This is a genomic window from Halobacillus sp. K22 (assembly GCF_052246795.1).
Lineage (GTDB): Bacteria > Bacillota > Bacilli > Bacillales > Halobacillaceae > Halobacillus.
In genome coordinates, this window is sequence record NZ_JBQQCN010000011.1 from 1 (window position 1) to 57,671 (window position 57,671).

The 57,671-nt window shown below is 40.7% G+C and carries 52 protein-coding genes and 1 riboswitch (1 of these 53 running past the window's edge); of the genes, 17 read left to right on the top strand and 35 right to left on the bottom strand.

Annotated elements, in window-relative coordinates; translation table 11 throughout:
* Positions 1-234: 234 nt before the first annotated feature.
* The 8 genes from ACTWPM_RS09700 to ACTWPM_RS09735 form a co-directional block, all read right to left on the bottom strand.
* The gene (locus tag ACTWPM_RS09700; RefSeq protein WP_443132845.1) at positions 235-849 is read right to left on the bottom strand and encodes a hypothetical protein; all 615 of its coding nucleotides are present in this window, start codon (positions 847-849) and stop codon (positions 235-237) included.
* Between the two features lie 501 nt (positions 850-1,350).
* Positions 1,351-2,793 carry a cardiolipin synthase gene (gene cls / locus ACTWPM_RS09705; RefSeq protein WP_443132846.1) on the bottom strand — a complete coding sequence of 481 codons (1,443 nt, stop codon included), beginning with the start codon at positions 2,791-2,793 and terminating at the stop codon, positions 1,351-1,353.
* Positions 2,794-2,922: 129 nt separating this feature from the next.
* Positions 2,923-3,465 carry a transcription repressor NadR gene (locus tag ACTWPM_RS09710; RefSeq protein WP_443132847.1) on the bottom strand — a complete coding sequence of 181 codons (543 nt, stop codon included), beginning with the start codon at positions 3,463-3,465 and terminating at the stop codon, positions 2,923-2,925.
* Positions 3,466-3,540: 75 nt separating this feature from the next.
* Complete coding sequence (locus ACTWPM_RS09715) at positions 3,541-4,998, bottom strand: glycoside hydrolase family 32 protein (protein ID WP_443132848.1); 1,458 nt, start codon at positions 4,996-4,998, stop codon at positions 3,541-3,543.
* Between the two features lie 12 nt (positions 4,999-5,010).
* Positions 5,011-5,952: an aminoimidazole riboside kinase gene (locus ACTWPM_RS09720; protein WP_443132849.1), complete on the bottom strand. Its 942-nt coding sequence runs from the start codon at positions 5,950-5,952 to the stop codon at positions 5,011-5,013.
* A gap of 175 nt (positions 5,953-6,127) precedes the next feature.
* Positions 6,128-6,622 carry a PTS sugar transporter subunit IIA gene (locus tag ACTWPM_RS09725; RefSeq protein WP_443132850.1) on the bottom strand — a complete coding sequence of 165 codons (495 nt, stop codon included), beginning with the start codon at positions 6,620-6,622 and terminating at the stop codon, positions 6,128-6,130.
* Between the two features lie 734 nt (positions 6,623-7,356).
* Complete coding sequence (gene megL / locus ACTWPM_RS09730) at positions 7,357-8,538, bottom strand: methionine gamma-lyase (RefSeq protein WP_443132851.1); 1,182 nt, start codon at positions 8,536-8,538, stop codon at positions 7,357-7,359.
* 99 nt (positions 8,539-8,637) lie between these two features.
* Positions 8,638-9,936, bottom strand: coding sequence for an EAL and HDOD domain-containing protein (locus ACTWPM_RS09735; RefSeq protein WP_443132852.1), 1,299 nt, complete (start codon positions 9,934-9,936; stop codon positions 8,638-8,640).
* Positions 9,937-10,083: 147 nt separating this feature from the next.
* Here ACTWPM_RS09735 and ACTWPM_RS09740 point away from each other — a divergent pair, with 147 nt between their 5' ends.
* Positions 10,084-11,673 carry an FAD-dependent oxidoreductase gene (locus ACTWPM_RS09740; protein ID WP_443132853.1) on the top strand — a complete coding sequence of 530 codons (1,590 nt, stop codon included), beginning with the start codon at positions 10,084-10,086 and terminating at the stop codon, positions 11,671-11,673.
* 126 nt (positions 11,674-11,799) lie between these two features.
* Complete coding sequence (rarD, locus tag ACTWPM_RS09745) at positions 11,800-12,705, top strand: EamA family transporter RarD (RefSeq protein ID WP_443132854.1); 906 nt, start codon at positions 11,800-11,802, stop codon at positions 12,703-12,705.
* A gap of 750 nt (positions 12,706-13,455) precedes the next feature.
* Here rarD and ACTWPM_RS09750 read toward each other — a convergent pair.
* Complete coding sequence (locus ACTWPM_RS09750; RefSeq protein ID WP_443132855.1) at positions 13,456-14,421, bottom strand: NAD(P)/FAD-dependent oxidoreductase; 966 nt, start codon at positions 14,419-14,421, stop codon at positions 13,456-13,458.
* A 673-nt stretch (positions 14,422-15,094) separates the two neighbouring features.
* Here ACTWPM_RS09750 and ACTWPM_RS09755 point away from each other — a divergent pair.
* Positions 15,095-15,940 (top strand): TetR/AcrR family transcriptional regulator, encoded by an 846-nt coding sequence (locus tag ACTWPM_RS09755; RefSeq protein WP_443132856.1) that lies wholly within the window; start codon positions 15,095-15,097, stop codon positions 15,938-15,940.
* A 50-nt stretch (positions 15,941-15,990) separates the two neighbouring features.
* Here the strand turns inward: ACTWPM_RS09755 and ACTWPM_RS09760 are convergent, their stop codons facing one another.
* The 6 genes from ACTWPM_RS09760 to ACTWPM_RS09785 form a co-directional block, all read right to left on the bottom strand.
* Positions 15,991-16,455 carry a hypothetical protein gene (locus ACTWPM_RS09760; protein WP_443132857.1) on the bottom strand — a complete coding sequence of 155 codons (465 nt, stop codon included), beginning with the start codon at positions 16,453-16,455 and terminating at the stop codon, positions 15,991-15,993.
* Between the two features lie 20 nt (positions 16,456-16,475).
* A complete protein-coding gene (locus ACTWPM_RS09765) occupies positions 16,476-17,711 on the bottom strand; it encodes an NAD(P)/FAD-dependent oxidoreductase (protein ID WP_443132858.1) in 1,236 nt (411 codons plus the stop codon).
* A gap of 167 nt (positions 17,712-17,878) precedes the next feature.
* Positions 17,879-18,796 carry an aldo/keto reductase gene (locus ACTWPM_RS09770; RefSeq protein WP_443132859.1) on the bottom strand — a complete coding sequence of 306 codons (918 nt, stop codon included), beginning with the start codon at positions 18,794-18,796 and terminating at the stop codon, positions 17,879-17,881.
* Between the two features lie 147 nt (positions 18,797-18,943).
* Positions 18,944-19,207, bottom strand: coding sequence for a hypothetical protein (locus ACTWPM_RS09775; protein WP_443132860.1), 264 nt, complete (start codon positions 19,205-19,207; stop codon positions 18,944-18,946).
* Between the two features lie 217 nt (positions 19,208-19,424).
* Positions 19,425-20,210 carry an ABC transporter ATP-binding protein gene (locus ACTWPM_RS09780; RefSeq protein ID WP_443132861.1) on the bottom strand — a complete coding sequence of 262 codons (786 nt, stop codon included), beginning with the start codon at positions 20,208-20,210 and terminating at the stop codon, positions 19,425-19,427.
* Between the two features lie 898 nt (positions 20,211-21,108).
* Positions 21,109-21,306 (bottom strand): DUF2188 domain-containing protein, encoded by a 198-nt coding sequence (locus tag ACTWPM_RS09785; RefSeq protein WP_443132862.1) that lies wholly within the window; start codon positions 21,304-21,306, stop codon positions 21,109-21,111.
* Between the two features lie 151 nt (positions 21,307-21,457).
* Positions 21,458-21,567, top strand: a riboswitch (SAM riboswitch).
* Between the two features lie 94 nt (positions 21,568-21,661).
* Here ACTWPM_RS09785 and ACTWPM_RS09790 point away from each other — a divergent pair.
* A complete protein-coding gene (locus tag ACTWPM_RS09790) occupies positions 21,662-23,365 on the top strand; it encodes an O-acetylhomoserine aminocarboxypropyltransferase/cysteine synthase family protein (protein WP_443132863.1) in 1,704 nt (567 codons plus the stop codon).
* 20 nt (positions 23,366-23,385) lie between these two features.
* Complete coding sequence (metX, locus tag ACTWPM_RS09795) at positions 23,386-24,438, top strand: homoserine O-acetyltransferase MetX (protein ID WP_443132864.1); 1,053 nt, start codon at positions 23,386-23,388, stop codon at positions 24,436-24,438.
* A 73-nt stretch (positions 24,439-24,511) separates the two neighbouring features.
* Here metX and ACTWPM_RS09800 read toward each other — a convergent pair whose 3' ends face one another.
* The 11 genes from ACTWPM_RS09800 to ACTWPM_RS09850 form a co-directional block, all read right to left on the bottom strand.
* Positions 24,512-25,864 carry a polysaccharide deacetylase family protein gene (locus ACTWPM_RS09800; RefSeq protein ID WP_443132865.1) on the bottom strand — a complete coding sequence of 451 codons (1,353 nt, stop codon included), beginning with the start codon at positions 25,862-25,864 and terminating at the stop codon, positions 24,512-24,514.
* 95 nt (positions 25,865-25,959) lie between these two features.
* Entirely contained in the window at positions 25,960-26,796 is an 837-nt protein-coding gene (kynA, locus tag ACTWPM_RS09805) for a tryptophan 2,3-dioxygenase (protein WP_443132866.1), read from the bottom strand.
* Between the two features lie 19 nt (positions 26,797-26,815).
* The gene (locus ACTWPM_RS09810) at positions 26,816-27,460 is read right to left on the bottom strand and encodes a DUF4166 domain-containing protein (RefSeq protein ID WP_443132867.1); all 645 of its coding nucleotides are present in this window, start codon (positions 27,458-27,460) and stop codon (positions 26,816-26,818) included.
* Positions 27,461-27,712: 252 nt separating this feature from the next.
* Positions 27,713-29,239 carry an RQC-minor-2 family DNA-binding protein gene (locus ACTWPM_RS09815; RefSeq protein ID WP_443132868.1) on the bottom strand — a complete coding sequence of 509 codons (1,527 nt, stop codon included), beginning with the start codon at positions 29,237-29,239 and terminating at the stop codon, positions 27,713-27,715.
* Between the two features lie 83 nt (positions 29,240-29,322).
* Entirely contained in the window at positions 29,323-30,027 is a 705-nt protein-coding gene (gene rpiA / locus ACTWPM_RS09820; RefSeq protein ID WP_443132869.1) for a ribose 5-phosphate isomerase A, read from the bottom strand.
* 294 nt (positions 30,028-30,321) lie between these two features.
* A complete protein-coding gene (locus ACTWPM_RS09825) occupies positions 30,322-30,954 on the bottom strand; it encodes a response regulator (RefSeq protein ID WP_443132870.1) in 633 nt (210 codons plus the stop codon).
* Complete coding sequence (locus ACTWPM_RS09830; protein WP_443132871.1) at positions 30,951-31,991, bottom strand: sensor histidine kinase; 1,041 nt, start codon at positions 31,989-31,991, stop codon at positions 30,951-30,953. Before ACTWPM_RS09830 ends, ACTWPM_RS09825 begins: the two co-directional genes overlap by 4 nt.
* Positions 31,988-32,707, bottom strand: coding sequence for a cell wall-active antibiotics response protein LiaF (gene liaF, locus ACTWPM_RS09835; protein WP_443132872.1), 720 nt, complete (start codon positions 32,705-32,707; stop codon positions 31,988-31,990). Before liaF ends, ACTWPM_RS09830 begins: the two co-directional genes overlap by 4 nt.
* Before the next feature lie 76 nt (positions 32,708-32,783).
* A complete protein-coding gene (locus ACTWPM_RS09840; RefSeq protein ID WP_443132873.1) occupies positions 32,784-33,425 on the bottom strand; it encodes a PspA/IM30 family protein in 642 nt (213 codons plus the stop codon).
* 21 nt (positions 33,426-33,446) lie between these two features.
* Complete coding sequence (locus ACTWPM_RS09845) at positions 33,447-33,797, bottom strand: lmo0954 family membrane protein (RefSeq protein ID WP_443132874.1); 351 nt, start codon at positions 33,795-33,797, stop codon at positions 33,447-33,449.
* A 251-nt stretch (positions 33,798-34,048) separates the two neighbouring features.
* Positions 34,049-35,149, bottom strand: coding sequence for a M24 family metallopeptidase (locus tag ACTWPM_RS09850; protein WP_443132875.1), 1,101 nt, complete (start codon positions 35,147-35,149; stop codon positions 34,049-34,051).
* A gap of 183 nt (positions 35,150-35,332) precedes the next feature.
* Between ACTWPM_RS09850 and ACTWPM_RS09855 the strand changes: the two genes are divergently transcribed.
* Positions 35,333-35,731: a hypothetical protein gene (locus ACTWPM_RS09855; protein ID WP_443132876.1), complete on the top strand. Its 399-nt coding sequence runs from the start codon at positions 35,333-35,335 to the stop codon at positions 35,729-35,731.
* A gap of 24 nt (positions 35,732-35,755) precedes the next feature.
* On the opposite strand, the gene ACTWPM_RS09860 is transcribed toward ACTWPM_RS09855, so the two are convergent.
* Together ACTWPM_RS09860 and ACTWPM_RS09865 are read right to left on the bottom strand one after the other, a co-directional pair.
* Positions 35,756-36,805, bottom strand: a complete 1,050-nt coding sequence (locus ACTWPM_RS09860; RefSeq protein WP_443132877.1) for a PQQ-dependent sugar dehydrogenase — start codon at positions 36,803-36,805, stop codon at positions 35,756-35,758.
* A 100-nt stretch (positions 36,806-36,905) separates the two neighbouring features.
* Positions 36,906-37,493 carry a biotin transporter BioY gene (locus tag ACTWPM_RS09865; RefSeq protein ID WP_443132878.1) on the bottom strand — a complete coding sequence of 196 codons (588 nt, stop codon included), beginning with the start codon at positions 37,491-37,493 and terminating at the stop codon, positions 36,906-36,908.
* Between the two features lie 256 nt (positions 37,494-37,749).
* Between ACTWPM_RS09865 and ACTWPM_RS09870 the strand changes: the two genes are divergently transcribed.
* Positions 37,750-39,204 (top strand): HsdM family class I SAM-dependent methyltransferase, encoded by a 1,455-nt coding sequence (locus tag ACTWPM_RS09870; protein WP_443132879.1) that lies wholly within the window; start codon positions 37,750-37,752, stop codon positions 39,202-39,204.
* Between the two features lie 103 nt (positions 39,205-39,307).
* On the opposite strand, the gene ACTWPM_RS09875 is transcribed toward ACTWPM_RS09870, so the two are convergent.
* Positions 39,308-41,584, bottom strand: a complete 2,277-nt coding sequence (locus ACTWPM_RS09875; protein ID WP_443132880.1) for an ATP-dependent DNA helicase — start codon at positions 41,582-41,584, stop codon at positions 39,308-39,310.
* Positions 41,585-41,759: 175 nt separating this feature from the next.
* Between ACTWPM_RS09875 and ACTWPM_RS09880 the strand changes: the two genes are divergently transcribed.
* The 3 genes from ACTWPM_RS09880 to cysK all read left to right on the top strand — a co-directional run bounded on the left by ACTWPM_RS09880 (position 41,760) and on the right by cysK (position 44,416).
* Positions 41,760-42,701, top strand: a complete 942-nt coding sequence (locus ACTWPM_RS09880) for an SGNH/GDSL hydrolase family protein (protein ID WP_443132881.1) — start codon at positions 41,760-41,762, stop codon at positions 42,699-42,701.
* A gap of 17 nt (positions 42,702-42,718) precedes the next feature.
* Positions 42,719-43,351, top strand: a complete 633-nt coding sequence (locus ACTWPM_RS09885; RefSeq protein ID WP_443132882.1) for a YpmS family protein — start codon at positions 42,719-42,721, stop codon at positions 43,349-43,351.
* A 135-nt stretch (positions 43,352-43,486) separates the two neighbouring features.
* Positions 43,487-44,416, top strand: coding sequence for a cysteine synthase A (gene cysK, locus ACTWPM_RS09890; protein ID WP_443132883.1), 930 nt, complete (start codon positions 43,487-43,489; stop codon positions 44,414-44,416).
* A gap of 38 nt (positions 44,417-44,454) precedes the next feature.
* Here the strand turns inward: cysK and ACTWPM_RS09895 are convergent, their stop codons facing one another.
* Complete coding sequence (locus ACTWPM_RS09895) at positions 44,455-45,066, bottom strand: trimeric intracellular cation channel family protein (RefSeq protein ID WP_443132884.1); 612 nt, start codon at positions 45,064-45,066, stop codon at positions 44,455-44,457.
* Positions 45,067-45,622: 556 nt separating this feature from the next.
* On the opposite strand from ACTWPM_RS09895, the gene ACTWPM_RS09900 reads away from it, so the two are divergent.
* The 4 genes from ACTWPM_RS09900 (at position 45,623) to ACTWPM_RS09915 (ending at position 48,159) form a co-directional block, all read left to right on the top strand.
* Positions 45,623-46,150, top strand: coding sequence for a helix-turn-helix domain-containing protein (locus ACTWPM_RS09900; RefSeq protein WP_443132885.1), 528 nt, complete (start codon positions 45,623-45,625; stop codon positions 46,148-46,150).
* 17 nt (positions 46,151-46,167) lie between these two features.
* On the top strand, positions 46,168-46,320 hold the full coding sequence (gene sda, locus ACTWPM_RS09905) for a sporulation histidine kinase inhibitor Sda (RefSeq protein WP_443132886.1): 153 nt from the start codon (positions 46,168-46,170) through the stop codon (positions 46,318-46,320).
* An 82-nt stretch (positions 46,321-46,402) separates the two neighbouring features.
* Entirely contained in the window at positions 46,403-47,101 is a 699-nt protein-coding gene (locus tag ACTWPM_RS09910; protein ID WP_443132887.1) for a YqjF family protein, read from the top strand.
* A gap of 98 nt (positions 47,102-47,199) precedes the next feature.
* On the top strand, positions 47,200-48,159 hold the full coding sequence (locus tag ACTWPM_RS09915; RefSeq protein ID WP_443132888.1) for a ring-cleaving dioxygenase: 960 nt from the start codon (positions 47,200-47,202) through the stop codon (positions 48,157-48,159).
* A 48-nt stretch (positions 48,160-48,207) separates the two neighbouring features.
* Here the strand turns inward: ACTWPM_RS09915 and ACTWPM_RS09920 are convergent, their stop codons facing one another.
* Both ACTWPM_RS09920 and ACTWPM_RS09925 read right to left on the bottom strand, forming a co-directional pair.
* The gene (locus tag ACTWPM_RS09920) at positions 48,208-50,157 is read right to left on the bottom strand and encodes an aconitate hydratase (protein WP_443132889.1); all 1,950 of its coding nucleotides are present in this window, start codon (positions 50,155-50,157) and stop codon (positions 48,208-48,210) included.
* Between the two features lie 392 nt (positions 50,158-50,549).
* Entirely contained in the window at positions 50,550-52,142 is a 1,593-nt protein-coding gene (locus ACTWPM_RS09925) for a M4 family metallopeptidase (RefSeq protein ID WP_443132890.1), read from the bottom strand.
* 225 nt (positions 52,143-52,367) lie between these two features.
* On the opposite strand from ACTWPM_RS09925, the gene ACTWPM_RS09930 reads away from it, so the two are divergent.
* The 3 genes from ACTWPM_RS09930 to ACTWPM_RS09940 all read left to right on the top strand — a co-directional run bounded on the left by ACTWPM_RS09930 (position 52,368) and on the right by ACTWPM_RS09940 (position 54,553).
* Positions 52,368-53,648 carry a tetratricopeptide repeat protein gene (locus tag ACTWPM_RS09930; RefSeq protein WP_443132891.1) on the top strand — a complete coding sequence of 427 codons (1,281 nt, stop codon included), beginning with the start codon at positions 52,368-52,370 and terminating at the stop codon, positions 53,646-53,648.
* On the top strand, positions 53,645-53,770 hold the full coding sequence (locus tag ACTWPM_RS09935; RefSeq protein ID WP_422167095.1) for a hypothetical protein: 126 nt from the start codon (positions 53,645-53,647) through the stop codon (positions 53,768-53,770). Before ACTWPM_RS09930 ends, ACTWPM_RS09935 begins: the two co-directional genes overlap by 4 nt.
* A 123-nt stretch (positions 53,771-53,893) precedes the next feature.
* Positions 53,894-54,553, top strand: a complete 660-nt coding sequence (locus ACTWPM_RS09940) for a DUF429 domain-containing protein (RefSeq protein ID WP_443132892.1) — start codon at positions 53,894-53,896, stop codon at positions 54,551-54,553.
* 32 nt (positions 54,554-54,585) lie between these two features.
* Here ACTWPM_RS09940 and ACTWPM_RS09945 read toward each other — a convergent pair whose 3' ends face one another.
* The 3 genes from ACTWPM_RS09945 to treC form a co-directional block, all read right to left on the bottom strand.
* Entirely contained in the window at positions 54,586-55,089 is a 504-nt protein-coding gene (locus tag ACTWPM_RS09945; RefSeq protein ID WP_443132893.1) for a DUF6933 domain-containing protein, read from the bottom strand.
* A 237-nt stretch (positions 55,090-55,326) separates the two neighbouring features.
* On the bottom strand, positions 55,327-56,043 hold the full coding sequence (gene treR, locus ACTWPM_RS09950) for a trehalose operon repressor (protein ID WP_443132894.1): 717 nt from the start codon (positions 56,041-56,043) through the stop codon (positions 55,327-55,329).
* Between the two features lie 22 nt (positions 56,044-56,065).
* A protein-coding gene (gene treC / locus ACTWPM_RS09955; protein ID WP_443132956.1) for an alpha,alpha-phosphotrehalase crosses the window boundary here: on the bottom strand, positions 56,066-57,671 show its 3' portion. The gene runs 77 nt beyond the window's last position; 1,606 of the gene's 1,683 nt are visible here — the last part of the coding sequence; its start codon lies off the right edge, out of view; it ends in the stop codon at positions 56,066-56,068.

Genomic DNA, 57,671 nt, shown 5'->3' on the forward strand with positions numbered 1-57,671 from the left:
CACGACCGCGATCTAAATGCGAGTTTCAATATACTAAAGGAAGTTCAACGACTCCTTTCAACCGTCGGTGCGACGGGGCTAGCCTAATCATTTGAACGAACCGTTAGGTTCGTGCTCTTAGGAATCCTCCAACTTCAAGGAGCGTCAGCGAGTAAGTGGGGGTAGTTCAATGCGTTGTAAACAAACAAAAAACCACTAGCCTCTGAGGCAGCGGTTTGTAAGCATTCACCCTTCTTATTTTCTCACTCTAATTCGCACTTCGCTCAGAAGCTCATTCTCATTAGCAGTAATAAACGCATCTACAATCTGACGAATAAGAAAAGGGCCTTCAATATGGTAACCTCTTTTTTTCACATACTCTAATAATTCCTCATAGAGAGAAGGTTTAATACTATTTCTAGTATAAAGAGTCGCATACATTCCTTCTTTGAATATCACTGTGCGATCAGCGTCGATTTCCATTTCTTCTTCAATGATGCTGTACACCCCTTTATACTCAGATGTATTTTCAGCTTCCAGGTTTTCCACGGGTCTGATCAAACCAATCTGCCCCGCCAAATTACTAGGAAGGCAATTCATCTCGATTCTATTTCGCACAATGGTAGGTACATCGTCGCTGGATTGAAATTTGCCTTCAATTTCTACGAGTTTTGTTTCAGAAAAATATTGAATTCTTGATTGGTTTATAAATTTTGTCTGGGCTGCTTGCTGTAATGCTTGAACTTTTCTATGAAGCTGTTTATTCCTGCTGGCCAGGTCATTGATTTTATCACGATTGACCTGCTCCTGTTTTTTCAACCCATTTATATAGTCATTTAACGTACGGTCAATCATTTCCGACGTAAGCACTGTCTTTGGTTCTCCATTTGAAGAAAAGGGTTTTATAGGAATGTTATAGTATTCTGACCTATGATCTATCCTGCGTTTCTCCACAATTCCACCCCGCTTTTACGTTATCATTCTCTTTCTCTACTATATCCATAAACTAGTATGATCTATACGGCTTTTACCCAGAAAACATCAAATATTTACAATTCATAACACCGTCAGTAATTTAGCCCATCTATCCTTAAATAACAGGCTTTGTTAACCTTCCATGTTGATGTTAAAGTTAAGCTCCCGATGCTGTAAGACTTGGTCAGGAATATTGGTTATGAGGAAGATCCTTCTGGGGACGATTATGCCAGCCTCATCCCATATTGTAACGGACTCAATTTATCCCGAAATCGAGTCTTACAGTATCCGGAGCTAAGATCAACCATATTGTTAAAAAAGCCAATTAAAAAACCAACAGCTCCCTTGCATAAAGGGGTGTTGGTTGATTCCTAACCGTATAACCGGCAGGTACATTTATAGTATTGGAGAAAGCAGTCTTGCAATAGCTTCCTTGAAGCGAATCCATTTGGAGCGCGACTGGTATAACTTATTTGTAAGTTCTGTAGATTCGGTTAAATCTTCATGAAAACGATCACTTAAAGCCTTGGCAATATCCGGATGGTACACAAAAGCATTAGCTTCAAAGTTCAAACGAAAACTTCGCACGTCAATATTAGCGGTACCCACAGAAGCAATATTTCCATCTACCACAATAGTCTTTGCATGCAAGAAACCTTTTTGATAAATATAAATTCTGGCGCCCGCATTAAGCATATCCCCAATATTAGAAAATGTGGCCCAATAAACAAATGGATGGTCTGGCTTATTTGGGATCATTATTCGAACATCCACGCCTGAAAGCACCGCTATTCTTAGAGCATCGAGAAGACTGTCATCTGGTATAAAATAAGGGGTCTGGACATACACATACTCTTTTGCCGATAAGATCATTTTAATATATCCATGTTTAATTTGTTCCCATTCTGAGTCAGGTCCGCTGGAAACGATCTGGACTCCTGTGTTTCCCTTCGGCTCTGCCTGGAAATACCGATCTTCATAAACGATGTCTTTTCTTGAAGCCTGGTTCCAGTCGAGGATAAACCTTGTCTGCATATTATTAACAGCATTCCCTTCGACCCTGAGGTGGGTGTCCCTCCAGTAACCGAACCTTTTGTTAAATCCTAAATACTCATCTCCAATATTAAATCCACCAATATAACCAATCTTACCGTCTATTATGGCTAATTTACGATGATTTCGGTAATTAATTTTCAAATTTACTTTAGGAATGAAGGAAGGAAAAAAGGATTCTACTTCCACCCCAGCTTCCCTGAGCCTTCGTACAAACTTTCTTTTAAGTAATCTCGATCCCATATCATCATATAGAAGCTTTACTTCTACATTCTCCTGAGCTTTTCTTATCAATACGTCAGCGAGACGGGTGCCCAGTTTGTCATCCCGGACGATATAATAAAGTAAGTGAACGTGGTCTTGGGCACTTTCAATATCCTGGATCAAAGCGTGGAACTTTTTTTGTCCATCAGTAAATACTTCTACTTCATTATTGTCTGAATAAAGAGCATCATTATTTTTTAAATGTAAGTAAATAAGATCTTCGTAAGGTACAATATCCGGATGGTTAATCTCTAATCGATCTTCTTTTATAGCTTGCAGCTGATCCTGAACAGCTGCTAATAAACCTAATCGGCTTTTCTTATCCCACGTAAATATTTCTTTATGGCTTAACCGCCTTCCAAAAATCAAATAAAAAATGAACCCTGCTATAGGTAAAAACAGCAGTACCATCAACCAGGCCCATGTGGCACTTGCATCCCTGCGCTCTAAAAAGATGATGGCTAAGGCCAGGAGTACGTTTAAACCTAATATAGTACTTAAAATATATGGGATGATATTCACCTGGTTCACCTACCTTTTTTCGTCAAAACCACTGTTCATCAACTATATCATATTTAGATTTATAAACTACACAAAAAAGAGGTATGCTGATTACACTCTAAGCATACCTCTTTTCTTTGTACATCCACATTAATTTTTCATCAAAATGCCCGCTTTCCATAAAGCATCTTCAGCTTCATCAAGTGCTTCCTTGCTGTCTGCTGAGATTGTATGGGTATGGACGCCATCGGTTAGCTCCAACAGAAATGAGGCATTCGTAGAGTGGACCTCGTCAATGAATTTCTTAACATCACGCCGATTTGAGATTCTTAGTTGAGCAGTTAAATCTCCGTAAATGGGGTGCTCTACTACAACTTCATACACGTGCACTCCATGATCTACAAGAATATTAAGTTCCTCTTCCGTTTGCTCAGCGTTATGCTGACAGACAATTGTCCTTTGATAAGCCAAACTTTCCTTGTTATCCGTCATATACATGTAGCCTTGACTAGTGGCTACTATAGGTTCATTTCTTGCTTTAAGTAATGAAACGTCCCCTACAATCACTTGCCTTGTAACGTTCATCTCTTCCGCAAGAGAACTACCAGTAATTGGCTCCCTTGCTTGCTTCAATAAGGATAAAATATGCTCTCTTCTCTCACTTGCTTTCATTTTCTTAGAGGATGGACTCATATAGACGGCTCCTTCATGCAATCTTCGTTTTCTTATTGTAGCATAAGTTAAACTTGCGATGGTAGAGCTTAAAAATTATGAAAGTTTAAAGCCGCTCAGCTTCCATTGTTCAATAGAAAAGCTGCTCTCTCCGAGCGAAGTGAACAGAATATCTTCCTCTTCAGGCTGCGGGAAGATCCTGGAGGTGAAGACTTCCTCCCCATTATTCACAAAAATCTCAAGAGAAGATTGATCAATAAATAAATGGAGATTTCTCAGACCTTCTGGAAGCTTAACTCTGCGGAATTCCGTTTTCTCCCTGTCTTCCAGATGCGGTCTTGATAAGGTAAGGATTCCATCTTTATAACTAATAGCAGCGTATTGAAATAATTCTACAGCAAACTGATTTTCAATCCTATCAAATTCGAGATTCAACTCTGTTGCTCTGCCTCCAATTCCCCGGACGGCTTTTTGATCATTTTCAATCGTAATAGAGGAATGGATCAACGCTGGTCCTCTCATATCTTTCAGCTCATTCACTGGCTGCTGGATAATTTGCTTCCCGTTCCAGCTCAGCTCCCTTGGCAATGTCATACAATGAACCCACTGCTTTTCTACGGTAGGGTGTGCTTGCTCATACTGATCGGGTACGCCCATCCACCCTATAAGAATGCGACGTCCCTGCTCATCCAAAGTTGTCTGAGGAGCGTAAAATTCAAAACCACGGTCGAGTTCACGGAAAGGACCATGTTCAAGATGGGGCTGTTCATAATTTAATTTCCCAGCAAAATATCCACTCTGATAAGTATTGGCATAATTCATTCCTTCCTCCTCTAAACCTTGAGGAGATACCATTAATATATCCTGATCTTCAAGCTGGAAAATATCCGGGCATTCCCACATATAACCGAATTCACCAAGGTTGTTTTCCAAACTTCCTGTAACAGGGCCGAGGTGCTTCCAGTCGTATAAATTTTCTGATTGGAATAAGACAGCCTTTCCTTGAAGATCTTTACTTTGAGCTCCAATTACCATGTACCAGTAATTCCCATTTTTCCACACTTTAGGGTCTCTAAAGTGGGCTGTGTACCCTTCTGGAAGCTCAGCAATTACTCCCTGCTTTTCAAAGTTAACGCCATCATCTGACACGGCGAGACATTGATAAGCCTCACGATTTCCTTCTTCATCCTTCACATTCCCTGTATAGAATAAGTATAGCCGATCATTGTGAGAAACTGCACTGCCTGAGTAGACTCCATTTTTGTCATACCAGTCAGATGGGGTTAGAGCAATATCTTCATGCACCCAGTTAACAAAGTCTTTCGAAGTGTAATGCCCCCAAAATTTCGCTCCGTGGCCTGTATCAAACGGCATCCACTGATAAAACAAGTGATACGTACCCTTCCATTGAATAAAACCGTTGGGGTCATTAAGAAGACCCACCGGCGGCATGTGATGGAAAAGGAGACGATATGGATCGGATGCCACTTCTTCTTTATACTTATCTATTTCTTCTGCTGCTGCCTGGCGCAGTTCCTGATCTCTTTCAGCCATCAAAAAATCCTCCTATTTCAAGTAATCCTCAACTTCATTTCTTGTAGGTAATGCGGTCATTGCTCCTTTTGTTGAAGCAGCCAGAGCTCCGGATACGCTAGCAAAACGAGTGATGACTTCCAATTCTTCCAACGACAATTGTTCAACTGTTCCGTGCTCACTCAGTTGGTATAACAAGCCGGAAACAAAAGCATCTCCCGCTCCTGTGGTATCTACCGATTCGACTTTCATAGCAGGGACCTGAATATGACCTTCCGATGTATAAACGTGACTTCCAAGTGCCCCAAGCGTTACGTAAAGGACTGGAATATGATAATTTTGTAATTGCTTTACACCCGTTTCAATATCAGATTCTCCAGTTAAAAACTCTAATTCTTCTTCAGATATTTTAACGATATCTGCTTCACCCATCATAGACAGAATGATTTCTCTTGCTTTTTCTTCTGAACTCCATAATCCCAGTCGTAAATTTGGATCATAGGAAACGATTAATCCTTTATCTCTCGCCTGCTTTACCGCAGTTTTTGTTGCTGTTTTGGAAGGTTCATCTATCATAGAGATTGAACCAAAGTGAAGAACATTGTGGTTATCAAACATCGCTTCATCAACTTCCGACTCTTCAAGAAAACGATCAGCACTTGGATTAATATAAAAATCAAAACTACGTTCGCCTGCCTGACCCAGTGTAACAAAAACCACGCCAGTACGTGTATCTTTCGTTAAGTACATATACTCTGTACTGACTCCATAGTCTTCCAGTGTCTTCTTCAGGAACTTACCCAGTACATCGTCCCCGACTTTACCTAGAAATGTAGATTTAGCTCCTAAACGGGCCAACCCCACGGCAACGTTTGCGGGCGCTCCCCCAGGGCTCTTCTGAAAGTTAATGTTTTCATTATCTAATGGGATGAAATCAATTAAAGCTTCTCCAAGAGTAATAACACCTTTATTCAATATAAGCACGTCCTTTCTATATATATAAAGATCAGGTTCTATTATTACTTCCCTGATCCAATCTGTTAACTATTATACCTTTAACCCTGCGTGCCTTTCCATTCTCTCGCTAATAAAATGCGGTATATTAATGAAAAAACCTAAAGCGAAAGGCTTTAGGTTTTAGGCGGGGCGATTATTTTGTTTGAAGTGTTGCAATTTTCGTTTCCCCTGCATTTGCAGAGTCAGAATAAGATGGATCGAAGCTCTCAACTGCATCATCAAAATTCGTAATGATTACTGGAGTAATGGAACTTTTAGCTTTTTCCTCTACAAGTTGAGGATCAAAGGTAATGAGGTGATCCCCGGCATTCACTTTGTCACCAGTTTTCACATGGCCTTCGAAGCCTTCACCTTCCATACTAACGGTTTCCAGTCCAATATGAACCAGTACTTCCACACCTGATTTCGTTTTAATTCCAACTGCGTGGTTCGTAGGGAAAATTTGTACGATCTCCCCGCTGATTGGACTGACCACTTTTCCATCTGTAGGTTGAATGGCAACGCCATCACCCATCATACGCTGGCTAAATACAGGATCATCCACTTCATCTAAAGAAACAACTTTTCCGTTCAAAGGAGCAACTAATTGTTCTTCTACACTTTTTTTACCAAATAAATTCTTTAACAATATCTTCACCCTTTCTTTACTCAATAAAAATGCTTTCTCATTATACCTTTGGTAGTCTTCTATTGAAAGTGAAGCTAATTGTATTTTTCCCTAGATTACTATCAATAAACTCATCATTTGGTTTTATTCAAAAAAAGCTTTATTAACCTTTCTTCTAAATTTTTCATACCAGACTTATTAAACAATAGGGCCGGATTGTGGAAGACTCAGTTTCGAGATATCGGGTTACAGTGAAGTGCCTGCGGGGGGCATCCAATGTGTTCAGAATGTTATCTCTTTCTCGTAATATTGCTTTACTCCAAAGAGATTCGAGACATAATTATCGCAAGGTCCAGAGGGGGACCATGAAGACTCCTGTGGGATGAACATGATCGATAAGATCACGGAAGGCTTGTAGCGTTACCACGTGAATGACCTGCTATAGAAGCATTTGAGGCCGATGTACCATGTCTCCTTTTTCCTATAGAAGGGTCCATTCGCCAGATATCGCTGGGTGGGTTGGGAAATGACGAGACTCCCGTGGGAGAAGGAGCTAGGCGAGACCCCACAGGGAGTGATAACGACCGAGGAGGCTTGCCAGTTCCCCCACAGGAAAGCGAGTTATTTCCAAACCCACCCTAGCCTTATTGCCATAACGGACCCCATATATCTCGAAATCAAGTCTTCAAGTAATGGGAGCTTATGGGGGAGATAGATATGGCGATTTTAAACCATAACGGATTATTATGTCCGTTTCATTTTCCTGCCCCTGCCTTCAAAGCCTGCTCTAAGTCCTCCCAAATGTCTTCTACAGATTCCAGTCCTACAGATAATCGAATGAGGTTATCTCCAATCCCCATTTTCTTCCTTTCTTCTTCAGGAACCACTGCATGAGTCATAGATGCGGGATGTTGGATAAGTGTTTCTGCATCTCCTAGACTTACAGCGATCTTGATCAATTTTAGTTGATCCATGATGTGGTGCGCTTCCTCTTTTCCACCTTCAATATCAAAAGCAAGCACTCCTCCTCCGTCCTCCATCTGTCCTTGCAGATCATGACCTTCGGTGTCAGGATAATAAACATCCTTCACTAAAGGATGATGTCTTAAATATTTGGCAATCTTACCGGCGTTTGAACTATGCCGGTCCATACGGATATGAAGGGTCTTTAAGCCTCGGATCAGAAGCCAGGCATCAAACGGAGACAGCACCCCACCTATATCCTTCTGTTCGTTCATTGCTAATTCTTCCATAAAGTCTTTTTTTCCTATTACAAGCCCGGCAATCACGTCTCCGTGACCACCTAGATATTTGGTAGCACTATGAATAACGATATCGCAGCCTAACTCTAGCGGCCGTTGCAAGTAGGGTGTACAAAAAGTGTTGTCGACTACTACAGGTATATTGTATTCTCCGGCTACTTTGGCAACCATCTGTAAGTCAATTACTTTCATCGTTGGATTGATAGGGGTCTCAATAAATATGCAGGTGGTAGAGTCAGTAATTCTCTCTCTCAACTCCTCTTCTGTCCTCATAAAGCTGAAATCATGCTGAATATTATATTTTTCTTTAAGTGTTGTCAGTAAACCATACGTGCATCCATATAGTCCATTGGAACATAGGATGTGGTCATTTGCTTTTGTTAAGGCAATAAGAACCGCAGAAACTGCTGCCATCCCTGAAGCAAAAGCCAATCCTTTTTCTCCACCCTCAAGCACCGCCATTCTTTCTTCTAGCGCTTTTACAGTAGGATTTCCAAGTCGTGTGTAGATATAGCCCTCTTCTTCTCCTGAAAAACGACGTTCCCCTTCAGAAGCGGTTTGAAATGAAAAAGTGGATGTTTGGAATATAGGCATGGTTAAACTTCTTAAAAACTCATCTGAATGCTTGCCTCCATGGATCATGGAGGTCTCCATACGCTTGTCTTTCCTATTCATTTTTGCTCCCTCTCTTTCTATAACTTTTAGCCATATAATTGTAAGCGTTTTCAATTTATTCTAACAAAAAGGAAGGTGTTTCGCCCTCCTCCTTAGTTACTATATTTCCATCTTCCCTAAAGGGTGTTCATTTACTGTCTTTTCATCTTCGGTTTCAGAAAAGTGTTCCTGATACAATCGATCTGCCCAGGCGATCGCCTGACCGTATATTTCAAATATTTCACTAAAATCAATCCCTAATTCCTCCATTGAATGATCAAGAATTTCAAATTCAGCCGTCTCCATGGCTATCGCTATATCTAGAATACTTCTGTATAAGTTCCGCTCCCCATTCAAGGCACTTTTTATTTCTGCATCAAGCGGCAGGGACTGAATTGCTTCTGAAGTTGTCTGCTTCGTTCCTACGTCCACCAATGACAGAAACCCAGTCAAGAAAAATCCATCTGATCGTGTGCCAGCACGCAGCTTGATTGCGACCTGCTCACACATTTTTGCTCGAAGTAAGCTCGTTTTGACCAAAAATTGAGAAGCAGTGGAAGCAGCCCTTTCCGTTTGTTCGATAGAAAGCACATACAGCCATTTTTTCAAAGCATCCGTTCCTAAAAGCATTACGGCCTGTTTTATTGACTGGATAGGCACATTGGAATGCTGATAGTTGGAGGAATTGATCAGCCGTAATAATTTATAAGTAAGAGCCAGGTCCTGCTCTAATATATCAACCACTTTGTCTACATCTACTTCTCTGCCTGAGACAGATAGTTCCTCGATAATCTGGAAATAAGTCGCTGTAAAAAAAGGGATATCTACTCCTGAGACGACATGAGGCTTACTATAGTAAAAACCTTGAAAGAGCTCAAAGCCCTCCAAGACACAAGCTTGGTGCTCCTCTCTCGTCTCTACTTTTTCAGCCAACAGTGTAAGATTATATGTTTTTGCTAAATGGATAATTTCATGACGTTGTTTTGGAGAGACCGAGCGAATATCTACTTTAATAATATCTATATAACGAAGCAGATGGAGATTTGAGAGCTGTTCCAGGGAGACTACATCATCCAGAGCAATGGTATACCCTTGTTCTTTTAAATCACGACATTCTTCTACGAGGTGATCTGAAAAGGAAACATCCTCCAAAATCTCTACAATTAATTGGGCAGGGTTAAAATGCTTGGGGATCTGGTCCAACAGTAATTTTTCCGTGAAGTTAATAAAACAAGGTTTATTTTGGGAAAGTCGATCCAGTCCTATGGTCAAGAAGCTGTTAACTAAAACCTCTGTCGTCGCTCGACTGGCATCGATCGCAGTGAACCGATTAACGTGACTATCACGGTACAAAAGTTCATAAGCATACACTTCTTCATTTAACTTCAAGATTGGCTGCCGTGCCACGAAAACTTCCATCGGCTTTCTTCCCTTCTTCAACACTTGAGAACAATACGTTAAGTATACTACACCCCTCCAGTCATTGTAATAATGGTATGGGAAAAAATACATGAAATACGAGAAGAAGGAAACACTGAAATCAAAGACTTCTTCAGGAGGGAAAACATGGATAAACAACAATGGACAAAGCCACAACCAATGTGGCTGGAAGATACATCGCTACCTTCATTTGATGAACTAAAAGAAGATACGTCTACAGATGTCGCTGTAATTGGTGGAGGCATCACTGGAATTACAACTGCTTATTTATTAGCTAAACAAGGAAAGCAAGTTATATTACTCGATTCTGATCACTTGTTACACGGTACAACAGGTCATACTACAGCTAAAATTACTGCCCAGCATGGGTTGATATATTATGAATTAATGAAGCATTTCGGTACTGAAGAAGCCTCTCTCTACTATCAAGCTCAAATGAGTGCTTTTTCCTTAATTGAAGAATTGATTCATAAATATGACATCGACTGTGATTGGAAAAAGGAAGATGCCCTTTTATATGCCACTACAAATAAAGGAGCGCTTAAGCTTGACCAGGAGTATGAAGCTTACAACAAACTAGGAATCGAAGGATCCCTTATTGAGTCGCTTCCTTTTGATGTAGAAGCCAAAAAAGCTCTAGTTATGCACAATCAGGCTCGTTTTCATCCCCTAAAATACTTAGCCGCTTTAGTAGAAGAGTTTATCAAGTTAGGTGGAGAAATTTACGAAAACACTAAAGCTACTGACCTTAAAGAAGGACCTAAGCTTAAAGTTCAAACGGGTTCCGGTGCAACGGTCACCTGTGACAAAGCAGTTTCCTGCAGTCACTTCCCCTTCTATGACGGGAAAGGATTTTATTTCAGCCGTATGTATGCAGAGCGATCCTACCTCATGGCTATCGAACCAGAACGTGAAATACCTGATGGCATGTACCTTTCTGTAGACGAACCAAAGCGAACCATTCGTACAGCTGAATACAATGGCAAACCAATTTTACTTGTAGGAGGCGAAAGCCACAAAACAGGGATGGGAGTGAATACATCCTTCCATTACAACGCGATTGAAGAGTTTGCTGCTCAGACCTTTGGAATTAAGAAGAAATTATTCCAATGGTCTGCTCAAGATTTGACGACGCTAGATAAAGTTCCTTACATTGGACCCATTACCCGACGAAACGATCGCGTGTTCATAGCTACCGGTTTTAGAAAATGGGGTATGACGAATGGAACGCTTGCCGCTCAGCTTATTTCTCAATCTGTTGAAGGCGAGGATTCATTGTTTCACTCTCTGTTCAAACCGTCACGGTTCAAAACAGATCCTAGTATGAAACAATTTCTTTCCCAGAATTTTGATGTCGCAGTCCACCTTGTGGAAGGGAAGCTCGAGCTTGTTGCAGACCGACCTCAAAACCTGAAAAAAGGAGAAGGATTGGTCGTTCAATGGAAAGGCGAACGTGCAGGAGCTTTTAAAGATGAAGAAGACCATATACACCTTCTGGATACGACATGCACTCACATGGGGTGCGAAGTGGAATGGAATGATGCGGAACGTACTTGGGACTGCCCTTGCCACGGCTCAAGATTCTCTTTTGATGGAACAGTTGTGGAAGGTCCGGCTGACCAGCCGCTTATGAAAATCGCTTTTCCTTCTCCTGAGCAGCAGCAAATCACCTCTGATGAGATTAACGCCGAAGAAGAACAACCGGATCAGCCATAATGTCAAAGCGCTGCCTGAAAGGAGGCAGCGCTTTTCTATTTTTCCAGTATAAAGGGTGGTATAATATAAAAGTTGGAAAAGTTTATCAAATTCATCTGGAATAATCATAGAGAGGATCTTTTCTGTATGATCAGCGATCAAAAATTAGGCATTCTTTATACAGCAGGAGCTTATATTTTATGGGGGTTTCTGCCCATCTACTGGAAACTGATTCAGCAAATCCCCGCATTTGAAATTCTCGCCCACCGGATTGTATGGTCTTTCGTTTTCATGGCATTCCTCGTCTTAGCCATCAATAAACGGAAACAATTTATGAAGGAGCTCCGTGCCATCATAAATAAAAAAATCCGACTGGTCGGCATTACGCTCGCTTCCATAACCATCAGTATCAACTGGGTCACTTACATATGGGCAGTAAATACCGATCATGTCGTTGAAGCCAGTCTCGGCTATTATATAAACCCGCTTGTCAGCATTCTTCTAGGAATGATTGTATTAAAAGAAACCTTTTCAAGAGCTCAGTGGCTTGCTTTTTTCCTTGCCGGATGCGGTGTATTGTTTATGACCGTCAACTTCGGTTCCGTCCCCTGGATTGCCTTGCTGCTTGCTTTTAGTTTTGGTTCTTATGGATTACTGAAAAAATTAGTTCCCCTTAATGCCATGTATGGACTAACCATTGAAACCCTTATCGTGTCACCGGTTGCGTTCATCTATCTCTTAAACCAGCAAAGCGGTCAATGGATGCAGGTAGACTTGCTTTCCCTTACCAGCCTGCTTGTGTTCGGAGCTGGAATTGTCACGGCAATCCCTTTATTGCTGTTCTCAGCAGGAGCGAAGCGCATTCCTCTTTCCATGGTTGGCTTTCTACAGTATTTTGCTCCGACCATTATGCTGATCATCGGTGTTTTCTTATACAACGAGCCATTTACTGAAGTTCATGCTATATCGTTCACCCTTATATGGGCCGGTCTTGCAGTTTACACAGTGACTCGCATGAAGCGACTGAAAAAATATGAAGCAAAAGCGAGTTAATTAAAGGCTTTGGTAAAATTTAGTGTTGGTGTTTCATTTGAGGCTTATTACACAATAGGGCCGGTTAGTTGAAGACTCAGTTTCGAGATATTTTGTAGAGAAAGGGGCTCCAGGGAACGACTCGCTTTCCGCGGCCCTGCACGACGCAGGGTCGTTCGACGTTGCCACAGGACGTGGCGACCTTAGTCGAACATCCCTTGTGGTGAGCTTCCTCAGCTTCGCCTTCCGGGATCTCACCGATCATGTTCATCCCGCAGGAGTCTTCGCCGTTCCCTTCCGCCCCTTTGCGATCATGGAGAGCTCGAAGTTCTCTGCATAAACACCTTCCCATGAACAAGGATCATCTATAATCCACCTTGATTTTTACTGTCTGTTTACGTGTAGGAACCCTGTTATAGAAGCATTTGAGGCAGATACAGCTTGACCCATGTCTTCTATAGCAGGGTCCGTTCACGAGATATCGTTGGGGTGGCGGAGGAAACGACGAGACTCCCGCGGGAGAAGGAGCGAGGCGAGACCCCACAAGGAGTGTTAACGACTGAGGAGGCTTGCCAGTCCCCCGCAGGAAAGCGAGTTGTTTCCGTAGCCGCCCCATCCTTTTTTGGCAATGGACCCGAGTTATCTCGAAACTGAGTCTTCAAGTATCGGGAGCTTTACCTTTAAAGGACGCGGAAGTTTAAATGAACCAATTAAAAAAGACGGTACCTTAAATTTGCAGGTGCCGTCCTTTTTTATGATTACTCATATGGCTTACCAGCTGAAATAAGCAGCGGCATCTTTCCCTGATAAGTAAGCACTCTCCAGGCGGGTACGCTTAGCTTCATCATTTTCTCTAAGAAATGCATCTCCCGCAGCTACAAGTGTGCCTTCACCAGATAGATCTAAATAGGAAGATTGAATCACATTTTTCGCCTGAGCGTAACGCCAGCGTTTTAACTGTTCGGATTCGAGGTCTTTCCAATCTAAATAGGAAGCTGCCTTTTCTTTAATTAAAGAAAGTACATAGTCTTCCCCGTAGTATTTCCTGGACCAGTCTGATTTCATGTAGATACTGACAGTGGTTTCCTTTGAAATCCCTTTTTTCTCATGGTCCACCATTCGTTCCATTCCTTCTGGAAGGTCGGTATCTATATGACCATCCTCAGGAAGATTGGTAGGATGATTGAACTGATAAATCCCTACATAAGTCGGTTCAAACACAACTTTCTTCAACTGTTTATATACAGAAGGATCCACACGTACTTCGCTGTCTTTTAACAGCTCAATTATTTGAGGAACAGGCATAGTCAGCAGCACTTTTTCTGACTGCCACTCGTTCCCATTCTCATCATATAATCGAAACCCACTTGTATTCTGGACAATTCGGGTCACTGTGGTATGTAGTGACGTTGGAATGCCTTTAGCCAGGTGTTTAGCCAGACTGTTCATACCGTCTACAGCTGTATAACGAGGGTACTCTTCACCAAACCATTGCTTAATCCACCCTTGATCCAGCCAACCCTGGACATCTTCTTCAAACTCCTTCGTTCTTACAGTAAAAAATTGCGCACCATGATCGGCTTTTCCACCTGCTACTCGTCTTGTGGCAAGCCTTCCTCCAACACTCTTGCTTTTATCAACTAAAAGGAGATCTTTTCTCCCTTGTTTCAAAAACCGATTGGCAGCTGTGATTCCAGAGAAGCCCGCGCCCACAATCGTAATCTCATAGTTATTCATTCTTCCACCTCCATGTCTATTATAATTAATTTTCCACAAATATATATAAAGAACACATCCGAAATATATTCGGAGATGTTCTTATTCTAACAGAAATTGTTTATACTTCTTTAACCTTTTTATTTTTGCTGAAATCACATAGCCGTTCATAAGCCAATGGTATGATTAAAAGGATTAACAATAGAGAGTTGGCTTAACTATCAATAACAGACTTTTCAAGCTCTGGACTGTAAACGGTCAAATCAACTTTCTAGTAGACTAATTTCCATCGACCACCCCAAATTCTTACTCTTCCTCGAATGGGTATAAGCCATATGGAACATACATCTGAACCTGTAACTCTCTTTCTCGCACGCAACAACATTTAAACCACGTTCAACCAACACCTCTTAATATCAACATTTCTAATTCCCTCTTTTAAGCCACTGAGACTTTCAGGAAGAAATACGTTAAAATTAAGTCGGAATACAAAACATAGTTCAAGCGGCTCTAGTATCTCCTCAGAACCTGTCATTTTGATTGAAGGTATTTATACAAAGATAGATTTCACTGGTCTCCTCCTAAGTTGTTAAGGAGCCAGTTAACGCTGGACGAAAAATCGTTTCGTTTTTTCTATAACTATTCAAATTCATATACAATTACAAACCCGCAAAACAGGTAAGGAGCAGTGAAAATGGATCAAAAATCAATTCATATTATAGAACAATCAATAAAGTTGTTTGCAAAAAAAGGATTTAGCTCAACTTCCGTTCAAGAAATCGCTAATGAATGCGGCATTTCAAAAGGGGCTTTTTATTTACACTTTAAATCAAAAGATGCTCTTTTACTGGAAATATTTAATTATTACTTTCAAAATATCCAGAAGAAGACGGATGCTATCCAGTCCCTTGATTTAGAACCAAGAGCTAAGTTCACGAAACAAATGACTGTTACATTTCAGGAAATTGCAGAACACAGAGAGTTTATTATCATGCAAATCAGAGAGCAGGCTATCCCTTTTAATGACAATATAGAAGCTTTTCTCACTCAGATGCGCTTCAATTCATATTTGTTTTACAAAAGGCATCTGCTTTCCATTTACGGTAAGGAAATCGATTCGGTTATTTGGGAAGTAAGTCTTCTGCTTCAAGGCATATTTAAAGCATTTTTAGATTTAATAATTATTGAGAACGTCCAAATGGATGTAGAAGAGTTATCTCACGCTATGTTGAGGCGAATGGATTTTATCGTGGAGGGGTTCAAACATAGCGGGGACCAGCCGATCATAACTGAAGAACTTATGAGCGGGCTTATTCCTAAGGAGTTTTTCCATCATGAACTAGATGAAATTATAGATACCCTCGTTCAATTGCGAGAATCTTCAGAAGGGGACATTGAAGTAACCATTTCCGTTCTGCTGGATGAAATACAAAAAATGGAGCCCCGCCCGGCTATTCTAAAAGGGATGTTAGCCAATTTAGAAGGGCTGCAATCCTATCAGGGCATTGCAGGCCAAATCCGAACATTTTTTCAACTGTAACTTCTTCTTCCTATACGAAAAGACGCCTTCAGTTCAGAAGGCGTCTCTTATTAATTACTTTCAAATGCTTCTGCTTCAACCACTTCATCAAGCACCGGATATACAGATTCCACACCGTCTTCAGCAACGGAACAAGCTACTCCGAGCGGGGTTTTCCAAAAGGACTCGGGAATATAAGGATTTTTAAGTCCTGCCGGTTGAAATAGAGCGCGGTAAATGCGCGACAGATGTTGACTGGTTTCTTGTGGTTCCCTTTCTCTTTCACCACGAGCCAAAAGAAAAACATAGCGCATGGACTGAAACAAATTGTCACCAGGCATAAATGTGTATTCCTTAAAAAATTTCAATTGTTTCAGAGAGTCCTCTTTTAAACCAGACTTTACGGCAAGATCGTCCAGATGCTCATGCAGATGGTTATATACTTGCTGAAATATCCGTCGTTTCTCATCCTGCATAACTTTATCCGTGTAAATTTCCTGCAACTTTTCATAAGCCTTATCTTTTGTCCAGCTCACTATTGCATCACCTCATTTTATTAATTTTTCTCTCTATTTTCCTTCTCATATCCAAATTGACCTGCTTCGAGTTCAATCGATTGATATAAGAGTGGAATATCCCCAGAGTCTTCTTTCAAATGATCAGCGATTTTAGGAACAAGCTTGTTCCACACCATAGGGTTTGCGGCCATGGCTTGAAACAAGGCCATTTCATTACTCGTCCAGCTTCGTAAGCTTTGAATATAATTAAGGGTTAACTGAAACCCGGGAAGCAGCTGAGCATCTCTCTTTTCCTGAAAGATTCGCATGACTTCTTCCCAGCTTTCGCCTTCTTCATAAAGCTGAACAGACTCGGCTAAAAGAAAAGCCTGCATAAATGCGTCATTGATACCAAGACCTGTACTAGGATCTTTACTGTGCCCCGCATCCCCAATGAGCGCCCATCCCTTACCGTAGGCCTGTCTAAAGAAATTCGGCATGCCGGAGGTGCCTATAATTTTACCTTGTAAAGAAGCGCCTTCTAAACGTCTTTCCATTCCATAAAGCTGTTTATACATAGATTCAAAGTTTACTTGCGGATCCTTCATCATCGTTTTAAATTCATCTGGATGCACTTCTAGCCCAAGACAATCTCTTCCTTCCTCCATTGGAAAAAGAAAGCCAATCCTCCCTTCGTGGAGAAATATTTCTGTGACAGGCTCGACAAGCGGCTTGACTCCATTATAATAACCGTAAAGAACGGGTCGCAATGCTCCTTGATTATGATACTTCTCTGCCCCTGTCCACTTTGCAATATTGGAATATTTACCATCCGCTCCCACCACTAAGTCTCCATAATAGGAAGAAGATCCCCCTTGTTTATGGTCCACAGAAACTCCGACTACCTTATCACCTTCCCATAAAAGATTACTGACGTTGGTGGCTGGTTGAAAGTAAACATCCTTATATTTTTCCGCTTCTTCTAGAAGAACGTGATCTAAATGATCGCGTTTAGGAATGATCGTATAGGAAGACCTAGGTCCTTCCACAAAACTCTGCCCAATGTATGTACGCATTCGGTTAATCTGCCTTAGACCATTCGCTTCCACCTTACCCAGCACCCCCAACTTTTTTAGATACTCTATATGTGACATATGGTGGGTAGAAAGTGTATCACTGGGAAAGGAATTTTTATCAAGAAGTAAGACGCTTTTTCCAAGCTTGGATAGTTCGATGGCCAGGCTTGAACCCGCTACTCTGGCACCTACTATGATGACATCAAATCGATCGTTCATTTTTCAACTCACCTTTAAAAAGTTATTTATTATATCGTAACGGATTTACCTCTGCAAACTCTAGTTTCAGCTTTTGAGTAAAACGTATTTTTTGAACAAGGTAGAGAGTGAGATGAAAAAAAGAGGAAACAAGACAGCGCTTATTTCCTTTATCTGTGCCCATTATATTAAGGCAGCTCATTGCCTGCGGCAGTATATAGTTCATACCATTCTTGTCTGGTTAATTCAATATCAGAAGCCTTAGCTATATCTCTCATACGCTCTGTATTCATCGTGCCAACTACAGGCTGAATATTAGCTGGATGGCGCAGGATCCAAGCAATAGCGATAGCTGAATCTGTCACCCCATACTTTTCAGCCAGATCTTTCAGCTTGGCATTGACTTGTGGAAATTCCTTATTCCCAACGAATGGACCTTCTATCATGCCGTGTTGAAACGGGGACCAGGCCTGGATGGATATATCATTTAAACGGCAGTACTCTATGACGCCGCCATCACGCATAATAGCTGGATCGTTTTGCATATTTACATTGAAACCAGCATCAATCATGGGGGTATGTACTATACTTAACTGCATCTGATTCACAATCAAATCTTCCTTCAAATACTTTTTCAATAGTTCAATCTGCATTGGATTTTGATTACTCACACCAAAATAGCGTACCTTCCCGCTTTCTTTTAATTCCGTGAAGGCTTCAGCCACTTCTTCAGGTTCAAACAAAGCATCTGGCCGGTGAAGCAATAAACTGTCAATATAATCTGTTTTCAGACGTTTCAGGCTGCCTTCCACAGATTCAAGAATGTGATCTTTGGAGAAATCAAAATATCCATCGCGAATGCCGCATTTGGTCTGCAGTTTCATTTTTTCACGAACATCATCGTTCATATCGATAGCCTCTGCAAACACAGATTCGGATTCACCTGATCCGTAAATATCTGCGTGGTCAAACAAATCCACGCCGGTGTCCATGGCATTTTCAATTACATACCGAGCATCTTTCTTTTCTAATTTATTAATCCTCATACAGCCTAAAGAAATTTCCCCAACTTCTAATTCGCTGTTACCAAGCTTCAGCTTTTTCAAACTCCCACCTCTTCCTCATTGAATGGTTCTATCCTAACATTATATTGAAAATAAAGTAATTGAAAACGCTTGATTGTAGAACGAGCATTGCAAAGAAAAAAACCCCAATCTAAGAAAAAATAGAGCGGGGTTTTCGTCTTCATTCGTTTAATTTTTTTCTTCAATTGGTTCATCAAATAAATCCGTAAACTTAGCAACATTTTCGTAGCTGAATTCAAACGCCATTCTTACTTCGCCAAAGCCAGGCTGAAAGAAGTAGCCTTGCACTTCATAACTGCTTTTGTTCTCCCTGACCTTAGTTAGGTGAAAATAGCGCTGGATATATTGAGCCATTTCTTCCAGTTTCTTGTTCCGTACCTTTATCCATTGTTCTTTTAGCTCATCTGTTGGAAAGTCCGATTCCTTTAACATTTGATCACTCCTCTACGGAAATCAAAGCTCTGAAACTGTATATAATCATTATAATATAAGAGCTTACCGATATTTTCAACTGCTATTCAGTAATAAAACTTAGATAAAGTCATGCATTTACCTTTTATTATGGTTAACACACAAAAAAAGAGGGGCAAACAGGATAGGAATAAAACAGCTACGTTAACTATCCTTAAAACGAAGAGAAGTAATGAACTTATCCCTTCTGCACTTTAGATAGAAAAGGACGCTCGTTATGCCAGCTCACATCCACGTCCAGATCAAAAAATCTGGAGAGCTGCTGGCTGGTAATCATCTTAGTTGTTTCGCCAGCATTGAAAACCTCTCCCTCTTTAAGCAGTAAAGTCTTGTGAAAAACAGGAAGAATTTCTTCAACATGATGCGTTACGTAAATCATTGTGGGAGCATTAGGTTTCTTTGTGATCTCTTCAATAGATTCGAGTAATTTCTCCCTTGCTATAAAATCTAGGCCACTTGTAGGCTCATCAAGAATCAGGAGGGAAGGTCCCGCCATGAGTGCTCTAGCAATTAAAACACGCTGTTTTTCCCCGGTTGAAAGAGTTTCATAATTTCGGTTGGCATAGTCAATACACCCAAGGTCTTCAAGTAATGAGATTGCCATTTGCCTCATGGAGTCTGTAGGGGTTTCATAAAGTCCGATAGAAGCAAATGCTCCGCTCAGCACCACTTCAAAAGCATTATCGCCCTGGTGGATCTTCTGCTGAATAGCTGAAGAAACGAACCCAATCTGTTTACGGAGGCGTTCTGCAAGATAAGTCTTCCCAAACTGCATACCTAATACGTTAACCTCTCCCTTTGTTGCAAAGGTGTATGCATTCAGTAAGTTAAGGATGAACGTTTTTCCAGAGCCGTTCAGTCCCAGCAGTACCCAGTGCTCTCCTTCTTCAATATGCCAATTAATATCCTTTAGAATCCATCTGTCTCCTCGTCTCAAAGATACGTTTTCCATCTCCAGCACCATAGATGTGACTCCCTTCTAGCCGCCTACTATTTATATGAATTTATGTACGTATAATACCCTGGCAGGAAATAAATCTCTTTCCTTTCCAGCAAGATCGTTAATTCTTCACCTGACTGAACTTTCTACATAGATAGACGGTTTTCGCAACGGGAATTATATAATCATAATTATTTCAAAATTCTTTGAAAATAACAAGTCACCCCAGTAACACGAAACACCAGAATGACTCCTCCAATTAACATATCCACTGCACGGATCTAATAGATCAAGTTGATGATTTATAATAAAAAGTTTTTGAGCTATAGGGCCGGATACTTGAAGACTCGATTTCGAGATATTCCAGGTCCGTTGCTAATAAAGAGAGTGGCTGACTACGGGAACAACTCGCTTTCCTGCGGGGGAACTGGCAAGCCTCCTCAGTCGTTACCACTCCTTGTGGGGTCTCGCCTAGCTCCTTCTCCCGCGGGAGTCTCGTCGTTCCCTTCGCCAGCCTATGCTTGAAAAGCGAACGGACCCTTCTATAGTCGTTAGAAGGTGCTTGACCCGCCTCAAATGCTTCTATAGCGGGAATTATGACTTTACACGCTCATTGTTAGAAGTTTTATCTCCATCATAAACCGAGCCTCTCAAACAAGATTTCGAGCTCCATATATCGCAAGGGCCGGAGGGGGACGATGTAGACTCCAGTGGGATAAACATGAGCGGTGAGACCCCGGAAGTCGAAGACTGAGGAGGCTCAGCACATGCCCTCGGAAAGCGAAATCGTCCCCCGCAGAACCTAATTCTAACAAAAGTCTCGAAACTGAGTCTTCCAGTAACGGGAGCTTATCTTTAATATGTAACACAAAAATAAAGGAGACACTCAAAAAAAAGACCCCCATTTAGGGAGTCTTCTTTATTAATAACTTCTTTCATCTTCCACTTCGTGGTTCTGATCTAGAATATAGAGCTTGCTTGGTTTGTTTTCTTGAGCCATTTCTTCAGCTTTTGCTACTGCTGTATCACGCTCATCATACAAATCCGTAGGGGCAACATCCTCTATTTTGATCAACCAGCCTGTTACGTCTTTATTTGGTGCAACTGTGTATTCCTTCATGTCTATTCACTCCTTTTACTATACTTGCTAAACCATTCCCACCCCACTGGCATTTCAAACGTATTCGAATTTTGCACAAATAGTTTGACAATTAAGCATAAAACACTTTATAATTCCATACAAGTTAATGAATAGCTGAATATTATAAAAACTCTTATCGAGAGTGGCAGAGGGACTAGGCCCTGTGACGCCCGGCAACCTTCAAGTAGATACTTGAAAAGGTGCTAATTCCTACAGATCTATGGATCTGGAAGATAAGTGGAGGAACTGATTGCTACGCCCTCTTCTTACTTAAGAAGGGGGCTTTTAAATTTTTTTGAATAATGATGAAATATAAATTTAGGGAGGATTATTGATGACATTACCTTTTCACAAATTTGGACCTGAAACTTTATTACTTCACGGAGGCCAGCAACCAGACCCAGCTACTGGATCACGTGCTGTACCAATTTACCAGACCACTTCTTACGTCTTTAATGACACTGACCATGCTCAAAACTTATTTTCATTAGCGGAGCCTGGCAACATTTACACCCGTATCATGAACCCAACCGTCGATGTACTAGAGCAACGCATTGCTTTACTTGAAGATGGCGCTGCTGCAGTAGCTACCGCTTCAGGCATGTCTGCCATTACTATGGCTATCCTCAACATTGCCAGCGCTGGAGATGAAATTGTAGCCTCTTCCCATTTGTATGGAGGAACCTATAACTTGTTCGTTCACACTCTGCCTAAGTACGGGATTACTGTTCATTTTATTGAAGGAACCAGCCCAGAGGATTTCAAGAAAGCTGTTACCCCTAAGACAAAAGCCATTTTTGCCGAAACGATCGGTAACCCAAGCTTAAATGTTCTGGATATTGAAGCTGTGGCTGACGTAGCTCATGAACATCACATTCCTCTTATCATCGATAACACGTTTGCTACTCCTTACATTTGCAAACCGATCAGCTGGGGCGCTGATATTGTCATTCACTCAGCTACAAAGTGGATAGGCGGCCATGGAACGACAATTGGCGGGCTCGTGGTAGACAGTGGACGCTTCAACTGGGATCATGAAAAATTCCCAGGATTCACGGAACCTGATGAAAGTTATCACGGCGTACGCTTTGGTCTTGATGTAGGTCCCGCCGGCTACGCTGTTAAGCTGAGAGTCCAGCTGCTTCGTGACACGGGTGCCTGCTTGAGCCCTCACAATGCATTTTTGCTTCTCCAAGGTCTTGAAACCCTTCATTTGAGAATTACTAAACATTCTGATCAAGCTCTTGAAGTTGCTAAATACCTACAGTCTCATGAAGGTGTGGAATGGGTGAATTTCCCTGGACTCTCTGATCACCCTACTCACCCGCTTACTAAGAAATACTTCAGCTATGGATATGGATCCATCGTCGTCTTCGGAATTAAGGGAGGGCGCGAAGCTGGAAAAAAACTGATTGATCAAGCGAACCTCTGGTCTCACGTCGCCAATGTCGGGGATGCGAAATCACTAATTATTCATCCTGCTTCGACTACTCACCAGCAGCTAAGTGATGAGAATCTTGAAAAATCCGGGGTGACGGAAGAACTAGTCCGTCTGTCTGTTGGGCTTGAATCAATAGAGGATTTAATTGCAGAGCTGGATGCGGGTCTTAAAGAAGCTACTGGTTTCTCAAAACCATACAAAAACTCTAAAACCGTTATAGAAGAAACACTATCGTCATCATTGGACCGTTCGAATAATGAACTGCGTCAAAAAGTTATCGCTATCGTGGGAGCTGTTTCAAACGATGAACTCTCTAACGAGGCTAAGAAGCTTTCACGTTTAGGCTTTCAAGTTGTAGAAATCTCAAGCATTTCAGACCTTCAAGCTTCTTCCCTGCCAGCAGTTGATGTGCTTTATGCAAAAGAACTCGATCAAGATTCTATCAACTCGGCACAAGCGATTAAACCTGGCTTGTTATGGTCAAGAGACTCTGTACCAGAAGTTCAGGATAATCTTGTCACTGGCCTCAGTCTTTATGAATCAATTATAGCGTTACGTTCCGGGCAGTCTTATACGGAAACGCCACTATCTGTCTAAACTGGAAAGGAGGCATGAACATGTCTGTAAAAAATCCCACCAGCTACCAGTTTCCAAATAAAACCATTTCTATCGGCTCTTTTACATTTGAATCTGGAGATCAATTGCCCGATGTAGAACTTGCCTATGAACGATTTGGACCAGCTGGTGCTCCAGCCATTTTAATATGCCATGCGTTAACAGGAAATCAGTATGCGGTTGGTTCCGAGGAGCAGCCCGGCTGGTGGGCCGGATTGATTGGCAGAGGGCTTCCCATTGACACCTCTCAATTTCAGGTCATAACATTTAATGTATTAGGTGGCTGCCACGGGTCTACGGGACCAGCCAGTTTAAACCCGGAAACTGGTGAACCCTACCGATTAAGCTTCCCGCCGGTCACCGTCCGTGATATAGTCCACGCACAACGGAAGGCTTTACATGAACTTGGGATCAACCACCTCCATGCTGTGGCAGGTGGATCTCTCGGAGGCATGCAGGCCTATGAGTGGGGATTGCTCTATCCGACTTTTATGAAGCAGCTTTTTATACTTGCTGCGACACCTTATTTAAGTGACTATGGAATTGCCTTTAATCATATCGGAGCACGTGCCATTAAGGATGACCCCTCATTTAATCATGGAAAATACCCTTCGAACCAACACCTCAAAGGATTTGAAATTGCGAGAATGGCGGGGATGATCACTTACCGGAGCCAAACCCTTTTCCAAAAACGGTTTGACCGGAATCAAAAAGAAGATGCATCCTATGATATCCAGTCTTATCTTGACTATCAGGGGGATAAAATTAAAACTCGCTTTGATGCTAACAGTTACCTATATCTACTCGAAGCTATGAACCACCACGATATCGGCAGGGACCGAGGAGGCTGGAAGCAAGCTTCTCAGCATTACAAAGCGGACGTATACACATTGAGCTTTGAACATGACCTCCTTTATCCGTATGACTTTATTAAACGTTTTAGCGATCATGTCCCAGGAGCTGAACACTTTCACTCCGATACCGACTACGGGCATGACGGGTTTTTAGTAGAGTTCAATGACTGGGCTTCCTGGATTGGAGATAAAATCAACTAATCTCATAATCTCCACACCCAAACCAAAACAAAGCAGCCTGACGATATGATCATCGCAGGCTGCTTTGTTTTGGTTATTCAGCATTTAATTCACTAACTGTTACAAATGTATAGCCTTCTTGCTTTAATGACTTCACAATTAATTCTACAGCTTCAGCCATGGACGGTTGAAGGTCATGGAGTAAAATAATAGAACCATCTTCTACTTGAGATAAAACATTCTCTGCAACTTGAGAATTCTCTAGTTTTTGCCAATCCTTTACTTCTACAGTCCAAGGAACAGCACTGATCTCTTTTTTATACGTAACAGGAGGCCGGTCACCAAAAGGCAGACGGATGACGTCGGGCTTTTGTCCAGTCACCTGCTTTATAATCTGCTGAGTTGCATCAATTTGCTGAGTCACTTCTTTTTGCGGTAACCGGGATAAGCGAGGATGATCCCATGTATGATTACCAATTTCATGACCTGCTTCAGCTACTTGCCTGGCAACCTCTGGATAGTAGCTGATCCTTTTTCCTATCATAAAAAAAGTAGCTTTCGCTTCGTACTCGTTTAAGGCTTCAAGAATATTGGTTGTCACCTCAGGATGGGGACCATCATCGAATGTAAGAGCTACTTCCTTCATCCCTGAACTTCCATGTTTCGAACGATAATCTTCAGCAGTAAACGTTGAGTCTTCTTCTTTATAAGTTGGCTTTTCCTTATTAATTTTACCTGGGAGTTCCAATGCTTTAGCATATTCAGGACGCAACAGTTCATCTACAGCCTTCTCATTCAGAACGATCTTATTCGGGAAATCAGATACGCCATTGATATAAACTACAATTCCTTGTCCGGTCAGAGCAATATGAAGATTGTTATTAAAAATCGTTTTTAACGCATCTTCCATATCTGCCGAGTAGTTTTCATCTGCCTTCAGTGCTTCCACAGTAAATTCCACAAGCCGATCTACATAAGGAAGATCTTGCTTAAATAATTCATTTAATTCGATGCGCTTTCCATTCTCTTTATCAAAATTCACAATGGTTTTTTTAACTACCGGCTCCCCTGGTACTACATCCGTGGTTTCTTCAAACTGAACGACGAAAAAACGACGATCCTGGTGTAAGACTTCATAATCAATGTGCAGTTCAAGGGAAGATTTACCTTCATTTTTCTGTAAGGCTTCATAGCTCTCTTTTTTAAAAGCTGCCTTTTTCTGATTTACATAGTCTATTATGGCTTGATTAATCTGATTATTCGGGGTGTCAGGGTAATGGATCGTGATATGATATTCTTCATACTCTATAATTTCTGTTTGTATTTTCACGTCATAGATGGGCTCTCCTGTGCTTTTCTGGGAGTCCCCATTGGCATTTGCAATGAAAGAACAGCCAGTCATTAGCAATAAGCTGAGAAGAGCCATGTATATAATAATAGGTTTCATTCGTCGTACCTCTTTGCTAGTTTTTTGGCACCACCTATTGTAACACAAATGTAATGTTGTATTTATGAATTTGTTATTTTCAGATTAATTGACTGCTATAAGCTCGTGCGAACATCCCATAGCTCAGGGAAAAATCTATGGTCAAGCACTTTTTTCAAGTAACCGACTCCCGAGGATCCCCCTGTACCTGTTTTGTGGCCAATGATTCTCTCCACAGTTTTCATATGGCGGAAACGCCACTGTTGTAATCGATCCTCAATGTCTACCAGTTTTTCAGCCAACTGGTATAAATCCCAATACTTATCTACATTTTTATATACATTCATCCACGCTTTTTCTACAGTAGGGTCTTTTTCATATAACTTCGTATAATCGCGATTAAGGACATCTGAACTAATATCCAGACCCGCTTCTGCTAATTTTTGAATAGCGGCATCATAGATTCCCGGAGATTCGTAAGCTTTAGTGAGTTCTTTATGGAGCTCAGGAGATTTTTGATAAATTTTCACTACGTGAGGGGTTTTATAGCCTAAAGCAAATTCAACCATTCTATATTGATAGGATTGAAATCCAGAAGCTTGCCCCAGCTTGTCGCGAAATTCTATATATTCAGCAGGAGTAAGAGTGGATAGAACATCCCATGCATGAATAATTTGTACTTGAATATTAGATACTCTTGCGAGCATCTTAAACGCAGAAGCCAGTTCACCTTTCTGAATGGCATTGATCGATTCCGTTAACTCATGCAAAATCAGCTTCATCCATAATTCACTTACCTGATGAATGATGATGAACAGCATTTCGTCATGATGAGATGACAAACGCCTCTGAGAAGACAGCAATTCATCTAGATGCAGATATTCACCATAGGTCATGCGTTCTTTAAAATCCGTATGAACTTTCTCGTTCTCTTTAGAGTCCTGTTCACTCACTGCTCTTGCTCCTTTCCAGTTATTCTAGGATTCCACGCTGCGGGATATTGTTATAGGTCATAGGCAGAAATTCGGTATGGACCATACCCTCATACATTAACAGTGTTCCAAATATGTCGTGTTCAACATGCACATGAACCCGGTAAGCCTCATGATCTTCATCATAATGTTCATATACAGAGGTTGTCGGTCCCGGTACCTTGAACTTATCTTGATACGAGGTTTGCACTGATTCCATGTACAATCCCCCCTCTGCGGTTACATGAAGATCAAGTTCTGTTTGAAGAAGAGCAGACTTTCCTAAATCATCCACAATTTTTTGCTTCTCTTCATCAAAACGCATCGCCGCATCAAATCCCCGGATGGAATAAGGAAAGAAAAAACGCCTGATCCAACTCATCGTTTCCCGGCCATGATCATCTTGATAGGCATAGTTTTCAAGAGTAAATGGCACTTGTTTCCCTCTTTCAGCAAACACCAGGTGATCAAAGTTTCCTAAAAGAAAAAATGGACGAAGCATGGGATGCGCCCCACGAATCTCAGTCATTCTTCCCTGTCCAAGCATCATTAAATTGTCCTCGCTGGTGATGCTGTACTTCTTCTGCATGTTGGGATGTAATTGATTAAATTGCTCTCCTAGAGCTTTTTGGTAAATGGATTTCATTGTTTATGACCTCCTTCAAACATATATGTATACCATGGTGTGTGTTGTTGACATACTTTCCATTATTATTGAATACAATTTTATTTAGAGAAGCCATCATGGCTATGGTCTTTCGTCAGACTCTATAAGCATTATAGCACAAGGAAGCGGATACAAAGGTAGATGCAAATAAGACCTGCCTAGGCAGGTCTTTATAACGATTTCAGTGCACCAAAAAAGCTTATCTATATTATTATCGGCATGGAATGCTTTTTACATAACTTCTTCGGCTAAATCACTAACCGAATACCCCTTCCGCTGCTTCATAATCCAGCCTTGCTTTTGAAGTTGATTAAACAACTTTTGGATATGTTTTTCTGGCCACTCGGAAAGTAACCCAAACCATCTGTTTTCATGCAAGTTCAGAGTTCTAAGTTTGTTTGTCGCCTTTCCAGCTAGAACATGAACCAGAATGTGCGCTGGGTAATCCGTGCCATAATAATGGATTAAATCCAGAATTTGCTGCGTGTAAGCATAGGTTACCGGTCTGCCTTTAATCGTTATTATAATATCATCTTCCCCATAACGAACTTCTTCCAGTTTCCCTCTGAGTTCTTCCAGTACATGACTGGTCATGGGATAGACGTTTTCAGGTACCAGCTGCAGCCATTCCGGCAGTTCCTTCAGCATCCGCACATCATCAAGTTCAACTCCCGATAGCCAGCACAGTTCTGAAGAAGTTGTACGCTCCGGAATATTCGATCGGCTCAGCTTATCGTACATATATAAAAGTGGGTAGGCGGAAAGATCAGCTTCCTCCCGCTGATAACGTTCGATCTGGTGAACCAGCTGCATACTTTCTTCAAGCTTTTTACGCGCAGCTCCTAATTGTTTTTTTAGAGCTCTTAATTGAAGCAGCTGTTCAAGCAGTGCATCATTTTGCTTGGCTATCTTATTGAATTGCTCCTCAATTGTAACCATACGCTTGCGTGCACGCTCTTCATCGAATTCTTCTTCAAAATAAACCTGGTCCTCATCCACTTGATAAAAAAGACAGTAATCACATTTTTCACAGTAACAGCAGATCGTCCGGTTAGCTGAATCGAATTGCAATTGTTTTGCGTGATCACACCTGCTATTTGTATTCTGCAGCCACTTTTCCGGAAGCGACCGGAAAGGGCGCATAACAATACCTACGCGGTGACGCCAGTAAGCTATATCTTCTGGATATTTGATTACAGATAAGAGCGCAGATTGGTTCATTACTTCAACGGCGTCCACAACTTCCCTTTTTTCGTGGATAAGCTTGACAATTGGATGCCTGTGAAAAGCTTTGGTAATTTGTGTTAACCAGTATTCACGCGAGTATTCGCTTATATCCGCTAAGAACCTGTAGTCTTCCAGAACTCCGGCTACATGGTCCTTCAGCTTGTCAGAAGACAATTGAGTGAAATCTGTTTTATAAATATAGGACTCTTTTAGTGGTAGTCCATGTTCTTCAGACAACGTGCTCCACAGGAAAAGCTCTGGGCGCAATAAATGCGGGTATACTGTTTCGTCTTTTTGCAATGATACAGGAAGAACCGCTTCACCTGAGATACTCAAATAACGACGAATCGAGTCAGCATCTATATTCATGTACTCCATTTGATCGAGAATCGTATCGTTTAGTCTTGATAATAACCCCCGCTCAAACTTATGACCGATCGATCGAATATGCTTATTTTTCTTTCCAATCGGCGCAAGCACAATGGATGGGTAACGTTCGTCCTGATAAGTAATCGTCTCTGGCAATCCCATAATGATTCCCCTTTTGAATGAAGGATTTACTACTATTATAGAAAAAGTATTACAAAGTACCAACAATTATTAGTAAAATGGGCTCAAACAGTTAATATTTCCACGGGATACCCAATAAATAAGCCTGTCTCTATAACACCAGGAATTGAACGGAGACGATTTTCTAAATCATCATCCACTTTCCCCTCCAGCTTCATATCCAAAATTAAATTTCCCGATTCAGTAATAATAGGACCATCCTTACTACCTTGAGCCATTCTCAATTGAAACTTTGCATCCATCATATCTTTAAGCTTAGTTTCTACCAGGTGGAGCGCTCTAGGGTCCAGCTCGATCGGCAAAGCAAATTTTTCCCCGAGCCTTGAAACGAATTTACTTTCATCTACTAAAATGTACGTCTTTTGAGAGCTAGCCATCACAAGTTTTTCTGCAAACATAGCTCCGCCTCTTCCTTTAATTAACCTGTTATCACCATCAACCTCATCTGCCCCGTCAAATCCCCAATCTGGACAACTGTTCATAAGAGAAGTAGTCTTAATTCCTAATGTTGTACAGTTTAATGAGGCTTCATGAGAAGTCGGGATTGCAGATATATCCAGTCCTTCCTTCTGCACTCTGGCAGCAATTGCTTTTAATGCCAGATAAGAAGTGGAGCCTGATCCTACACCGATGACCTCCCCGTTCTTTACCAGTTCACTCACTCGGCTGGCTGCCTTTTCTTTTTGTTCTTTATTTGAAATTTCTCCAGACCAGCTCTCTTGAGCTGCAGATTGATTATTCCATTTCACAGATATCACCTCTTTCTTGGTATTCCCGAAAAAATGGATGAACAAGCATGATACTCTGGTCAAAGTGTAACAAATATGTAGCCTTCTCAGGCATAAATAGAGGGAATGATTACAAAACCATGTAATCTTTTACTTTAGGTTTACATACGTTGTAAAAACTCCAGTTTCTTCAATAACAAAGGGTGATGAAATTGAAACGAGTGTACTGGAAGCTGGTTATTTTTTACCTCATTCTTTTCTTATTCTTTCTTTTTTTATGAATAACCCATAGCTATGCTTCAAAGAAAAATAAATTTAATTAACAAGGTCATGCTTAAAAGCATAGATGACAGCCTGGGTCCTGTCATGAACTTCAAGCTTTCCAAGAATATTACTCACGTGGACCTTCACTGTTTTCAGGGCTATAAACAGCTCATCAGAAATCTCCTGATTCGTTTTACCCTCAGTCATGAGCAATAGGATTTCCATTTCTCGTGCCGTCAGCTGCTCATAAAGGTGATTGGTTTGAGGAGTCCTCATCTTATTCATAATTTTCCCCGTAACTTCAGGCTCAAGAATCGACTGTCCTTCATAGGTAGCCCGGATCGCTTTGGCAATTTCCTCAGCTTTTGATGTTTTCAGCATATAACTGACCGCTCCGGCTTCCAGTGCCGGATATACTTTTTCATCGTCTAAGAAACTGGTGACAATAATGATTTTGGCCTCGGGCCACTGCTCAACAATAAGTCTGGTCGCTTCAATTCCATCCATTTCTTTCATAACTAGATCCATAAGGATAATGTCCGGACGATGCTGTAAAGCTAGTTCGACTGCCTCCCTTCCATCATCCGCTTCCGCGATAACCTCAATATCTGCCTGCGCCGTTAAATAAGCTGATACTCCAATTCTGACCATTTCATGGTCATCGGCAAACAAAACCGTTATCATAGCGTCTCCCCTCCTTCTTTACGATAAGGAATTTTAACTTCGAGTCTTGTTCCTTCCTCTTTTAAACTGACGATCTTTAAAGTTCCACCTACCTCGAACGCACGCTCCTGCATGGTTTGAAGCCCGTAGGAACTTGTTTTTGCTTCTTCTACTACAAAACCTACCCCATCATCTACGACTCTCAAAATGATATTCCCATCCCGTTCTATCAACATGACGTGTAGAGCACTTGCCTTTGCATGCCTTAGCGTATTTGATACAGACTCCTGGAGAATTCGGAACAACTGATCTTCAACGCCTTTATCTACTTCAATCGATTCAACTGTCCACTCAATATCCATAGGAACTTTTTGAGTCAACTCATACAGAAGTTCTTCCGCCCCTTCTGATAATGTTTTATTATTTAATGCGGCCGGTCTCAAATGAAGCAGCAGAGCCCTCATTTCAAGCTGAGATTGTTGAATCATTTTTTCTACCATCTGCATTTGTTTTTGTACAGTGTCGTCCTCTGGCGGATTCACATCGTTGATCGCGGACATCATCATAGAAGCAGCGAACAACTGCTGGCTTACGGAGTCGTGTAGTTCTCTAGCCAAACGATTTCGTTCCTGGACGACTACCTCCTGAAGACTTTTTTCTCTTTCTTCGGCACGTTCTGTCGATAACCTTTGAGCTAGCTTAGCTTGCTTTGTAAACTTATCTTCGATTTGTATGATTTTATTTTCAATTTGCTTCATTTCATATATATCTGATTCTTCATTGGTGACAGGATTTCCTCTTATCACCTCATCTAATTGATGTTCAACCGTATGGAAACGTCTCCGCCACGTCCATCCCTGTACAACACCGACCAACAGACCTGAACTGATGGATATGGTAATAATCAAAATACCATAAGGTAAATCCATGACTCGACGGCTCCAGAGGTCAGACCAGGCATCCAAAGGGAAAGCAACAAAAGTAAATCCTGATAAAACAATCGCGAATAAGAAGAATGTAATGAAGCTGCTTAGGATTTGACGCTGCCATATCGTCATATGCGCTTCACCTCAAGATCTCCGGAAAATATAGACGTAATAATTTTCACCCTGGGTTTTGCCGTCGTGTAATCTGAGGTTCGAAATGATACATACTGATTCAGAACCTTCGTTTTTTTATGTTGAAAAATAGTAGCACGGCCAATCATCGCACTGTGCTGAATACTTACTTCCACTTCATAAGGAACGTAAATAAAAATATTACCAGCCAGGTGACGTATGGAGATCACCGCTTCATCATGAGGAAGCACAGTTTGACTTAAATCTATAATGCGATCTCCAAACCCACCATGGATATTCACGTCCTGCCATTTATACGATTGATTTGGGGTAGATTGATCCCCAAAGAATTTCTGCGCAAGTAAGGGCTCCTGGTGAGGAATTTCCTCATAGCTGTCTATAATTTCAGGACTCATTTGTTCGGGTTCTTTTTTTGATTTGTAATAGTTAAGAAGAAACAATAGGAGGGCCGCTACAATAAGGAACCTGACTGCAATCATACTTAGAACGGTTAACACTAGACTTACGACACCAATCCAAAATAAGATTTTCCTCCAGAAGACGTAATATTTTTTCCACCCTATATAGATGAGAAGGCTTGAAAATAATACAGAGAACACAAGTCCTCCATTAAAAAAAACAACTTCAATAATAAGGAGGATCACCCCTATGATTAATAAAGTATTGATGGTATCTGTTGATAAACGTTTAAACATAAAGGTCATCCCCCTTTTCTATCCCGAGATTATGAAAAAGACGCAGTGATCTGCGCCTTTTATCATATCACGATTCTTATTTAGCAGTAACTTCCTCTGGATCCTTTATATCTTTTTCAAGTTGCGAAATTTTACTATCGAACGTGTTTCGGTAATAAGAACTGTTCACTTTGTACTCCAGGTCTTCAATATAGCGATCCATTTCTGAGAATTTAGAGTACGGCTTGTCCGCTGTATCTTCAATAACTTGGTTCATCCGATGATGAGCTCTTGCGATGTTTTCTCGACCCATAAGCTCCATTCGTTTCAAGTGCATGTCCTTTAATTTATGCTTCATCTGTTCATATTTTCTTTCAAGAGATTCTAGCTGCTCAATGGCATCCTGACGAGCAGATTTTAACCGCTCTGCCCGATTTTCATACTCTTCTTGCTCTCTCTTTGCGAATTCGTACATCTCTGTTTCCTGGGCTTTCTCGGCAATCTCAGCCTGGCGCCCTCGTTTTTCCGCCATTTCTTGAGCTTTTTGATATTCCCTTGCAAACTCGTCTTTCAACCGATATTGACGTTCCACAAGCTTGCGTACTTTTTCAGTTTCTTTCTCACTCTCACGCAAATAATGATTAAGCATGGCGATTGGATTCTTTTGTTCTTTTTGATCAAGCACCTCATGCAAATCTGCCGTTATGGAATCTTTCATACGAGTAAATAAATTTCCCATTTTTTCATCTCTCCTTTTATTTTACTTGTTTAATTCTGACCATTGTCTTTCAAAATTTGTAAATGGATCATTGGATGTAAAGACCTCTGTCTCCCTTTCTTCCTTGTAATTCCAATTTTTATAAATCAAGTAAAGGGCATAGGCGGCTGCTAGTCCAATCACAGCGTAAATATTAGAGATGGCTACACTTGTAATAATTAATCCCAGAATGACCCAGCCAATTTTCCCAGCTGTCGTCTCACTTTTTATAAACTTCTTGAACACAACGTATAGAAGCCATACACTAACACCAAGCAGAATCATAGGGCCCAGATTAGCGAGCAAGATCCCAAGGGCAGCCAGTGCTGCTACGAATAACAAAAACTTTTTCATTTTATTTTCCCTCCTTGTTGTTTTGTTGTTTCTATCATATCCAGAATTAAGGGCTGCCGTAATGAGCCTGAGATATATTCTTCTATACGACTAGAGGCTTATAATCATCCAGTTAATAGAGGAGACGGTTAAAAACAACTTCCTCCCCATCGCAAATTGTTTACTTTAAGAGGGACATAATAATTGGCCACACCTAAAAAAAGATCAGGCCTCATTAGCCTGATCTTTAGTATTATATAGTACTTGCTATTCTATTTAATAATCCGCAGCTCTCTAGGAGTTTTGGTTAATGTTTCATATCCATCTCTCGTAACGAGCACATCATCTTCCAGCCTTACCCCTCCAAGGTCCGGATCATATATACCGGGCTCGATTGTATAGGTCATTCCTTCCCTTAAGACTCCATCATTCAGATGGCTCATCGAAGGGAACTCATGTACATTAATACCTAATCCATGACCAATTCGATGCGGAAACAAATGTCCATAACCGGCCTTCGTAATGACATCTCTTGCCGTCTGGTCAAGATCACCAATTCGGGTGCCTGGCTTGCTAATCAACAGAGAAGCTTCCAGAGCTTCTTGTACCTTTTGATAAATTTTCTCCTGCTCATCAGAAACTGATTCGTAAGCAAACGTCCTTGTAATGTCGGATGTATAGCCCTTCCACACTACTCCGAGGTCGAAAAGAACAAAGTCCCCTGCTTTTAACTTACGATCCCCTGGATTTCCATGAGGCTGTCCAGATTTCTCTCCAAACAGTACCATGGTGGAAAAAGACATCTCAGCGACCCCTTTTTTCTTCAATTCATATTCAATAGCAGCGAGAACTTCCATTTCCGTAATACCTTCTTGTAACGCCTCTGCTCCAACCTTCACTCCATAATCTGCCAATTCAGCAGCCTCACGCATGATAGCGATTTCCTCAGCATCCTTCACAACACGCATTTCATTTAATTGAGGTTCGACATCCATAACTTCTATATGATTAAATAATTCAAAAAAAGACTCACTACGGCCGTAGGATAACACCTGTTTCTCAATGCCCACCTTTTGCACAATGTCCATCTCTTTTTTCTTCATCGACCTGCTCATTAACTCCCATGGATCTTCATGATCAGCGTATCCAATAATTTCATATGTCCAGCCCGCTTCACGTAACTGCTCTTCTTCCATACCGGGGAGCACGGCAATCGGCTCAGCTTCAGGGAATACCAAAAGTCCAAGAAGTCTTTCATGAGGATCGGTTTGAAATCCTGTTAAGTAAAAAAAGTTTTCTGTAGAGTTAATAAAAGCAGCATCTATTTGTTTATTTCTTAAATAATTTGAGAACTTGTCTAACCTTTGTTCCACAAATCCCACTCCTCTCTTCTAGTTCATTTACTAGCACTATGATATACCAACCTAGTATATAATCCAAATTCCGTCTAATTCTTTGAAGGTTTTGCGACATTTAGCGTAGTTATTATTTCAATTTAGAAAGGCTTTCGATATAATAGCGAAAGATTGATAGATTTATTATTGGAGGTTATTATATTGGATCGAACGCGCTTTTTCGTCCGTGTATCAGCAATCTATGCTCTAATAGGAGCTTTTATGGGTTCCCATATGGCCGGAGGCGGCGGCTTAGAACTAAGTGCCATTCACGCTCACATTCTGGTTGTAGGCTGGTTATCCCTTTTCGCTTTTGCTATTTATTATAAAGTCTTTTCTATCCCTAAGGATTCCAAACTCTCACTTATTCACGTATGGAGTTCCTTTATCGGCGTTCTTGGTCTTACAGTTGGCATGTGGCTCTATTACACTCAGCCAATTGAAGGCATGGGCGCCTTTAATACAGTATTCTTTATTGTTGGAGGGACCATCCTCCTAATTGCTTTTGTAGTCTTCGCCATTATGACGTTTGTTTATGGAAAAGTATTATCTGAAGATTAAAAAGCAGGCCTTGCCTGCTTTTTGTTATGGAGTATATTTCACAAGCTGGTCATCTTCGGGAGCAGGACTTCCTCTTCCATCTGTATTATTGGTTATAAAATAAAGGGTACCATCCACTGCTTCGACATCTCTTATCCTACCAAATTGATCGGTAAATACCTCAGGGTCTTCCCCCTCGGAAGACAGGCGCATAATCGCTTCCCCTCGTAAAGAGGCAATGATTAGTTCATCTTTATAGAACACTACTCCTGATGGCGCCCAAGTATCTCTTCCTGTTTCAAATAGTGGAGTAACCATCCCGCTCTTCTCTTCGTCTCCAACGATTTCCGGCCAACCATAGTTTTGTCCCGGCTGGATTAGGTTTACTTCATCATGATTATCAGGACCATGCTCCGTAGCAAAGAGCTCTCCTTCTTCATTCCAGGTTAATCCTTGCGGGTTCCGATGGCCATAGCTATAAACATAGGATGATTCGAAGGGATTACCTTCAGCTGGAGATCCATCTATATTCAACCTTAAAATTTTCCCCGCGAGACTTTCGGGGTCTTGAGCTAAGGATTCATTCAGAGAATCACCTGTAGTTACATAGAGCTGATCATCAGGACCAATTTCTATCCTGCCGCCATTATGAAATCGTGCCCCTGGAATGTCTTCCAGGAGGACAGCTGCCTCTACCCACTGATCGGTTTTCCTCTCAATCACAATTACCCTGTTCTTAATTAATCCTTCTTCTTCGTAAGTATGATACGCAACAGCACGGTGGTGGTCTTTAAAGTCTGGGAGTAATTTGAGTCCCAACAAGCCGCCTTCCCCCTGTTGTATAATTTCTTTCTTAGTTTGAACAGGATTGCGTACGGGATCTTCTCCTTCTGTCCATGAAGTGATCGTCCCTTCTCTCTCTGAAATGTAAAATGTGTCCTGAGCATATTCAATATCCCACGGAGACTTTAAATTACCAACTATCGTCTGAAAGGACATGTCTTCAGAAACAGGAGATTCATCATCTGGCTGCCCCTGATTTGAGGAGCATGCAGTCAGCCAAAATAAAATCATAATCAGTCCTGCTTTTTTCATAAAGACCACCACTCTTTTCTATAAGGTTACTAATAATGTAGCAGGGCGAATCGATTACATACAAAAAAGCTGCTCCCTTTATAGAGGAAGCAGCTTTAAGTCAGGCAGCCTGTCGAAGCTGCGTGCGATGAAGCACCGTTCGTTCTAAACGATGAGCAAATAGCGCAGCCAGTATGCAAATGACAGTATCTTTAATTAAGAAAGGTCCCATGCTCGTCCATGCAAGTGTATAACTTATCGGATCCCCGGGAGCCCAAAAGTTTAAAGCAGCATAAAACCAAGTAACCCCAATAATATAGTTAACAGCCACCCCTATTAGTGCTGCAGTTATGTACATCGGGATTTTTCTCGAGGACTCTACTAATTTACCGACAATAAAAGCTAAGATAATATAGGAAATTATAAATCCAAAAGATGTTTTAAATAAGACGGCTGGTCCTCCTGAAAAACCAGCAAAAATGGGTGCACCAATCAATCCTAATACCGCATATACAAGCATAGAGAAAAAACCAAGACGACTGCCAAGAATCAGTCCGGACAAAATAGCAAAAAAAGTTTGAAGAGTTAAAGGCACTCCTAAAATCATTAAAAAAGGTACAAATGATGTAATATTAGCCCCAATAGCCATAAGAGCAACAAATAAGGCTCCTAATGTTATTTCGTAAGCCGACCAGCGTGATTTATTCATCTGAAATCCTCCCGTATCTTATCGTTATATTAAAGATAATGGAAGAAAAGCAATAATGTCAACCCGATATTTATTAGGTTGACATTATTGCTTTTCCTGATTTCAATTTCCATCCCATTATACAGTAAAGTAAATTCCATTTTCAGAGGACTTATTATCTATAATATTAATGAACATCCATACTATTTAACTATTAATTGGTGACTTCTTCCTTTTTATATAGTAAAGTATAGTCAAAAAGATAGGAGGGGACTCAATGTTATCTCCCAAAAGAACAATGGGGCAATACAGTACCCCGGAAGAAACAGTTACCTACATGACCAAAAATCTTTTAAAGTATTTACCTTCGAGTGTTCAGGAGCCAAGTATTCTTGATCCCTGTACAGGTGATGGCATTTTCATAAAATCCCTGCTTCAATCTGGATTTTCTGCTGATAGTTTATATGCCTTTGATATCGACCCCCGTACTCCACCACCTGATGAACAGATTCACTTTATTCAGACAGACTTCCTTAAAGAATCTAACGAGGAAAAATTTGATGCTATTATTGGTAATCCACCTTATAAATCCAAACGACAAAGTTCCTATCTTTTAGAGAATAAAAAATACTTATCTAAAGAATTTCAAGAAATAGGCGTACATAATTTATATACCTTATTCATTTATAAAGGAATTCAAAAGTTGAAAGATGGAGGAATTTTAACCATGATTGTTCAAGATTCCTTTCTTTCCAATGTCTATTATAAAAATTTTCGAAGGTATATATTGGCCCACACAGAGATTAAGGAAATTATCCTTGCCCCCCGCCGTCTGTTCCATAAAGGAAAGGCAGATGTAAGAACGTGTATCCTTACTCTTAAAAAAGGACCGCCAGATCTTATTGATAAGAATCAAACTATGAAATTAATCGACCGATTAATAGAACAGGAATACACCCACCCACCTGAGGAAAATATCCAATACCTTGAGCAATTTTTTTACGAAAATAATCCAAATTATAACTTTTCTATTAATGTACCAACTGAAATTCTTAGTTTGTTCCATAACCCCTATGTACCTTTAGGTGATGTTGTAAAAATCGTTACAGGCATCTCCACTGGAAACGATAAATATTTCCTGCGTAAGCCAAGTGAATTAACAAATCATTTGGATTGGCTGCCTTTTTATAAAAATGGAGGCTCAAAAGACGCCTGGTACTATGAACCTAAATATTACATCCATAAGGATTGGCCACAGTATAAAAACGTCCATTCTAAATTCATGGTCCGAAACCCTTCCTATTATTACAGAGAAGGAATCACGTGTTCTTCTATGGGAGTTGAGTTCTCAGCCGCTTACCTCCCACAAGGAAGTTTGTTCGGCGTGAACGCCAATTTGTTCCCCGAAAACCATAAAGACCTTCTTTATTTTCTTGGTTTACTCAACAGCCAACTTGTAAAGTATTTGTTACGGAAGTTTTTAAACCGGACTAATATGATTACAGCCGGCTATTTAAAAAAGCTCCCTTATGTTGAGCCTTCTGGAGCTCTGAAAGAAGTGGTAGTCGAAAGCACCGCCTCTCTTATTGATGGAAAGAAAAAAGACCCTTCCTTCAATACTCAAAAGCTGCAGCGCGAAGTCGATCAGGCTATTTTTGACACTTATGGAATACCCATTACCACTCAGACGCACGTAATGCGTTTTTGCAAAGATTTACTAGAAAATATTTAGGGGAACAGCACTAGTGCTGTTCCCCCTGCCATTTATGTGTACTTATTTTACTGTCGAAATGTCTAAGACATAATTCTGCAAAACTATTTCCCGGGAAATCATATTATTTCTTTATTCGATAATTTCCCCAATCATCTGGAAACAAGCTTAAGTACTTAGGTGAAAGAAAGCGGTCATCAATCAATTGAATAGATCCATAGTCTGTTTCCGACCGTATCAATCTGCCCCCTGCCTGAAGTACTTTATTCATCCCTGGGTAAACGTAGGCATAATCATAGCCATTTCTTCCCCGGTTAGAAAAATATTCTTTAATCAATTCTTTTTCAAAGCTCCTTGGTGCCAAACCAATCCCTACTACAGCGACACCATTTAAACGATCCCCTCTTAAATCGACACCTTCCGAAAAGACACCACCCAGAACCGCAAATCCTATCAATTTACCTCCAGAGACAAACTGAGCAAGAAACTCCTCTCTCCTAGTCTCGTCCATACCTTGTTCCTGCACTACTGTAGTGACGTCTTCGTAGTTTCGGAAGTGACTGTAAATCAGTTCCAGATAGTGATAAGAAGGAAAGAAAAACAAATGGTTCCCAGGGTTCTGAGAGGCTTGCTGATAAAGATAATGAGCAAGCTTTTCTGCCGTTTCTTCCCTGTTTTTATATCGAGTAGAAAGTGGTGTCAGCATTACATCGATCTGGGAAGAGTCATACGGTGATGGAAGCTTCAAAATATAATCTTCCTTTTTACCACCAAGCATGTCTTTATAGTAACCAAATGGTGATAAAGTGGCCGAGAAAAATACACTTGATCGAAATGATTTTATTGTTTTCTCTAACACGTGAGAAGGGTCCAAACAGAAAAGCTTCAGAGTAAATTCTCTGCCAGATTTGGAAGCTGTAAATCGGTAATGGTTATCTGCAAGAGGAAGGATTTTTAAGAAATTCTGCACAGAAAAATATAATTCTAGTAATTCTTCGGTCTGGTCCTCTTCTGTTGATTCATGAAGTTCAACTTCTGCTGTTTCGATAAATCTTTCTAAACTCTCTTCTAATTCGCCAGGTATTTCTTCTAGAACAAAATCTCTCTCACCCTGTTCACTCAGGTTTTTCAAATCTTTATAAATCGCACTTGCTGTTTTATTTAAGGGGTGCTCTACCCCATGCCAAAGATCCGCTATTACAGCAAAATCATTCATTTGAATAGAAGCTGAGAACATCTCCCTCGCACGTTCCACCAAGTTATGAGATTCATCAATCAACAGGGCGGTTTTTTTCTTATATTCCGGAAGGAGTCTTTTTAAAGAAACACGAGGATCAAAAATATAATTATAATCCCCTATAATGACATCAGCCACATTTGTTAAATCTAAAGAAAACTCAAACGGACATACTTTGTGCTTTCTTGCATACGCTTCAATAACTGAGCGAGTTAAGAGGGTTTCATTCCATAAGATATCGGTAAGAGCTCCATTGATCTTATCGTAATACCCATCGGCGAATTCACAATAATCAGGCTGACAAATCGTTTCGTCTTTGAAACATATTTTGTCTTTTGCGGTCAGTGTGACGGATCGCAGAGACAGCCCTTTATCTTCCATGAGACTCAGAGCTTCTTCTGCAGTTGCCCTCGTAACTGTTTTAGCTGTTAAATAATAAATACGATCCACTTTGTCAAAAGTCATGGCTTTTATAGCCGGAAAAAGCGTTGATATAGTTTTCCCTATACCAGTAGGAGCTTGAGCGAATAAATTACGTTTTTCTTCAATCGTTCGATAAACACTCCCTGCAAGCTTTCTTTGGCCTTTACGGTACTCTGAAAACGGGAAGGATAAATCTGGGATCGTTTTTTGCTTTTGCTCTCGAATATGTAGAAGTACTCTGGCATAGGATGAATATTCCTTCATCGTATTCTTCAGAAAAAGCTTAAGTTCCTGGAAAGAAATTTTTTGTCTTAACCGCTTCTTTTCTTTAGACTTCTTCTGCACATAGGTCAGTTGGACCTGAATTTCTTCAAGACCTTCTTGTTCAGCATACATGTAAGCATAACCTTTGGCCTGAGCCCAATACACCGGATGAGTGGTTTTCGTAATCTCCTCCAACTCTCTTGCAGTAGACTTTATTTCATCAATTACAGGGCCATCTTCTGTGTCTAATATACCATCACATCGACCTTGAAGCTTAATATCCATACCATCTTCCTGATATAAATATTCTAAAAAGGTTTCTTTTTTGTCGTTCTCTTTATACATGCTCTGCACTTCTTGGTGGATAGCAGTCCCTTCTGTAAGAGCCGTACTCGAACGAAACCGGTTGTCAATGCTTCCGCTCCTGTAAACGTATGCTACCAATTCACGTACAGATATCGTGACTTGTTCCGCCATCTTCCGCACCCTTTCATTCATCCCTTTGCTTACCCTCAAATTAACGTAAGCACTTACGTATGTCTATTGTAAAACTTTTCGTGGTATAATTGGGGGAAAAACTTTTCAATTTCCCATTAGATGGTTACAACATATAATAGGATATAAAGGAAACTAAAAAACGAGGTGATCTAAATTGAAAATTTGGAGATGGGTAGCGTCTGTTTTGCTCACCCTTACGATCGCCTTTTTCATCATAGCAGCATTTATCTATACGCCGGATAATCAAGAGAACCCGAAATCCCCTCCCCCGCAAACTGAAACAGAGGGGATAGAAAAAGAAGACAAACTGAATGATAATGATGAAGAAAGTGATGTAAACGAATCGGGGAACGAAGCTGATGTTAATGAAGATGAAGAAACGTTAAGCGGTGAACTTCGTGAAGTATTTACCAGTGTCATTGAAAGTGCCCGCGGTCTTTTTGTACGGCAAGACCTTGATGTTGTAGCCATAGGGGATTCACTGACTCAAGGAGTTGGTGATTCAACAGATAACGAAGGGTATGTGGGTATACTAGAAGATACAATCAATAGCAACCAACCGTTAGAAACTTTCGACATAGCCAATTACGGTGTGCGCGGCAACCGTACAGATCAGCTTTTAGAACGTATGGAAACGGAAGAAATTTCTCAGTCATTGAGTGAAGCGGATGTAGTTTTAATTACTATTGGAGCCAACGATGTTATGAAAGTGGTAAAAAATAATTTTGCCAGCCTAAATTATGAGCAATTTCAAGAAGCTCAAAAAGGCTATAAAGAGCACTTAAATGAAATATTTCAAAGAGTGGAGCGTCTTAACCCGGATGTACACATCTATTTAATCGGTCTCTATAATCCTTTTGAATATTATTTTAATAATATTCCTGAACTGGGACAGATTATGAGTGATTGGAACCGTGTAAGCAAAGAAGTAATTTCTAACTATGAACAAGCAGAGTTTATTCCTATTAAAGATATTTTTCTAGGAGCTGAAGAGGAACTTCTATGGAAAGAAGACTACTTCCATCCAAATGAAAAAGGCTATAAAAGAATTGCGGAACGCGTGTTAGAATATATAAGACCGGACATCGAACAATAAACAGGTGGAATGTGCAAATGAAACGATTTTTCCTAAATAATAAGTGGCGCACTTCTTTTTGGCTGTTAGCAATTTTAAATATTATAGTCTTATTAGTTGTGCTTTCCCTTGTTTTTTTACCAAGCACCTATACGCTGGTCAATGTAGATAAAGAAAAGCAAAGTTCAGATGCAGAATTTACGATCGTATCGACCAAGGAAAACATGCAGCAGCTGGCTAATGAGTATTTAAAAGAATTATCAACACAGACAGTATTTGACTATTCCATAACCCTAGATAGAAATGTAACCCTCACAGGCAATATCAAAGCATTTGATCAAGTCATTCCTATTAAAGTGGAATTAACTCCTGTCGTTCAGGAAAATGGAGACCTTGTTCTTGAGCAAGAGCGGATATCACTTGGACAACTTCCGTTACCGAATAAAAAGGTTTTAGGTTTTGTAAAGGATAACTATAAACTTCCAGAATGGGTTATGGTAAATCCTAATGAAGAAAATATTTATGTAGCTGTCACCCAAATGGACACGGCCAGTAACTTTAATGTCCGGGTTGATCGATTCAACTTAAATTCAAATCAGTTAGCATTTAAAATTTCCGTTCCGCAGGATTCATTCCAGTTTGCTCAAAAGATGGTCCAGAAAAACTTTTAATAACCGCTCAGCACACCATGGAGCGGTTATTTCTACTCTTCAGGGCACTTACTCCAGCAGTCCTCAAGAGATGAACGTTATAGGAGAACATGATAGAATTAAGTACAAACCCTTGTATAAAAAGGAAGTGACCGTATGCGTGTTGTAAATAATATTGCTGATTTAATTGGAGATACTCCTCTTGTTAAATTAAATCGTTTAGCTCCTGAAGGTGGAGCAGACATTTACTTGAAACTTGAAAAGTACAACCCGAGTGGAAGTGTTAAAGACCGTGCTGCCTACAATATGATGGCTCAAGCTGAACAAGACGGCCTTCTAAAAGAAGGCTCTACACTCGTTGAGCCCACTAGTGGAAACACTGGGATAGGTATTGCAATGAACGCTGCCGCTAAAGGTTACCGCGCTATTCTTGTCATGCCTGATACGATGACTCAGGAGCGTATTAACCTTCTGAAAGCATATGGTGCAGAGATCGTCTTAACCCCAGGCGATGAAAAAATGCCCGGAGCTATTAAAAAGGCGAAAGAACTTGTAGAAGAGATTGATAATAGCTTTATGCCCATGCAATTTGAAAATATGGCTAATCCAGATGCTCACCGTCATACCACCGCTGCAGAAATTATTGAAGCAATGGATGAGTTAGGAAAGCCGCTAAGCGGTTTCGTCTCAACTGCTGGCACGGGAGGAACCATTACTGGGACAGGCGAAGAACTCAAAAAACGATTCGAGGACATGACGATTCATGTTGCCGAACCATCCGGTTCTCCTGTTCTCTCCGGTGGAAAGCCTGGAAAACACAAGCTGGTAGGTACAAGCCCTGGTTTTATTCCTAGTATTTTGAACCAGGAAATCTACGATGAAATCTTTCAGGTTACTGATGAAGATGCCTACGATATTACTAGACGGCTTGCACGAGAAGAAGGTCTTTTATTAGGGACATCATGCGGGGCAGCCTGCTGGGCTGCCATGCAGGTAGCTTCAAAAAAACAACCTGGGGAAATCGTCGTCTGTATTGCCCCTGACACAGGAGAAAGATACCTGTCCGGCGATCTCTTCCGATATTAATACAAAAGAGTACGGCCTTCTGAAGGTCGAACTCTTTTTTAAAGTCTGTATAAATCTCTAAATCTTAGGTGCCAGCCTAAATGATAGGACAAGACGCGACAGGCAATCACTAAGAAGAACAAAAAGTAGGTTTGGGAAGCGCTGTGCACATCTATGATACCAACCCCTACTAACAAACCCGCCATTAATGCCCATACAGCATAAATCTCCTGATGGAGAACCATCGGTCGCCGCTGGGCAAGGACGTCTCTTGTAACTCCCCCGCCCACCCCAGTCAATATAGCAGCAAAAATAATTCCTCCTAGCGGAAAATTATTTTCAATAGCAAATGAAGCTCCTTGCAAGGCAAATGCTGATAAACCAATTGCATCCGGATAAATATTCCATCGGTCCCAGGAAAGAACCCAGGTTTTAGGAAAGAAATAGACCACGGCAATGGTTCCAAATGCCACATAAAGAAGATAGCCTTGTTCCCACACATGAACTACAGGAACGTCCAGTGCTATATTCCGGATCACTCCCCCCGCGAAAGGTGTAGCAATCCCTAATATGAATGTCCCAAATATGTCATAGCGTTCATTGAGTGCCACAATAGCTCCACTAAAAGCAAAAGCACTAACCGCCAAAATGTTTAATATATCCCAACTCATGAAAGATCTCCTCTCTCATCTACCAGTTTCTAATTCTTTAGCTCTGTTAAATTTACGTCTTGATTTAAAGGATAAGCTCCCAATACTGGAAGACTTGATTTCGAGATAAATTGGGTCCGCCACTCTATGTGGAAGAGGGCTGGTGGGGAAATAACTCGATTTCCTATGGCCCTACCGACGTAGGGTCGAACGCCCCTGCGTCTTGCAGGGCCACGGAAAGCGAATCGTCCCCCGCAGGACCTTCGCTCTAACCCAATAGCTCGAAACTGAGTCTTCCACAATCTGGACCTATTGTGTAATAAGTCTCTTATAAAAAATCAACTATAAACTTTAACAGAGCCAATTCTTTAAATAGTCAGCCTGAATGATTATAACAGAAATATCTGTAAAAAATAATATTGTTTAAAAGAAACGTCACGTATATAAAATTCCATTTTATGGATTATGTTGCTATTTACTTATCTCATCAAGTAAACTTGTTGCAAACTGCCACAAGGAATATAAGAAGATAATGCGAATTATTTTATTTAGAAAAAGAAAGTAGGATGTGGAAAAAATGAGAAGATGGCTGACCCAGCTCCGAAAGGAACAACAATTGACTCAACAGCAAATTGCCGAGGGCGCTCACATCGATCGCGCATATTATGCTCAAATTGAAAATGGGACTAGAAATCCCAGCATGGCCGTGGCATCTCAAATTGCTTCATTTCTCCATATTAACCCTTCCCTGTTTTTTACAGAGCATCTGAGTGAACCTTTTCAGACTGCTTTAGCTAACTCCCCCATCATTCTGGCCCATTGTGACCTATCGCTTCGTTACACCTGGATGTTCAATCCCCATCCTGATTTTAAGATGAGTAATGTACTTGGAAAACGTGACGATGAACTTGACTATAATGAAGGCACCCTCGCTTTAATGGACTTGAAAAAAAGAGTAATCGAAACAAATGAACCACTTCGGGAACGAATCTCTTTCCCTTTGTCAGATGGATTACTCTATTATGACGTATTTGCCCAGCCCCTCTATAACCATGCAGGCGATATTATAGGAGCAGCTACTGCATCAACAGAACTTCTATTATAAGGAAAGTGGGATATCCTATGATTGTTAAAAAAATACCACACCATTTACTTATACGTTCACTTCAAAGAGCAGTGGAGATGAAATTAGATCACTCTTTTATCCATCTACTTGAAGATGAGGTCCAAGAGAGAAATCAAGGAAAACCACGTCCTGCCCACAAAACAAAATGAACATCTATACTTAAAAAACCTATTGAAATGAATGCTTACTATAGAAAAGGGAATAACATAAGTAAAAAGAGGTGAAGTCCCGGTGTCACCTTCTCCGTGGATCATCCATCAGTCGTGGGAACACCTTATTTTTATGCATTGGCCTGTGCCAGAAATTGACTTGCTCCCCTTTGTACCCAATGAATTAGAGTTGGATTTATATAATGGAATGGCCTGGATTGCCATTGTCCCCTTTCATATGAAAGATATCCGATTTAGAGGTATTCCACGAATTCCTTTTGGTAATCAATTATTAGACCTAAATGTGAGAACTTACGTCACATATAAAGGAGAACCAGGTGTTTATTTTATTTCCCTTGACGCTAACCACAGTCTTGGGGTTTTTTTAGCGCGTACATTGTTTGGCTTGCCCTACTTAAACGCACAAGTTAGGTTAGACAAACAAGGAAACAACCTTCACTTTTCAAGTCGGCGAACCCATCCAGGGATGCCAGAATCTCACTTTCATGCCCGCTTTAGGATATTCAATTCCTTCCATTCCTTTAAGCCGGGATCTTTGATGAACTGGTTAACGGAAAGGTATATGCTTTGGACTGTGCACGGCTCTTCCGTTTTTAAAGGACCTATTGAGCACAAATCCTGGCAGCTTCAGCCAGCGGAAAGCGATATTCTTATCAATGGTATTGCGGATTTCCTGCCAGAATTAATCTTTCATAACCAGCCCATAACCTATTTTTCAAGATCTTTAGAAGTGTACCTCTACCCTTTTCAGAAATTATAAATCGGAAAATTGACAACAAGGGAGAATAACGATAATATTTATCTTGAATTCGAGATTATTGTTTAACACTTATTCTTTAAGTAAAGGAGACCGCTTCAATGAATATTAAAGGAATCCACCACGTTTCAGCGATCACAGCGAACGCAAAAGCAAATTTCGATTTCTATACAAAGGTATTGGGGATGCGCCTGGTCAAAAAAACTGTCAATCAGGATGACCCTTCCATGTATCACTTGTTTTACGCGGATGAAGCTGGATCCCCTGGAACAGATTTAACTTTCTTTGAAATAAAACGTGCAGGCCATACCTATCCAGGTTCTCAGAGCATTTCCACTACTTCTCTCCGAGTGCCAACTGATGAGGCTTTAAACTATTGGCAAGAGCGGCTTGATCAATACGAAGTTGATCGAGATTCTATTGAAGAACAAGCCGGTAAAAAAGTGATCTCATTCCGAGACCCTGAAGGCCAGCGCTTAAAGCTTGTATCTGATGAATTCAATAAAGGAGTTGCCGGCGGGAGTCCCTGGTCAAAAAGTCCTGTACCTAAACAGTACGGAATAGTTGGCCTTGGTCCAGTCCATCTCACAGTTACCAATCTTTCACTTACCAAAGCAGTGTTAACTGATATTTTAGGTTTTCGTGAACTGGATCACCCTGAGGCAGACTGGTGTGCTTTTGAAACCGGTGAAGGCGGGAGTGGATCCCAAGTTTGCGTAGAGGAGAAAGCTGAATGGAAACGTGAGAAACCCGGCCGTGGCAGTGTCCACCACGTGGCCTTCAGAGTAGAAGATGAACAAGAGCTGGAGAAATGGAAAGTGAAAATTCAGGAGGCTGGCTTCCCTAATTCAGGGGTCGTAGATCGTTACTACTTTAAATCCCTTTATTTTAGAGATCCAAATCATATATTATTCGAGCTGGCTACAGATGGTCCAGGTTTTGACACAGACGAAACTAAACAAAATTTAGGAGAAACGCTAGCCTTACCTCCTTTCCTTGAGGAAAAGCGCAATGAGATAGAAGAGCGTTTAACACCGCTTCACACTAATAACTATGAATGAACATGAAAAAGACGGCGATCCTCTTAGGTCGCCGTCTTTTATTACTAATTATTTTTCTAAGCGATTTTTAACCCAATTAATTAAACCGCCCATTTGCATGATTTCAATTTGACGTTCAGATAGCGCATGTTCTAATTTTAAGGTCTTGTCCTTGCCTTTCACTTCTACTTCTACCTGGTTGGATTGTTTAATGCCATCTCTCAATCCTTTAAATAACAGGACATCGCCTTGTTCTAAATCCTCTAAGTCCTCTTCATTCACAAATGTTAATGGGAGAACTCCAAAGTTGGCCAGGTTTTGCCAGTGGATCCGGGCAAAGTCTTTTACAATGGCTACTTTGAGACCTAAATATTTTGGAGCAAGCGCGGCATGTTCACGGCTCGAACCTTGACCATAGTTCATGCCTGCAACGACTGCATGACCACCTTGATCTCGGATTTCCATGGCACGGTCATGATACGTTTCATCTACGATTTCAAACGTGAACTTACTGATCTCAGGCAGATTACTGCGGTATGGCAATACTCTGGCACCGCCTGCTAAAATTTCATCTGTAGAAATGTCATTGCCCATTTTCAGTAAGATTGGAAGCTCCATGTCATTCGGTAGCTCATCCATCTTAGGAATAGACGCAATGTTTGGCCCTTTTACAAGTTCTACTTCTTTCGCTTCTTCATAAGGCAGTGGCTTATCTAGTAGCCGCGTGTCAATAGTAGGCTCTTCCAGCTCTTTAATAGTTGGATAATCAAAGTCTGACTTTCTAGGGTCCGTGATTTTTCCTGTCAACGCTGATACAGCCGCTGTTTCCGGACTGCATAAGAACACACTATCTTCTTTTGTACCTGAACGGCCCGGGAAGTTCCTTGGTGTAGTACGTAAGCTGTTACGTCCTGTTGCGGGTGCCTGTCCCATTCCAATACAACCATTACAGCCCGCCTGGTGCAAACGACCTCCAGATTGCAGGAAGTTAGCTATATGCCCTTCTTGAGAAAGGTCAACCAGCATTTGTCTTGAAGTTGGGTTTAAGTCAAAGGATACACCGTCTGCAATTCGACGTCCTTCTACTATTTTGGAAGCAACGGCGAAATCACGGTAGCCCGGATTAGCTGATGAACCAATGTAAGACTGATAAATAGATTCTCCTTCAACTTCTTCGATAGGTACTACGTTTCCTGGGCTGGAAGGTTTAGCGATCATTGGCCCCAGTTCAGATAAGTTCAGTTCATCATGAACATCATAAGAAGCACCATCATCCGCTTTCAACTCCATCCAGTCTTCCTCACGACCTTGGAGTTTCATGAATCGCTTCGTTTCTTCGTCGGATGGGAAAACCGTACCTGTTGCTCCAAGTTCCGCACCCATGTTTGCGATAACGTGGCGATCCATGGCAGTTAGGTTTTTCAGGCCTGGACCGTAGTATTCAAATACATGGTTAGTAGCACCTTTAACCCCATGTCTTCTCAACATTTCAAGAATAGCATCTTTAGCACTTACCCAATCAGGGAATTCTCCCGTTACTTTAACGCCCCATACTTTAGGCATTTTTACATAGAAAGGTTCTCCTGCAATAGCCATAGCTACATCGATTCCGCCTGCGCCCATGGCAAGCATACCCATACAGCCATTTGCACATGTGTGACTGTCGGAACCAAGCAGGGTCTTACCTGGGGTAGCCAGGCGCTGCATGTGAACAGGGTGACTTACTCCGTTACCTGGACGGCTGAAATGAAGACCGAACCGTTTAGCTGCACTTTCTAAGAATAAGTGGTCGTCAGGGTTCTTACTGTCTTCCTGAATTAAGTTATGGTCCACATATTGGGCAGACGCCTCCGTTTGCGCGCGTTCAATCCCCATAGCTTCCAGTTCAAGCATGACCATCGTACCTGTAGCGTCTTGTGTTAAAGTCTGATCGATTTTCAAACCGATTTCAGTACCTGGGGTCATCTCCCCCTTAACTAAATGATCTTTAATTAGCTTTTGTGTGACATTATAACTCACACTTAATTCCTCCTTCTCACCAAATTAATAGGTAGTTTCTTGAGGTATCTAAGTATTCCTATACTTTTTATACCCTAAATCCTGGTCCTTTACTCGTAGAATTAGATGTCCCCTGGTTAAAAATAGAATTTCCCCTATATAATTGAAGGTTTTTTCTATCGAGTCAAGGAGTTTTTTCCACCGAATAGATTAGGAAAACGTGTGGCCAAGATAAGATATGGCGAAGAGTCCCTGGTGGAAAGTGACTATACTGACGATCATATCTTACAACTACAGGGAATAAAATTTCCTCTAAGCATCAGGAATTTATAGTAAATAATCAGACTGGTGATTTAGCAAAACTAATCAAAAAAGAAGGAGCTTATTCAGCCCCTTTCTTTTCCACTATTAGTTTAATCTACTCCTACGTTGTTCCAGGCATTTGAAACAGCGTTCGCTACCTGAGATCCATAAAGATCTTTCGCTGATTGAACGAGAGCCTGTCGAGCGTTTGAGAAACTACTGCTTGGCGTCAAATAAACGGTTAAAGCCCTGTAATAAATATCTTCAGCTTTGGATTTACCAATACTGTTGATGGTGTAATAAGCTGCTTTATTTGGAATACCACTATTAATATGAACCCCGCCCCAATCTCCAGCTTCTGTATTAGGCAGATTACGGTATTCATTCATATGGTCCGGCTGATTGTAAGCATTTGGGTTGGAAAGAGAGCGCAGAGCATCCCCTGAGGTTCCTGGAGTATATACATCTTCCCCCATTAACCAATCCTCTGAATCCACAAAGAAACCGAACACATCGGAGAATGATTCATTTAATGCACCAGATTGATTTTCATATATTAACTCCGCTGTAGTATCTGTTACCGCATGGGTCAATTCGTGAGCTACAATATCATCAGCCCCTGACAGGTAGGTGAAAGTCGAACCATCACCATCTCCGTAAATCATTTGATTCCCGGTCCAAGCCGCATTATTATAGTTTGAACCATAATGAACGGTTGAACGAATATCTGCGCCCTGATTGTCATAACTGACTCGTCCAAATGTGTCATAGTAATAATCAAAAACTTCTCCAGCATAATAGTGAGCATCAACTGCTGCTTTTTGCCTCTCACTGTTGAATGTATTACCAGAGTCTGTAACATAATAACCAGGCAGACTGCTGTATTGACCCCCATAATTATCGAATGTTTCAATAACGCCATTCATCGGTTTCGTTGTATCAAATAAATAGTAAGTGTTATTGTAAGCATACGTATTCAGTGTTTTTGAGTCACCTAACACTCCCGTCCCTGTACCAGTTGCTTCATGAACCACATTAGCCGCTTTTATAACTTCTCCATTATCGGCGTTGATATAAATCTGCCAATTCGCCGGATACGGTTGAGAAAACTGGAGTTCCACATGATAAGCTAACGTGTACTCTCCATCTTCATGATGCACAACAAGGTTAGAGTTTTCGGTTAAGGTTTCAAAATCTTTGCCTAGTTCGCTTTTTTGAACTTTATCAGCTTTTTTTCTATTAACATCAATATGATTCCACGCTAGATTAATAGATTCTTTACTAGTTAACTCTCTCTGCTGCTTTACTTTTTCTGGAGCATTCTCGTGAAATTCGCCATTAACTGAAGTAACATCCCCGCTAGCGTTAGTATGTACCATAATTTTTGCGTTAGCTATCGGGACATTTCCAACTGTTCTCTGATAAGTATAGTGAGTCATTCCGACCTCGTCTTGTTCCTTTTTTACTAAAGATAAATCTCTATTTGGGTTAAAATTAAATTCCTTGCGCTTCTCTTTAAAAAATTCTTTTACAGCTTTATCGCTCTTAACCTTAGAACCTTTTAATTTTAAGTCCTCTGTGACAAATTCCGAAGTAACCCCTTTGCCTTTAACACTCGAATCATCCTCGGCATAAGCTAATGTCCCGCCAGACACTATGCTTGTCCCTAATACAAATGCAGCTGTTACTGATTTCCAATTCATCGAATCCCTCCTATATTTGTAATGCATTCCCAATATATCATAATATTCAGACGACTATACTGTGAAAGTCAGGGGTCAAATTCCCCCTTAAAGCCTCAAATTTTTCACGACTTGGGAAACACGTAAATACAGTTGAAAATTCCTAATCGAACATGTATTCTAAATATAGATTTGAAAGAGGCACACTCTTCCAAATCAACAGTTGATCAACTAGGTGTGTGGCCAATGGAATATGGTAAAGTACTTCGATTTCATCGAGTCAAGCAAGGGTTAACCCAAAACCAGCTGGCAGATGGAATTATCTCACCGGCGTATCTTTCCAAAATTGAGAATGATCAAACCGTTCCCGCGTTCGAAGTATTAGAATTGCTTTACGAACGACTCGGTCTTGATTTTCTTGAGACTTCATCTAACCATCCTTCGAAGGAAAAACTGAAGGAATGGTATGAGGCTATAGCTTTTAAACGCGAAGAAGACGCAAAGAAGCTAAAAGAAGATATTCTCAAACAGAAAGAAACCCAGGAAAACCATCATTTGTATATTTTCTTTGAATTGTTTCGGATACGGCATCTTCTTTTAGAAAATGAAGTAAACGAAGCTTATAAAACATGGGAAAATATCCGTCAATATAAGGATACCTTTGATGAAGAGATGGAGTTCTATTATCATCTAGGTTCTGGACTTCTTAAGTACTACCAGGGAGATTTTGACAATTCATTCCAAGAATTAATGGAAGCTAAGAATTACAGTTCTTCTGTTAAATTGGAAGATTGGGAATTCAGCGATCTTTATTATCTTCTTGCCTTAAGTACAAGTCAGGCCAATCACATATCCGCATCCGTATTTTATGTAGACCAGGCGCTGGAAATTTATCAGGCGAATTATGATTTAGCCAAAAGTGCGGATTGTCACATCTTACAAGGAATCAACTATAGTCGTTTAAAAAACTATGCAAAAGCACTCGAGAACTTTCACTTGGCGCGAAAAATCGCCTTACAAACAGGGAATCAAAATCAATTGAGACTAGTTTTTATTAACATAGGAACGTTGGAATCTCGGATTGAAAACCACGAATCAGCTATTATTAATTATAAGAAAAGTTTAGAATACCACGATTCAGAATCCGAATTTCAAGAGTATGATTATTTAACTACTATACACGGTCTCATCATTGAAAATTATCGTCTTGGAAATAAAACGGGATGCTTAGAATGGGTACACAAAGGTGAAGAAAAGCTAAAAAGCTTTCCTTCTGAAGCTTATAGCCTTCATTTTGAAGTTTATAAAAAAGTAATTAAACAGAGTACCAATCTATCCAAATTTCTAGAGGATACAATTATTCCGTTCTTTCAAGAAAAAAAAGAGCATATTTATGTAATTCGATATGCTATGTTTTTAGCTGATATATTAGAAGAACAACGTATGTATAAAAAATCATCAACTTACCTAAGGTTAGCAATCCAATTGTTAAATAAACATTCTAATTTAGGAGGGATACTCTTATGAAGAAAATGATTGCTGTAATTGGAGTAGTAGCATTTCTAGCATCTGCAGCTGCGCCTATCTTAAGTGACAGTGCAGTAGATGCATACCCGAGACCACTAGTAGCTGAAGTTGAAGAAGTTTAAGTTTTTGTTTTTCATTATTAATGTGTAATTAGCACCTCCCCTAATCCTATAACTATACAAACTTTCGCCTCTGCCCTTGTGGCAGGGGTCTTTTTTTACTATCTATAGAGAGGAGGATGTAAAGTGAAAACCGTTGGCATAGATCTGTCTGGACCCTCCAATCATAAAGATACAGCCGCTGTGATTTGCCATGAAGAAAAAAATCAATTATCCATAGAACAACTTTACACCGGGCTTTCCGATCAAGGCATCGTTTCTATTATTTCTGAGCAGGCAAAAAACAACAATAAAATTTATATCGGAATAGACGCTCCTTTATCCTACCAGGATGGCGGAGGAGATAGAGAAACTGATCGCAAGTTAAGAAATTACGCGAAAAGCCTCGGGGTTAAACCTGGGTCCATTATGCCCCCTACCCTCACTAGAATGATTTACTTAACTGCAAGAGGTATTCATATTGCCCATATGCTTGAGAAAAAATTTCCTGATACTGTTAATATTGTCGAGGTTCATCCTGGAATGGCTCTAGCCTCACGTTTATCTTTAGAAGACAGGACACAGGCTGTCCTTTATAAAAAAGATGAACAAAGCAGGAAATTCGTTCATAGGTGGTTGTCAGAACATTATTTTCAATCCGTTGACAAAGTTGAGGATTCCTCCACTCACCAATTAGATGCATGTTTGGCCGCTCTTGCCTGCTGGCACTGGTGCAGTGAAGGTAAATCACCTTCCTGGCACATGTCAGAGCAACCCCCTCATCACCCCTTCCCATTTAGCTGTTAAAAAAAGCAGCACGTATGTAACGTGCTGCTCTCCTAATCTTCAAAGTATCTTTGGAATGCGTGAAGAGGTGTTTGGCCATCTAAAGCCTTGAATGTCATACGATTATTCTTTTGATTAATAGTCACCGCATCAATGTCTTTATATTCTTTATTTTTGGTTTGTTGTTCTATACTCGACTTTATTTCATTCATTAACCCTAAAGTCTGACGACTGCTCGTTTTTGTATAAACGATTTCTTTAGAAGCTTCTAACATGCTTTCAGCTATAGTCTCCTCAATACCGAGTGTTTGAAATAGCTGATTCATGGATCCTTTTATTACATTGTCAATATTTTCAAACTGAGGACTTTCCAACCCGAACAATGTGAGGTTTAATGCTGTTTTATTGTTCATCAGTATTAAGCAGTGACGCCCATTCACCTTAATAATATTGGCTTGCCATTGATAAATCTGAGATATCTGTTTATACTCCTCTGTACTTTCAATCTTCTTATCTAGTTGACTTTGCAATTTTTTCGTAGCTCCGATAACAAACAAACCGATTCTCCTCATCTCATTAATATAAGTTAATTGTAACAGTTTCTGCTCCTATTCCCTACTGGGATCACCTGTTTATTTGATAACTATTTCTTCCATAGTTTCTGACTTGTCCTATTGCTTCATTTGCATGATTTAGGAGAGCAGTCGAAAGGCTTTCATGATTTTGATAAAGATGGATTTTTGATGCTAGCCTATAAAGACAAAAAAGAAGAGCCGTATATTGGCTCCTCTTTTCTAAGATTTCGATCTTCTGGCAAAGTCAACGAATTGGAACTTATCGGGTCTGTGCCTGGATTCAGTAAATTGAAATAACGTAGCATCAGCGAGGTACACGTGGCTTCGAATAACCACTACTTGTTCATGTCCATCTAAATCTAAATAGTTACGATCTTCTTCAGTTACTGGTTCAACCACAATCTCTTTTTTTGCAAAACTTATGATGAGACCCAGTTCATCTTCAATGTACTGATAAATGGACTCTTCAGCAATCTCGCTGGTCAAACCTGGAACCAGATCTTCTCGAATATAATCCTTATCAAGAATGATTTTTTCCCCATTGATCTCTCTTGATCGGATAATTTTCCAAAGCTTATGATCCTGGGAACAGTTTAGCTGCTCTCCAATTAAACCGTCCGCCTGTCTCAGGGTGAGGTTATGCACAAACGTACGAAAATCTTTGCCCAATTGGTTAGATAGCTCTTTAAAACTCGTAAGACCTGAGACAGGGAACTCAAACTTGCCATGATCGAGTACGACGGAACCTTTTCCTCTTACCTTTTGAATATAGCCATTTTGGGCAAGAAGATTTAACGCTTTCCGAATGGTTTCTCTTGAAGTGCTAAACCGACTTGATAGTTCGTGTTCAGAGGGGAGCGTATCTCCTGGATGAATGCTGCCTCTTTGGATCTCTGCAACAAGGTCATTATAAATGACTAAATACTTATTTTTCATTTTCATCACCATTCGTATTTTATCATACTTGGGTAATGTGATAGACCACTGATTCATAAGGACGAAGCTTTACATCCTGCAAGTCTTGACTGACATCATTATAGTTACTGATCATAACCTCAGTTTTTCCTTCAAGTTGTAAGTTTTCAGGTAAGCTGAAGGAAGTTTCAGAACCATAAAAATTATTGATCACTAACAGACTTTCTCCATTCCATTGACGTAGATACGCAAATATCTGTTCATCTTCCGGAGTCAAGAGTTCATAGTCTCCAAATGAAAGGATATCATTTTCTTTTCGAAGCTGAATTAGTTTCTGATAGTAATGGAAAATAGAGTTCTCTGTGCTCCTAGCTTTTTCAGCATTAATGGATTTGTAATTATCGGCAACCGCAATCCACGGGTTACCGGAGGTGAAACCGGCGTTCGGTTCATCATTCCATTGAACGGGTGTACGAGAATTATCCCTTGATTTTTGTTTCAAAATCTCAAGAATTTTCTCTTCGTTGACGCCTTTTTCACGGAACTCTTTATACATATTTATAGATTCGACATCACGGTACTTTTCAATCGATTCAAACCCAGGGTTTGTCATCCCAAATTCTTCTCCCTGATAAATATAAGGCGTCCCCTGCATCATATGAATAGTTGTCGCCAGCATTTTTGCTGATTCTTCCGGATAATTGACTTCATCTCCAAAGCGTGACAACACTCTAGGTTGATCATGGTTGCACCAGAACAAGGCATTCCATCCGTTTCCTTTATTCATTTCGCGCTGCCACTTAGAAAGAATTTGTTTTAGTTCACGGAAATCGAAATCGGCAACGGTCCATTTTTCGCCATTTGGATAATCTACTTTTAAATGGTGGAAATTGAATGTCATACTCAGCTCGTTACGATCAGGTGCCGTGTATTGTATACAGTGTTCCACGGTGGTAGAAGACATTTCTCCTACGGTCATTAAATCATATGGGGCAAAAACTTCCCTGTTCATTTCCTGCATGTACTCATGGACACGCGGACCATCTGTATAGTATTTACGACCATCGCCTGGTGCCACGCTGCCGTCATCATTTGGGAATTCCTGATCTTTGGAAATAAGATTGATTACATCGAGTCGGAATCCATCAATCCCTTTCTCAGCCCAGAAACGCATCATTGTATATAGATCTTCTCTTAGATGTTCATTTTCCCAATTTAAATCCGCCTGCGTGACATCAAATAAATGCAAATAGTATTGTCCCGTCTTTTCATCATACTTCCATGCATTACCGCCGAACTTCGATTGCCAATTCGTAGGAGCTTCCCCATCTACGGGGTCACGCCAAATATAATAGTCACGGTAAGGATTATCGATCGATTTTTGAGATTCCTGAAACCACTGGTGGAAAGTGGATGTGTGGTTGACCACAAGATCCATAATAAGTTTCATTCCACGCTTGTGCGTCTCTTCAAGCAGTTGTTCAAAATCCTGCATGGTTCCGTACTCATCGTGAATATCGTAATAGTCACTAATGTCATAGCCATTATCATTTTGTGGTGATTTATACATTGGGGTCAGCCACAGCACATCTACCCCGAGTTCATTTAAATAATCCAGCTTCTCAATGATGCCTTGAATATCTCCGACC

Excerpts from the sequence above, each read along its gene's own strand:
- ACTWPM_RS09840 (WP_443132873.1), bottom strand. The coding sequence starts at position 33,425 with ATGGGAAATTTATTTACTCGTATGAAAGATTCCATAACGGCAGATTTG.
- ACTWPM_RS09895 (WP_443132884.1), bottom strand. The coding sequence starts at position 45,066 with ATGAGTTGGGATATATTAAACATTTTGGCGGTTAGTGCTTTTGCTTTT.
- ACTWPM_RS09865 (WP_443132878.1), bottom strand. The coding sequence starts at position 37,493 with ATGAATAAATCACGCTGGTCGGCTTACGAAATAACATTAGGAGCCTTA.
- ACTWPM_RS09875 (WP_443132880.1), bottom strand. The coding sequence starts at position 41,584 with ATGGCGGAACAAGTCACGATATCTGTACGTGAATTGGTAGCATACGTT.
- sda (WP_443132886.1), top strand. The coding sequence starts at position 46,168 with ATGATTGTTAAAAAAATACCACACCATTTACTTATACGTTCACTTCAA.
- liaF (WP_443132872.1), bottom strand. The coding sequence starts at position 32,707 with ATGTTTAAACGTTTATCAACAGATACCATCAATACTTTATTAATCATA.
- ACTWPM_RS09790 (WP_443132863.1), top strand. The coding sequence starts at position 21,662 with ATGACATTACCTTTTCACAAATTTGGACCTGAAACTTTATTACTTCAC.
- ACTWPM_RS09860 (WP_443132877.1), bottom strand. The coding sequence starts at position 36,805 with ATGAAAAAAGCAGGACTGATTATGATTTTATTTTGGCTGACTGCATGC.
- ACTWPM_RS09810 (WP_443132867.1), bottom strand. The coding sequence starts at position 27,460 with ATGAAATCCATTTACCAAAAAGCTCTAGGAGAGCAATTTAATCAATTA.
- ACTWPM_RS09735 (WP_443132852.1), bottom strand. The coding sequence starts at position 9,936 with ATGGAAGTTTTCGTGGCACGGCAGCCAATCTTGAAGTTAAATGAAGAA.
- ACTWPM_RS09710 (WP_443132847.1), bottom strand. The coding sequence starts at position 3,465 with ATGAGTCCATCCTCTAAGAAAATGAAAGCAAGTGAGAGAAGAGAGCAT.
- ACTWPM_RS09750 (WP_443132855.1), bottom strand. The coding sequence starts at position 14,421 with ATGAATAACTATGAGATTACGATTGTGGGCGCGGGCTTCTCTGGAATC.
- metX (WP_443132864.1), top strand. The coding sequence starts at position 23,386 with ATGTCTGTAAAAAATCCCACCAGCTACCAGTTTCCAAATAAAACCATT.
- ACTWPM_RS09775 (WP_443132860.1), bottom strand. The coding sequence starts at position 19,207 with ATGTTAAAGGAATCGGACTTTCCAACAGATGAGCTAAAAGAACAATGG.
- ACTWPM_RS09870 (WP_443132879.1), top strand. The coding sequence starts at position 37,750 with ATGTTATCTCCCAAAAGAACAATGGGGCAATACAGTACCCCGGAAGAA.
- ACTWPM_RS09900 (WP_443132885.1), top strand. The coding sequence starts at position 45,623 with ATGAGAAGATGGCTGACCCAGCTCCGAAAGGAACAACAATTGACTCAA.
- rarD (WP_443132854.1), top strand. The coding sequence starts at position 11,800 with ATGATCAGCGATCAAAAATTAGGCATTCTTTATACAGCAGGAGCTTAT.
- ACTWPM_RS09715 (WP_443132848.1), bottom strand. The coding sequence starts at position 4,998 with ATGGCTGAAAGAGATCAGGAACTGCGCCAGGCAGCAGCAGAAGAAATA.
- ACTWPM_RS09930 (WP_443132891.1), top strand. The coding sequence starts at position 52,368 with ATGGAATATGGTAAAGTACTTCGATTTCATCGAGTCAAGCAAGGGTTA.
- ACTWPM_RS09765 (WP_443132858.1), bottom strand. The coding sequence starts at position 17,711 with ATGAACGATCGATTTGATGTCATCATAGTAGGTGCCAGAGTAGCGGGT.
- ACTWPM_RS09915 (WP_443132888.1), top strand. The coding sequence starts at position 47,200 with ATGAATATTAAAGGAATCCACCACGTTTCAGCGATCACAGCGAACGCA.
- ACTWPM_RS09800 (WP_443132865.1), bottom strand. The coding sequence starts at position 25,864 with ATGAAACCTATTATTATATACATGGCTCTTCTCAGCTTATTGCTAATG.
- ACTWPM_RS09740 (WP_443132853.1), top strand. The coding sequence starts at position 10,084 with ATGGATAAACAACAATGGACAAAGCCACAACCAATGTGGCTGGAAGAT.
- ACTWPM_RS09830 (WP_443132871.1), bottom strand. The coding sequence starts at position 31,991 with ATGACGATATGGCAGCGTCAAATCCTAAGCAGCTTCATTACATTCTTC.
- ACTWPM_RS09755 (WP_443132856.1), top strand. The coding sequence starts at position 15,095 with ATGGATCAAAAATCAATTCATATTATAGAACAATCAATAAAGTTGTTT.
- ACTWPM_RS09845 (WP_443132874.1), bottom strand. The coding sequence starts at position 33,797 with ATGAAAAAGTTTTTGTTATTCGTAGCAGCACTGGCTGCCCTTGGGATC.
- megL (WP_443132851.1), bottom strand. The coding sequence starts at position 8,538 with ATGAATAGGAAAGACAAGCGTATGGAGACCTCCATGATCCATGGAGGC.
- treR (WP_443132894.1), bottom strand. The coding sequence starts at position 56,043 with ATGAAAAATAAGTATTTAGTCATTTATAATGACCTTGTTGCAGAGATC.
- ACTWPM_RS09935 (WP_422167095.1), top strand. The coding sequence starts at position 53,645 with ATGAAGAAAATGATTGCTGTAATTGGAGTAGTAGCATTTCTAGCATCT.
- ACTWPM_RS09785 (WP_443132862.1), bottom strand. The coding sequence starts at position 21,306 with ATGAAGGAATACACAGTTGCACCAAATAAAGACGTAACAGGCTGGTTG.
- cysK (WP_443132883.1), top strand. The coding sequence starts at position 43,487 with ATGCGTGTTGTAAATAATATTGCTGATTTAATTGGAGATACTCCTCTT.
- ACTWPM_RS09885 (WP_443132882.1), top strand. The coding sequence starts at position 42,719 with ATGAAACGATTTTTCCTAAATAATAAGTGGCGCACTTCTTTTTGGCTG.
- ACTWPM_RS09815 (WP_443132868.1), bottom strand. The coding sequence starts at position 29,239 with ATGGGATTGCCAGAGACGATTACTTATCAGGACGAACGTTACCCATCC.
- ACTWPM_RS09925 (WP_443132890.1), bottom strand. The coding sequence starts at position 52,142 with ATGAATTGGAAATCAGTAACAGCTGCATTTGTATTAGGGACAAGCATA.
- ACTWPM_RS09825 (WP_443132870.1), bottom strand. The coding sequence starts at position 30,954 with ATGATAACGGTTTTGTTTGCCGATGACCATGAAATGGTCAGAATTGGA.
- ACTWPM_RS09780 (WP_443132861.1), bottom strand. The coding sequence starts at position 20,210 with ATGGTGCTGGAGATGGAAAACGTATCTTTGAGACGAGGAGACAGATGG.